This is a genomic window from Nocardioides sp. Root190 (assembly GCF_001428565.1).
GTDB lineage: Bacteria > Actinomycetota > Actinomycetes > Propionibacteriales > Nocardioidaceae > Nocardioides.
On sequence record NZ_LMIA01000013.1, the window covers coordinates 392739 to 448044 of the forward strand.

A 55306-nucleotide genomic window follows, 5' to 3' on the forward strand; every position below is an offset into this window, starting at 1 on the left:
GACATCGGCCGCACCGCCCGCCTCCACCGCCCCCACCAACGACGAGCCATCCGGCTACGCGACCGCCGATGTCGCGGCGAAGGCTGCACCATCCCCGCCGCCTGGTGCGAGATCCACCACAAGGTCCCCTGGAGCCAAAGCGGGCCAACAAGCGTCGAGGACGGCGTCTGCTTCTGCTCCCATCACCACCACCTCATCCACGACACCACCTACGACCACACCTGGCTCCCCAACGGCGACGTCCGCTTCCACCGACGACAGTGAAGACGACGATGAAGACCCCAGCGGGGACATCAGTGAGCCCTGAGAGCCGGCCTCCCGCACAATGTCCCCATGGACGACACCCGCTATGGCAAGGCCCCCCGCTGGCGGATACTGGCGCTCGGCCTGCCGTGGGCGCTGATGCTGACCATCGGCGGCGGCTACCTCACGCTCGTGTCGTGGGGCGTGATCGGTGACGAAGAGTCGAAGTCCCTCAGCATGATCGGACCGCTGTGCGCCGGCCTCGGCATCGCCCTCGGCTTCGTCTGCCTGCGACCGCGCCCGTAGGGCGCGTCTCCCTAGGCGCCTGCGGCCCTCAACCGGTGCGCTTCGCCCAACCACGGCTTGACCCACGTCATGGCCTCGGGGCGCAGCGGCTCCCCGCAGGCACTGCACGACTCGGCGCGGGTCGTCTCCTCGCCGCACGTCTCGTGCACGAGCGTCATGTGGCCGCCGCCGTCGGGGGTGTCGGTGTGCTTCTCCGCCCAGATCGCGAGGTGGTTCAGCATCGGGAGCAGGTCGGCGGACGCCTCGGTGGCGACGTAGCGCTGACGGGTCCGGCCGTCGCGGACGTAGTCGACGGTCTCCAGCAGACCTGACTCCACCATCGCGCGCAGCCGGCGGGCGAGCACGGCCTCGGAGATGCCCAGGTTGTCGCGCAGCCCGTCGAAGCGGCCGTTGCCGTGCAGGACGTCGCGGACGATGAGCAGGACCCACGGGTCGCCGAGGACGTCGAGCGAGCGCCGGACCGGGCAGAGCTCGGTCGACCAGTCGGATCTCAGCGGCATGGGTGCTAGCGTACGGGAGCAACTTCGTTCAAGAAAGTCATCCGTTGACCCTCGACGCCCGTCCCACCACCCGCCGGCGCTTCCATCCCGCCTGGGCGGTCGCTGCCGTCGCCTTCGTGGCGTTGATCGGCGCGGCCGGCTTCCGGGCGGCGCCCGGCGCGTTGATGGTGCCGCTGCACGACGAGTTCGGCTGGTCGACGAGCGTGATGTCACTCGCCGTCAGCATCAACCTGCTGCTGTTCGGGCTGACCGCACCGTTCGCAGCGGCACTCATGGACAAGTTCGGCATCCGCCAGGTCGTGGTCGTCGCACTCAGCCTGGTCGCCCTGGGCGCCGGCGGCAGCGTGCTGATGACGGCGTCGTGGCAGCTGCTGGTCTTCTGGGGCGTGCTGATCGGCCTGGGCACCGGGTCGATGGCGCTCGTCCTCGCCGCCACCATCGCCAACCGCTGGTTCCACGCCCGCCGCGGGCTGGTCATGGGGATCCTGACCGCAGGATCCGCGACCGGACAGCTGATCTTCCTGCCTGTCGTCGCCCACCTCGCCGACAGCGCGGGCTGGCGGCAGGCGTCCCTGGTCGTCGCGGTGGCAGCCCTCGCCGTCGTACCCCTCGTCTGGTTCGTCGTGCGCGACCACCCCCACGAGCGCGGGGTGCTGCCGTACGGCGCTCCCGCGGACCACGTGCCTCCTGCCCCGGTGACCGGCGGTGCGGCCCGTCGGGCGATCGAGGGGCTCACCTACGCCTCGAAGCACTGGTCGTTCTGGGCGCTCGCGATCGCCTTCGCCATCTGCGGCGCCACGACCAACGGGCTGATCGGCATCCACTTCATCCCCTCGGCGCACGACCACGGGATGTCGAGCACGACCGCCGCGGGCCTGCTCGCCGCGGTCGGGGTCTTCGACATCATCGGCACGATCGCCTCGGGGTGGCTGACCGACAAGTTCGACCCGCGGATGCTGCTCGTCCTCTACTACCTCTTCCGCGGGCTGGGCCTGCTGCTCCTGCCGCAGCTCCTCGCGGACTCAGTTCACCCCAGCATGATCCTGTTCATCGTGATCTACGGCCTGGACTGGGTCGCCACCGTGCCACCGACGGTCGCACTGTGCCGCGAGGCCTTCGGTGACCGGGGCACGATCGTGTTCGGCTGGGTCTTCGCCTCCCACCAGATCGGCGCGGCCGTGGCCGCGCTCGGCGCCGGCGTCATCCGCGACACCTTCGGCACCTACACCTATGCCTGGTGGGCCGGTGGCGCGCTCTGCGCGATCGCCGCTGTGCTCTCGGTCATGGTCGGAACCGGACCGGAGAGCAGCGCCCGGGCCGAGGCGGCACTGCCCGCTCTCGAGAAGTAGGCTCGCCCCACGGCCGGTTCCCGGCCGCCGGACGAGGGAGCCGTACCCGGAGCGCGACAAGACGGCCATGAAGGAAGTGGCTGTCATGGCCTGGTTCGTGCTCGTCCTCTCCGGTGTCCTCGAAGCAGCGTGGGCGACCGCGCTCTCCCGCTCCGAAGGCTTCACCCGGCTCACGCCATCGGTGATCTTCGGCGTCACCGTCGTGGCCAGCATGCTCGGTCTCGGCTATGCGATGCGGACCCTGCCGGTCGGCACCGCCTATGCGGTGTGGGTCGGCATCGGCGCGTCACTCACCGTTGCCGTGGCGATGGTGTCCGGCGACGAGCCGGTCAGCGCGGCGCGGATCCTGCTGATCCTCGGCCTCGTCGGCTGCGTGATCGGCCTCAAGCTCGTCCACTGAGCCGAGCAGCCAGCTCGCCAGGACCCGGCAGTCCCCCTCGGCGTACCAGTGCAGCTCGAGGCGCTCCGCCCGGCACCGCACCGGCAGCAGTCCGGCGAGCTCCGCCGCGACGGACGCCACCGACACCTCGGGTGAGAGGTGGTCCAGCGTCAGATGAGGTACGACGTCCGCGAACTCCCCCGCATACGGCGGGCACTCCGGGAACGCCTCCCAGAGCGCTGCGGTGAGTGCGGCGAACGGACCGGGCGGGTCGGGCACGACGTGGACGATCCCGTCCGGGAAGGCCGCGACCTCGGCCAGGGTGACGTCGAAGGACGCCGTCGCAGCTGCGATCGCAGCGATCCGGGCGAGGTCGACCGCGCCCGGCTCGGCGAGGAACGGGGCCAGCGCCGTGACGTGGGCGTGCGTGAAGGCGGGGTCCCGCGACACCCACGCGGGGTCGTAGTGCTGCCACCGGGCGCGCACCCAGGTGTCGAGGGCCGGGACGGGGACCGCCAGGACCGTGTGAGCCACGTCGTGACGGTAGCGTTCGGGCCCATGAGCACCATCGCTGCACCCGATCCTGCCGTCCGTTCCGCCGCTGCCGAGCGACTCGCGGGGCTGGCGACGCCTGCCGGCGCCCTGGGCCGGCTCGGCGAGCTCGGCGTGTGGCTCTCCGCCGTGCAGGGCGTGTGCCCGCCGGCTCGGCTCGACAACGTCCGGCTGGTGATCTTCGCGGGCGACCACGGGGTCGCCCAGCACGGCGTCTCCGCCTATCCCCCGGCGATCACGCCCGCGATGGTGCGCACCTTCGTGCTCGGCAAGGCCGGAGTCTCCGCACTCGCGGCAGCCCACGACGTCCACGTCCGGGTGCTCGACATCGGCGTGGACGACGACCTCGAGGGCGTGCCCGCGGAGGTGCTCGCGCACAAGGTGCGCCGCAGCAGCGGCGCGATCCATGCCGAGGACGCCCTCACCGCGGAGGAGACGGCGAAGGCGATCGAGACCGGCCGGGCCGTCGCCCGCGAGGAGATCGCCGCCGGTGCGCAGCTGCTCCTGTCGGGCGACATGGGCATCGGCAACACGACTCCCGCGGCCGCGATGGTGGCGGCCGCGCTCGGCCTGCCCGCCGCCGAGGTGACCGGCCGCGGCACCGGCGTCGACGACGCCTCGCTGCTGCTCAAGCAGGCCGTCGTGCAGCAGGCACTCGACCGTGCGGGCGACCGCCTCGACGACCCGATCCAGACCTTGCAGGCCATCAGCAGCGCCGATCTCGCCGCGACCGTGGGCTATCTCCTCGAGGCGGCCGCGCACGGCGTACCCGTCCTCCTGGACGGCCTGATGTCCGTCGCCTGCGCACTCACCGCCGAGCGGATCGAGCCGGGCGTCTCCGCGTGGTTCGCCGCCGGCCACCGCTCCACCGAGCCCGCCCAGTCCCTCGCCCTGGACAAGCTCGGCCTGGAGCCGGTCCTCGACCTCGGGCTGCGCCTCGGCGAGGGCTCCGGTGCGGTTGCGGCCGTCCCGGTCCTGCGCTCGGCGTCCGCGCTGCTGCGTGACGTCGCGCTGCTCGCCGACCTGATGCCGCCCGAGTGAGCGAGCCCGACGACGCAGCCGACGACGCAGCCGAAGGACCGGCTGGTCCACCCCGGGCCGCCGTGGTCGGACGCAGTCTCCGACTCGCGATCGGCATGCTGACGGCGCTGCGCGTGCCGCCCGTCCTCACGGTCACGCCGGGCACCGCAACCGGTGCCCTGCTCCTCGCGCCGATCGCCGTGCTCCCCCTCGGCGTGCTCGTCGGCGCCACCCTCTGGGTCGGCGGTCGCCTCGAGCTCCCCGCCCTCGCCGTCGCCTTCGTCGCGATCGCACTGCTCGCGGCCGGCAGCCGCGCGCTGCACCTGGACGGACTGTCCGACGTCGTGGACGGCCTGACCTCGTCCTACGACCGCGATCGCGCGCTGTCGGTCATGAAGTCGGGTACGGCGGGCCCGGCCGGTGTCGCCGCCCTCGTCCTGGTCCTCGGCGCCCAGGCCGCGGCCCTGACCTGCTTCGTGCCCTGGGACACCACCGAGCTCCGCCTCCCGGTCATCGCCGGACTCGCGGTCTGCGCATCCCGGGCGGCGCTCTGGATCACCTGCTGCACCCTCGCTCCTCCGGCGCGCGAGGACGGTCTCGGCGTGAGCTTCACGCGGCGGATCCCCGTCCCCGTGGCGGCCCTCGGCTGGATCGGCCTCGCCGCGCTCGCCATGCTCATCGACCCGGTCCGTGGGCCGGTGACGGTCGCCGTCGCCGCCGTGGTCGTGCTCGCACTGACGCTGCGCACCGTGCGCCGCTTCGGTGGTGTCACCGGCGACGTGTTCGGCGCCGGGATCGAGCTCACCCTCGCCGTGCTGCTGATCGGGCTGGCCGGGGCCTGAGCCCCCACCGGTCGGGTCTCAGATCTTCAGCACCCGGCCGGCGACGACGAGGTGCACCTCGTCGCAGACCGCGCCGACCCGCTGGTTGATCGTCCCGAGCAGGTCGCGGAACAGTCGCGCCGACCGGTGCTCGGGGACGACGCCGAGGCCGACCTCGTTGGTCACCAGGACCACCGGGACACCCGCTCCTGCGAGCGCTGCGGTCACGAGGTCGAACCGACCGAGCACGTGCTCCTCGACCTGATCCACCGGCGCCTCCCACAGCGATGCCTGGTCGATGACGGCGCTCAGCCAGGTGCCCAGGCAGTCCACCAGCACGGGCTGCCCGGCCGCGTCGAGCACTCCGGCGATGTCCTGGGTCTCCTCGGTGGTCCACGACGCCGGGCGCCGCACCCGGTGCGCGGCGATGCGCGCGGCCCAGTCGGCGTCGTCGTACACAGGTCCGGCGGCGAGGTAGACGACCTCGTCGTGCTCGGCGAGCAGCTCCTCGGCATGGCGCGACTTGCCGGACCGGACCCCGCCCGTCACCAGGATCCTCACCTCACGCCCCCGAGGTCCCCGCGGGCGACGCCACCGTGAAGGAGACCTTGCGAGCCTGGAGGTCGGCGCTGGCCAGCGTGGCCGTGACCTCGCCACCGAGCGGCAGCGGCCCTGCCGAGGTCACCGGCGCCTCGACGCCGACCTCCTCGATCAGGAGCACCCCGTTGGTCGCCTCGTCGTCACGCACGGAGGTCACCACGCCCTCGAACTGCTCCCCCACCCGGTCGGCGAGCAGGGCCGCCTCGATCAGGTCGAGGACCGCACGCTGGTAGGAACCGGCGCGGCGACCGGAGTCCTGCAGGGTCTTCGGCAGCCCGGGCAGCGCAGCGCGCACCCAGTCCGGCACGGGCTCACCGGCGCAGATCGCGAGGCACACCTCGCCGGCGTACCGGTCGCCCAGGCGGCGCAGCGGCGCCGTCACGTGGGCGTACTCCGCCGCGATCGCCGAGTGCATCGTCTGCTCGGGCAGCTCGCCGTCGAAGGCGGCGTACCCGCTCCCCCGGAGCAGTCGGGTGCACGCGACCACCATCGCCTGGTGCTGCGAGCGGGACGGGTCGAGCGAGCGGATGAATCCGGCGTAGTCGAGGTCGGCGGGCCAGTCGATCCGCAGGCCCTTGGCGACCCGGCGCAGTCGCTCCACGTCACGCGGGTCGGCGGGCGGCAACGTCCGCAGCAGGCCGACCTTCGCCCCGACCATCAGCGACGCGGCGCCGATGCCGGTGAGGAGCGAGATCTGGGCGTTCCACTGCTCGACCGGAAGCTGCTCGCGGAAGACCAGGTGGAGGCTGCCGTCGCTCTCCTCGATCTCCTGCTCCGGCAGGGGGAGCGAGATGCCGCCACGGGCCGTCTCCTGCGCCTCGCGGAGCAGGCCGACCTCCTTGAGCAGGGAGAGCACGTCGTCCGCGGTGCCGTCGTCGAGTGCCGCCTGCGCCTCGACGTAGGACCACCGCCGGGTCGACCTGACGAGTGCGCGCTCGACGTGCACGTCGGTGCACGAGCCCTCGGCGTCGACGGCGAGGGTCCACAGCAGCGAGGGGCAGACCTGGTCGGGCAGCAACGAGGCGGCGCCCTCCGACAACGCGGGCGGGTGCAGCGGGATCCGGCTGCTGGCGCCGTACAAGGTCTCGCCCCGGCGGTTGGCCTCGAGGTCGATCGGGTCGCCCGCCGTCACGAACGCGGCGACGTCGGCGATCGCGTAGTGGACGACGAAACCGTCGCCCGCGCGCTCGATGTGCACCGCCTGGTCGAGGTCCATCGAGCCGGCCGGGTCGATGGTGACGAACGGCAGGTCGGTGCGGTCCAGCTCGGGGAGCACGACGGCCGCTGCGGCCTTCTCGGCGGCGGCGGTCACCTCGGCGGAGAACTCTCCGGGGAGCTCCAGCTCCTGCGCGATCGCCCGGAACCCCTCCTGGAGCGTCGGGGAGCTCACCTTGACCCGGACCACGAGGTTGCTCGGCATGCGAGGGACATTACCGGGGCCCCTATCCTTGCCCGGTGCTGATCCTGCTGCCACCGAGCGAGGGCAAGTCCGAGCCGAGGCGCGGCAAGCCGCTGGACCTCGCGTCCCTGACCTCGCCGGAGCTCACGCCCGCGCGGCGGGAGGTCCTCGACGCCCTCGTCACCCTCTGCCGTGACGACGCCGACAAGGCCGCCGCGGTCCTCGGCCTCTCCCCCGGTCAGGTCGACCTCGTCGCCCGCAACGCCGGCCTGCCGACGGCACCGACCGCTCGGGCGGACCGGATCTACACCGGCGTCCTGTACGACGCCCTCGACGTCGAGACCCTGTCGGCCGCCGCGAAGCGCCGCGCCACCAGCCGGCTCGCGGTGGCCTCCAGCCTGTTCGGGATGGTGCGGCCGGGCGACCGCCTGCCGTCGTACCGGCTCTCCGGCGACGCCTCCCTGCCGGCCCTCGGCCCGGTCGCGTCGATCTGGCGCGAGGCGTTGCCGGCCGTCATGACCGACGCGATCGGCAAGGGCCTGTTCGTCGACCTGCGCTCCGGGATGTACGCCAACTTCTGGCGCCCCGGCCCCGAGCTCGCGAAGCGGACCGCCACCGTGCGCGTCCTGCACGAGCACAACGGCACCCGCAAGGTCGTCAGCCACTTCAACAAGGCGACCAAGGGCCGCATCGTGCGGGCCCTGCTCGAGGACGGCGCCGACCCGCGCACCCCGACCGCGCTCGCCGCGACACTGGAACGTCTCGGCTGGAGCGTCGAGGTCGACGCCCCGACCAGGAACGGCACCCAGCTCGACGTGGTCGTCAGCGACCTCTGAGCCGTCGACCGGCCGGGACCACCAACGGCCGGACCCTCGACGGCCGGGCTACCAGCGGCCGGTGTCGCGCAGTGTGCGTCGTCCCGGCGCGAGCGAGTTGAAGAATCGCAGCGAGCCGCGCTGCCTGCCCGTCGAGGGGTCGGGATAGAACGCGATCACCGAGACCGCAGCCGGTGCGAGCTCCATCCGGAACAGCGCGTCCAGCGGGGCCTCCATCGCGTGGGCGACGAGGGTCTTGATCGGGGTGACGTGGCTGACCACGACGACGGTGCGGCCCGCGTGGGCCTCCAGCACCCGGTCCAGTCCGGCCAGCACCCGCTCGCGGACCTGGACGAAGGACTCACCGCCGGGCGGTGGGGTCGCCATGTCGGCGAACCACGCCTCCATTGCCGCCTTGTCGCGCTCGGCGACCTCGGTGAAGGTCAGGCCGTCCCACTCGCCGAACTCCATCTCGGCGAAGCCGGGCTCCTCCTCGACGGGCAGTCCGAGCGCGCCGGCGACGATGTCCGCTGTCTCGCGGGTACGACGCACCGGCGAGGCGACGACGACGTCGATGCTGTCCTTGAGCTCGGTGAGCCACCCGGCGACCTCGGTCGCCTGGGCGCGGCCCTCCTCGGACAACGCGGGGTTGTCACCGCCGAGGCCACCCGAGAAGCGGCGCCCGGTGGTGTGCGGCGTGACGCCGTGGCGCACCAGCACGATGGTCGTCGGCTCGCCGGGACCGGCGGCCGGGGAGGACGCCTCCTCGGCAGCGGACTCGGGGGCGTCGGGCACGCCGTCGCCGGGACGACTCGTTCCCGGCACGTCGCCACCCGGGACGCTGACGCCCTCCCGGACGCCGTCCAGGGCGTCGTTGGCCAGCTGGTCGGCAGGGCCGTTCTCGGCCCGCGGGACCCAGCGGTACGTCGTACCGGCCGGAGCGATCGCGGCGGCCTCGGCGGCGAGCACCCGCATGTCGGGATGCTTGATCTTCCAGTTGCCCGACATCTGCTCGACGACGAGCTTGGAGTCCATCCGGACCTCGATGGCCGCGCCGGGCGCGTACTCGACCGCGAGCTTCAGCCCGGCGACGAGTCCGGAGTACTCCGCGACGTTGTTGGTCGCGACGCCGAGCGTGCGGGCGTCCTCGGCCAGGACGGCTCCGGTGACGGCGTCACGGACCAGGGCGCCGTACGCCGCAGGTCCGGGGTTCCCGCGCGAGCCACCGTCGGCCTCGACGACGACCCGGCCCGGCCCCGAGGCGGTCACAGTCCGCTCTCGGCCGTCCGCACCAGGATCCGCTGGCACTCCTCGTGCCGGACCACCGTCTCGGGGGCGGTGGCCCGGATCTCCCCGAGCTCGCTCGCGTCGAGGGCGAGCTGGCATCCACCGCACTGGCGCAGGCGCAGCTCGGACACCACGACACCGCCCTTGGAGGCGCGGAGCTTGTCGTAGAGGCCCAGCAGGTCGGCGGGCAGGTCAGCGATGATCGCGCCGCGGCCCGACAGGACCTGCTCGATCTCGCGGTCGACCGCCGCCGCGCGGTCGTCACGGGAACCGGTCAGGACGCCGAGGCGTCCGTCGAGCTCCTCGATCGCGGAGGTCAGCTCGCCGAGTGCGGACTGCGCCTCCTCGAGCTGCTCCATGACCTCGAGCTCCTCGTCCTCCAGGGTCGAGATGCGGCGCTCCAGGGTCGCGAGCTCGTGCTGCATCCGCTCGAGGGCCTTGGGGTCGCCGATCGCGCCGGAGTCCATCCGGTCGCGGTCGCGGGTACGACGTGCCTTGACCTGCTCGACGTCGGCGTCGGCCTTGGACTGCGCGAGGGAGAGGTCGTCCACGACGATGCGCTGGTCCCGCAACCGGCCGTCGACATCGGCACGCTTTCCGAGCAGCTCCTTGATCTCGGCGGCTTCGGCGGGGTTGGCCCGCTGGTGCCGGAGCTTGTCGACCTGGGCGTCGATCGCCTGCAGGTCGAGCAGGCGGAGCTGGGCTGCGGGGTCGGCGTTCACAGGTGCATTGTCCAAGGGTCGGTGACCACGGCACTCACCCGGGTCTCCACGGCGTCACCGAGGGCGTCGCGCAGCCGTCCCTCGACCACCGGCAGCCAGGTCGACTCAGCGGCCCAGTGGGCGACATCCACCAGTGCCGGACCGCGCTTCTCGACGAACTCCGAGGCGGGGTGGTGCCGAAGATCGCTCGTCACGTAGGCGTCGACGTCGAGCCGGGCGACGTGGTCGAGGAGGAAGTCACCGGCCCCGCCGCAGACCGCGACCCTGCGCACCGGGCGCTCCGGATCTCCTGCGACGCGTACGCCGTGCCGGGTCTCGGGCAGCGCCGCGGCCACGGCCGCAGCGAACTCGGCGAGGCTCACCTGGGGCAGGGTCCCGATCCGCCCGGTGCCCGTGCCGACCAGGCCCGGGTCGGCCAGCTCGGAGACGTCGTAGGCCGGCTCCTCGTAGGGGTGCGCCGCGAGCATGGCCTGCACGACCGCGGTCCGCACGCTGCGGTCGAGGACCACCTCGACCCGCACCTCCTCGACGGTCTCGATCACACCGACCGTGCCGAGCATCGGGTTCGCGCCGGCGAGCGGCCGGAACCGGCCCTGCCCGGGCGCACTGGTGAAGGAGGCCAGCTCGTAGTCACCGATCCGGCCGGCGCCGGCCTCGGCGATCGCGGCCCGCACCGGAGCCGCCGCGTCCGCCGGGACGAACACCGTCAACTTGTCACGCGGCGCCTCGGGGGCGGGAAGGATCGGGACCAGGTCCTCGAGCCCGAGGGCCAGCGCGAGGGACTCCGAGACGCCACCGACAGCCTGGTCGGCGTTGGTGTGCGCGGTCAGCAGGGCGCAGTCGGCCTTGGCGAGGGTGTGCAGGGTCCGCCCCTTCGGCGTCGTCGCGGCGAAGCCGGTGACCCCCTTGAGGAAGAGCGGGTGGTGGACCACCAGGAGGTCGGCCTTCCAGTCGGCGGCCTCCTCGGCGACGGCGGGCGACGGGTCGACGGCGAACAGCACCCGCTTCACCTGCTGGCCCGGGTCGCCGTACACGAGGCCGACGGCGTCCCAGCCCTCGGCGGTCGAGGGTGGATACCAACCGTGGAGCAGGTCGACGACCTCGGAGAGAGCAGGCATGCCCGTCAGGCTACTGGGGCGGGGAGTCGGCCATCCCTCGCCCACCTGTCGCCCGTCTGTCGCCCATCTGTCGCCCATCTGTCGTCCGCACCTCGGGCAGTCGGCCCGGCGTTGGTACGCTGTCGGCGCCAGTCGACCTCCATGCAAGTGGCGGTCAGGGAACCCGGTGAGAGTCCGGGACTGACGCGCAGCGGTGTGGGTGACGGGCGGAGCCCCGAGCAATCGGGAAAAGTCACTGGATGGTTCGCCATCTGGGAAGACGCTCCGCGCCGGATGATCCCGAGTCCGAAGACCTGCTGGCCCTTGCGACACAGACGTTCGCGAGGTCGTAGTGGGGTGATCGCGAGGATCCTCGACCTCGAAGGACTCCCCATGGCTCGCAGCCGACCGGACCGGTGCCCGGGCATCGTGCACCCGTGGCCGGCCGAGGACGGCGGACTGGTCCGGATCCGGGTGCCCGGCGGACAGCTGCCCCTGTCCTCGCTGGTGGCGCTGGCCGAGGTCGCCACCGAACACGGCGACGGCCGGATCCGCACGACGGGTCGCGCGAACCTCCAGGTCCGTGGCATGCCCGTCGACGGCGACCGTCTCGCCGAGCCCGCCCTGGCCGCGCTCGAGGCCACGGGCCTCCTGCCGTCCCGCGCCCACGACCGCGTCCGCAACGTCCTGGCCTCACCGCAGACCGGACTCACCGGCGGTCGCGCCGACCTGCGCCCCGTGGTCGCGGCCCTCGACGCGCACCTGCTCGCGGACGAGTCGCTCGCCGAGCTGCCCGGCCGCTTCCTGTTCACCCTCGACGACGGCCGCGGCGACCTGGCCGACCGGCACAAGGACCTCGGCCTGGTCGCCCTCGACGGCACCCGGGCCCAGCTCCGCGTCGGCGAGGGGTACGGCGACGTGGTCGCCCTCGACGACGCGGCCGCCGCACTCGTCGCGCTCGCCCACCACTTCCTGTCCGCCCGGGGCACCGGCCCCGCCGCGGCCTGGCACGTCGACGAGCTGGCCGACCCCCTCGTCGTACCCTCGCCGCCCGAGCCGGGTGCCGACGTGCGCTCCGCACCGCTCGCGTTCGGCACCGTCCCCGGCGGCGAGCACCTCGCCGTCGGCGACGGCCTCACCCTCAACGACCTGACCACGATGGCCGGCCGGAGCGCCGCGTCCGTCGTCATCACGCCGTGGCACGGCGTCCTGATCCCCGCACCGCTTCCCGAGGAGACCCCGTGACCGACACCCAGCTCGAGACGCCGACCCTGTCCGCTCCCCCGCGCCGGTTCGACTACATCGCCGACGGGCCGGCGATCTACGTCGACTCCTTCGCCACCATCCGCCGCGAGTCGGACCTCTCCTCCGTGCCTGCCGACGCGGAGAAGGTCGCCGTGCGCATGATCCACGGCAGCGGCCAGACCGACCTGACCCGCGACCTGGTGGTCCACCCCGACCTCGCCCGGGCCGGTCGCGCGGCGCTCGCCGCGGGCGCCCCGATCCTGTGCGACGCCCGGATGGTGGCGATGGGCATCACCGCCGGCCGGCTCCCGGCCGACAACCCGGTCCACTGCTTCCTCACCGACGAACGGGTCCCGGACCTCGCCCGGAGCTGGTCGACGACCCGCACGGCTGCGGCGGTCTCGCTCTGGGAGCCCTTGCTCGACGGCGCCGTCGTGGCGATCGGGAACGCTCCCACCGCGCTGTTCCACCTGCTCGAGATGATCCTGGACGGCGCCCCTCGACCGGCCGCGATCGTCGGCTGCCCGGTGGGATTCATCGGCGCGGCCGAGTCGAAGGACGCGCTGGCGTCGTTCGCCCGGGACCACGGCATCGACATCCCGTTCGTCACCGTGCGCGGTCGCCGCGGCGGGTCCGCGATGGCGTCCTCGGCGGTCAACGCACTCGCCCAGGAAGAGGAGTGAGCGCCGGAGTGGAGACCGACGACAGCACCGCGAAGGGCCAGTTCTTCGTCGTCGGGATCGGTCCCGGCGATCCCGAGCTGATCACCCGCAAGGCGGAGCGGCTGATCGGCGCCGCGAGCGTGATCTCCTTCCACGCCGGCGTCCGCAAGCAGTCCCACGCCCGCCGCATCGCCGCGCACCTCATCCCGACCGACGCGGTCGAGGAGGAGCTGCGCTACCCGGTGACCACCGGGACGACGGACCACCCCGGTGGATACGTCGGCGCGCTGGCCGACTTCTACGACGAGTGCGAGGCCCGGCTGGCCGCGCACCTCGACGCCGGCCGTGACGTCGTCCTCCTCGCCGAGGGCGACCCGCTCTTCTACGGCTCCTCGATGTACCTCCTGGACCGGTTCCGCGACCGGTTCGAGATCGAGGTCGTCCCCGGCATCCCCGCCTTCGCCGCGGCCACGGCGACGATCCCGGCGCCGCTGGTCCGGCAGAACGACGTGCTGACCGTGCTCCCCGGCACGCTCCCCGAGCCCGAGCTCGCCCGCCGCCTCGCCGACACCGACGGCGCCGTGATCATGAAGCTCGGCCGCACCTTCCCCGCCGTCCGCTCCGCACTGGAGCAGGCCGGTCGGCTCGAGGGCGCGATGTACGTCGAGCGCGCCTCGCAGCCCGAGGAGCGCTGGCTGCCGGTCGCCGACGTCGATGCCGACTCGGTCCCGTACTTCTCGCTGATCGTCGTCCCCGGCGACTCGGCAGGCCGTCCGACCGCCTCCCGCCTGCGGGCGACCGACCCGGTGGTCGAGGAGGCCGCCCGCGGCCGTCTCGAGACCTCCGGCACCGGTGCCGGGAGCCTCCCCGACACCATCCCACCGGGTCTCGAGACGGTTGCTGCGCAATCTCCTCGACCGCCGGCCGAGCTCCTCGTCATCGGCCTCGGCCCCGGCCCCGACGGCTGGCTGACACCCGAGGCCACCGCGGCACTCACCGAGGTCGAGCACGTGGTCGGCTACGCGCCGTACGTCAACCGGGTCCCGCAGCGCGTCGGGCTGCAGCGGCACGCTTCCGGCAACACCGTCGAGGTCGACCGCGCCCGGTTCGCCCTCGACCTCGCCCTGCGGGGCGAGCGGGTTGCCGTCGTCTCCGGCGGTGACGCCGGTGTGTTCGGCATGGCCTCCGCCGTGTTCGAGGCAGCCGCCGACCCGGCGCACCCCGAGCACGCGACCGTCCCCGTCCGGGTGCTGCCCGGCGTGAGCGCGGTGCAGGCCGTCGCGGCCCGGGCCGGTGCCCCGATCGGCGCGGACTTCGCGGTGATGAGCCTCTCGGACCGGCTCAAGCCGTGGGCGGTGGTGGAGAAGCGACTGCGTGCGATCGCCGAGGCCGACCTGGTGCTCGGCATCTACAACCCCGCCTCGCGCTCACGTCGCGAACAGGTCGTGGAGACCCAGAAGATCCTGCTCGAGCACCGCTCCCCCGACACCGTCGTGGTCGTCGGCCGTGACGTCGGCCGGGCCGAGGAGTCGCTGACCGTGACCACGCTCGGCGCCCTCGACACCGACACGGTCGACATGAAGTGCCTGCTCATCATCGGCGCCTCCTCGACGCGCGTGGAGCCCAACGGGGCCGTCTGGACACCGCGATGGGTGGACTGAGCGTCACCGTCGTCGGCATCGGCGCGGACGGCTGGGACGGCCTGGTCGCCTCCTCCCGCGCGATCGTCACGGGCGCCGAGGTGCTGCTCGGCGGCGAGCGCCACCTCGATCTCGTGCCTCCGGTCGAGGGCCAGGAACGGCGGGCCTGGCCGCGACCGATGTCCGGTCTCCCCGGCTTCCTGGAGCAGTACGACGGACGACGCATCGTCGCTCTCGCCTCCGGCGATCCACTGGTCTCCGGCATCGGTACGACGCTGATCCGCCTCCTCGGCCCGGACGCCGTCACCGTCATCCCCGCCGTGTCCTCGGTCGCCCTCGCCCGGGCCCGGCTGGGCTGGTCGGCCGAGGGGTCCGAGGTCCTCACGCTGGTCGGGCGCGACGTGGCAGCACTACGGCGCGAGCTCTCCGACGGCCGGCGACTCCTGGTCCTGTCCTCCGACGAGAGCACCCCCGCAGCCGTGGCCGCGCTCCTCACGGAGTCGGGCTTCGGCGCCACCGTCCTCGACCTGCTCGGCGACCTCGGCGGGGACACCGAGAGCCGGACCACCTTCCTCGCGACCGGCCCCGTGCCCGACGCCCTCCCCCGGCTCCACGTCCTGGGCCTCACCGTTCGCGGCGGACCCGGATCGTGGGCGAGCGGCCTGGCCGACGACGCCTTCGAGAACGACGGCCAGCTCACCAAGCGCGACGTCCGCGCCAGCGCCCTCTCCCGGCTCGCCCCCGCCCCGGGACACCTGCTGTGGGACCTGGGCGCCGGCGCCGGATCGGTGGGCATCGAGTGGCTGCGCGCCCATCCCCTCGCCGAGGCGATCGCCGTGGAGGCGGACGCCGAGCGGGCTGCCCGGATCGGGCGCAACGCCAGCGCCCTCGGCGTACCCCGCCTGCGGGTGGTCGAGGGCAGCTCCCCGGACGTGCTCGACGACCTGCCGACACCGCACGCGATCTTCGTCGGCGGCGGCGCCACCGCCCCCGGCCTGCTCGACCTGTGCCGCGAACGGCTGGCTCCTCACGGGCGCCTCGTCGTGCACGGCGTCACCCTCGAGACCGAGGCCCTGCTGATCGCGGCGTTCCACGAGCACGGCGGCGAGCTCACCCGCCTGTCCGTCGAGCACGTCACCCCCATCGGCGGCCGGTTCACCGGCTGGACCCCCGCTCGCGCAGTGACCCAGTGGACCTGGACGTCCAGCGGTTCCTCGAGTGACCGCGAGGAACGCGCGGCGAATCGGGACGGGAGCCTCTCATGACGATCCACTTCGTGGGGGCCGGCCCCGGCGCCGCCGACCTGATCACGCTGCGGGCCGCGTCCCTGCTCGCCACCGCCGACGTCGTGCTCTATCCCGGCACCTACATCGACGCCGCCGTGCTCTCGCACTGCCGCCCGGGCACCACCCTGGTCGACACCCAGGAGATCGACCTCGACCGGATCACTGCCGTCATGGTCGAGGCCGATGCGGCCGGTCAGGACGTCGTCCGCCTCACCTCCGGCGACCCGTCGCTCTACTCCGCGCTGCACGAGCAGACCCGTCGTCTCGCCGCGGCCGGGGTGGCGTGGGACGTCACGCCAGGGGTCCCGGCGTACGCCGCCGCGGCCGCCATCGTCGGCCGCGAGCTGACGGTGCCCCTGGTGACCCAGTCGGTCGTGCTCACCCGCACCCAGGCGCGATCGACCGCGATGCCCGAGCGGGAGTCGCTGGTGGCCTTCGCCGCCACCGGAGCGACCCTCGTGCTGCACCTGGCCATCACCCGGGTCCGGGACCTGATGGCCGAGGTCGCGCCCCACTACGGCACCGACTGCCCGGTCGCCGTGGTCTCGCGGGCCTCCCAGCCCGAGGAGCTGGTCCTGCGTGGCACGGTCTCGACGATCGCCGACCTCGTCGAGGACGCCGGCCTGCGCCAGGCAGCCGTGATCCTCGTGGGTCCGGCCCTCGCGTCCACCTCGGACGCCGAGTCCTACCTCTACTCCCCCGAACGAGTGCAACGGAAGGCACGTCTGCGATGAGCCACCCCACCCTCAACCGGAACTTCCCCTTCAGCGCCGTCGTCGGCGCCAACGGTCCCGACGGACCGGATCCGATGGCGCTCGCGCTGCTCCTCACCACGATCGCGCCCGAGGTCGGCGGCGTGCTCGTGCGCGGCGAGAAGGGCACCGCGAAGTCGACGATCGTGCGCGCACTGGCCGCCGTGCTGCCGCCGATCGACGTCATCGCGGGCGACCGCTTCTCCTCCGACCCGCGCGACCCGTCGGCCCACTCCCCCGACGGGCCGTTCGAGGCGGACACCGAGGTCGAGACCCGTCCGGTGCGCCTGGTCGAGCTCCCCGTCGGCGCCACCGAGGACCGCGTGCTCGGCTCGCTGCACCTCGAGCGCGCGCTCTCCGAGGGCAAGGCCGAGTACGAGCCCGGCCTGCTGGCCCGCGCCCACCGCGGAATCCTGTACGTCGACGAGGTCAACCTGCTCCACGACCACCTGGTCGACCTGCTGCTCGACGCCGCCGCGATGGGCCGCTCCACCGTCGAGCGCGACGGCGTCTCCGTCGAGCACGCCGCCCGCTTCGTGCTGGTCGGGACGATGAACCCCGAGGAGGGCGAGCTGCGTCCGCAGCTCCTCGACCGGTTCGGCCTGACCGTCGAGGTCGCTGCCCCGCGGGTGCCGGCGCTGCGCGCCGAGGTGGTCCGCCGCCGGATGGCCCACGACGCCGACCCCGAGGCCTTCGCCGAGCAGTACGCCGACGCCGAGGAGGCGCTGCGGGCACGGATCTCCGAGGCCCAGGCCCTCGTCAGCCGGGTCCGGCTCACCGATGCCGCGCTGCTGAAGATCGCCGAGGTGTGCGCGGCCTTCGATGTGGACGGCCTGCGCGCCGACATCGTCACCGCCCGCACCGCCGTCGCGCACGCCGCCTGGTGCGGCCGTTCGCAGGTGATCCTCGAGGACATCCGCGTTGCGGCCACCCTCGCGCTGCCGCACCGCCGCCGACGCAAGCCGTTCGACGCCCCCGGCCTCGACGAGGACCTGCTCGACCAGGTGCTCGGCAACGAGGACCTGCCCCCCGACGACGATCCCGAACCGGACGGCCCGGGCGACGACGGCCCCGGCGACGACGGCTCGACGGACGACGGCCCCGACGACGACGGCTCGACGGACGACGGCTCGACGGACGACTCTGACGGTGGCCCCGACAGCGGCCCCGACGGCGGTCCGGAGACGTCATACGACGTGGATGCTCCGGCGACCAGTTCGCATGACGTCCCGCCCGAGCCTCCCGAGACGTCATGCGATCCGGCTCCCGGACCGACCACCTCGCATGACGTCACCGCCGCCACCGGATCGACCTACCGCACCCGCCTGCTGACCGTTCGCGGCGTCGGCACCGGGACCGCCGGGCGACGGAGTCGCGCGCGCACCACCAACGGCCGCCGGATCGGAGCGACGATCCCGATCGGCAACCACAGCGGCGCGATCCACCTCACCGAGACGATCCGCGCGGCTGCGGCCCACCAGTTCGCTCGCGGTCGCCGGACCGGACCGCTCGTGCTGCGCCCCCAGGACCTGCGGATCGCGGTGCGCGAGGGGCGCGAGTCCAACCTGGTCCTGTTCTGCGTGGATGCCTCGGGCTCGATGGCGGCCCGCCGGCGGATGGAGCAGGTGAAGACGGCCGTGCTGAGCCTGCTGCTCGACGCCTACCAGCGTCGCGACAAGGTCGGTCTGGTCACCTTCCGCGGGTCCGGCGCGGAGGTCGCGCTGCCCCCGACCCACTCGGTCGACGCAGCCGCGCAGCGCCTCGAGGACCTGCCTGCCGGTGGACGCACCCCGCTCGCCGAGGGACTGCTCGAGGCGGCGCGACTGCTCACGGTCGAGCGCACCCGCGACCCGAACCGCCGCCCACTCCTCGTCATCGTCACCGACGGCCGGGCGACCTCGGGGCCTGACGCCGTCGCCCGTAGCCGCCAGGCGGCCGGCCTCCTCGCCGATTCCGGGATCTCCTGTGTCGTCGTCGACTGCGAGAGCGGACCGATGCGGATGGGGCTGGCCGCAACGCTGGCCGCAACGCTCGGCGCGGAGCACGTGCCGATCGGCGAGGTCAGTGCCGACGCCCTGGTCGACGCAGCGCGCAGCACCCGGGACCGCGCGGCATGAGCCCCTCCGCGACGGCCACGTCCGCAGCGTCCTCCACCGCGACGTTGTACGACGTCATCGAGCGGCGCCGCGACGTCCGCGCCGAGTTCACCGGCGAGCCCGTGCCCGAGGAGACGCTGCTGCGGGTCCTCGGCGCCGCCCACCGCGCGCCGAGCGTCGGGATGAGCCAGCCCTGGGACTTCGTCGTCGTCCGCGACCCGGTGGTGCGTCGAGCCTTCCGCGACCACGTCGCCGACGAGCGCGACACCTTCGCCGCGTCGCTCCCGCCCGAGCGACGTTCCACCTTCGACAAGATCAAGGTCGAGGGGATCTGCGAGTCCTCGATGGGCATCGTCGTCACCCACAGCCAGGACCGTGGCGGTCAGCACGTGCTCGGTCGCCACGCGATCGCCGACGCCGGTCTCTTCTCGAGCGTCCTCGCGATCCAGAACCTCTGGCTGGCCGCGACGGCCGAGGGCCTCGGCCTGGGCTGGGTGTCCTTCTACCGCGAGCCCTTCCTGCGCGACCTGCTCGGCATCCCCGCCGCCGTCCGACCGATCGCCTGGCTGTGCGTGGGCACGGTCAGCCATCTCGAGACCGTTCCCGACCTGGAGCGCCACGGCTGGCGCTCGCGCCGGTCCCTGGCCGACGCCATCCACGACAACGCCTGGAGGGACCATGCCTGAGGGCAAGCCGCTCGTCGTACCCGAGGACGGGCTGACCACCCGCCAGCGCCGCAACCGGCCGCTCGTGATGGTCCACACCGGCGACGGCAAGGGGAAGTCGACTGCCGCCTTCGGGCTCGCGATCCGCTCGTGGAACCAGGGCTGGAACGTCGGCGTCTTCCAGTTCGTGAAGTCCGCGAAGTGGCGCATCGGCGAACAGACCGTCCTGGAACGCCTCGGCGAGCTGCACGAGCAGACCGGCGAGGGCGGCCCGGTGGCCTGGCACAAGATGGGCGCCGGCTGGTCCTGGTCGCGCAAGGAGGGCTCCACCGAGGACCACGCAGCGGACGCCATCGAGGGCTGGGCGGAGATCAAGCGTGCGCTGGCCGAGGAGCGCCACGACCTGTACGTGCTCGACGAGTTCACCTACCCGATCAACTGGGGCTGGCTCGACATCGACGACGTCGTGGAGACCCTGCGCAGCCGCCCCGGGCGGCAGTACGTCGTGATGACGGGCCGCCGCGCCGACGCGAAGCTGGTCGAGGTGGCCGACCTGGTCACCGAGATGACCAAGGTCAAGCACCCGATGGACGTGGGCCAGAAGGGCCAGCGAGGCATCGAGTGGTGACGCGATGACCGCGCCCGTCCAGGTTCCCCGTGTCGTCGTCGCTGCTCCGGCGACCGGCCAGGGCAAGACGACGGTCGCCACCGGCCTGATGGCCGCGCTGGCCGCAGCCGGCCATGCCGTCAGCGGCCACAAGGTGGGCCCGGACTACATCGACCCCGGGTACCACTCCCTCGCGTGCGGGCGTCCGGGCCGCAACCTCGACCCGCACCTGGTCGGCGAGGACCTCGTCAACCCCCTCCTGCTGCACGGCGCTCGTGGTGCCGATGTCGCCGTCGTCGAGGGCGTGATGGGCTTGTACGACGGCCGGATCGGCGGCAACGGGTTCTCCTCGACCGCGCACGTGGCGGCGCTGACCCGCAGCCCGGTCGTGCTGGTGGTCGACATCTCCCGTTCGTCGCGCTCGATCGGTGCGGTCGTGCACGGGATGGCGACCTGGGACCCGGACGTCGAGGTCGCGGGCGTGATCCTCAACCAGGCCGGATCGGTCCGTCACGCCGACGAGGTCCGTTCCTCGATCTCCCTGCCCGTCCTGGGCGTGATCCCCCGGGACAGCTCGATCGCCACCCCCTCGCGCCACCTCGGCCTGGTCACCGCCGCCGAGCGCGGCGAGTCCGCCGCCGTCGTCGCCCGTCTCGCGGAGGTGATGACCGAGCACGTCGACCTCGACGCCGTGCTCGCGATCGCCCGCTCGGCCCCGGCGATCGACGCGATCCCCTGGTCCCCTGTCGTCGGTCGAGCAGCCCGCGCGGAACGAGCGGGCGGGACGAGACCCCGCGTCGCCGTCGCCGCCGGACGCGCCTTCACCTTCCGCTACGCCGAGACCGCCGAGCTGCTCGAGGCCGCCGGTTGCGAGGTCGTCGCCTTCGACCCCGCCCACGACACAGCGCTGCCGGCGGGTACCGCCGGTCTCTACCTCGGTGGCGGCTTCCCCGAGGTCCATGCGGCCGACCTGAGCGGCAACGCGGCGCTGCGCGTGCAGATCCGCACGGCGGTGCTCGACGGCCTGCCGACGGTCGCCGAGTGCGCCGGCCTCCTCTACCTCTGTCGTACCCTCGATGGCGTGCCGATGACGGGCGTCCTCGAAGCGGACGCGGCGATGACCGAACGCCTCACCCTGCGCTACCCCGTGGCGGAGGCGCTGGGCGACACCCTCCTCACCCGCAGGGGCGAGCGCGTCACCGGCCACGAGTTCCATCGCACGACCGTGACGCCCTCGACCGGCACGCAGGCCGCATGGACCCTCGACGGTGAGCAGGTCGGCTTCGCGTCCGAGACCCTGCACGCGTCGTACCTCCACACCCACTGGGCCGGACACCCCCAGCTGGCGTCGCGATTCGCGGATGCGGTCCACCGCCATGGATGACCCGCTGCGCCACCACGGGGACGTCGAGGCGCGCGACGCGACCCTCGACTTCGCCGTCAACGTGTACGACGGCGCGCGACCCCCGTGGCTGGACGCAGCCCTGCTCGCCTCGCTCGACGAGGTCGGCCGCTACCCGACCTCGGACGCCGCGCGGGCAGCCGTCGCCGCTCACCACCACCGCCCGAGTGACGGCGTGCTGATCACCGCCGGTGCCGCAGAGGCCTTCACGCTGATCGCCCGCCTGCGGCCCTGGCGCCGGCCCGTCGTCGTGCACCCGCAGTTCACCGAGCCCCACGCTGCGCTGGAGCAGGCCGGGCACCGGGTGACGTCGGTCGTGCTGACCGAGCCGTTCGTCCTGGACCCCGAGCAGGTCCCCGAGGACGCCGACCTCGTCGTGATCGGCAACCCCACGAACCCGACGGGCGTCCTGCACCCGGCCGCGACGATCCGCGCCCTGCTGCAGCCCGGCCGGGTCGTGGTCGTCGACGAGGCGTTCATGGACTGCGATCCCGACGAGACGGAGTCGTTGGCGGGCGTCAAGGCGGCCGGACTCGTCGTCCTCCGCTCCCTCACCAAGCACTGGGGCATCCCCGGGATCCGCGCCGGCTACCTGGTCGGCGACGCGATGATCGTCACCGGCCTCGCGCTCAACCAGACGCCGTGGAGCGTCGGCACGACGGCCGCCGCAGCGGTCGTCGCGTGCACCTCCCCCGAGGCCGCGAGCGAGGGGAGGCGCCGCGCCGAGCAGGTCCGGGACTGGCGCGAGCACCTCGAGAAGGGACTGGCCGACCTCGGGGTCCACCACCTCGCCTCGACGGCCTCCTTCGTCCTGGCCCAGGTCGGCCCCGGGATCCACGAGCGGCTCCGCGACCGGGGCATCGCGGTGCGCCGGGCCGACACCTTCCCCGGCCTGGACCAGAGCTGGGTCCGGATCGCGGTCCGCTCCCCGGAGATGACCGACCGCCTTCTCGCGGTCCTGCTTCCCTAGGTCCTCCCCCAGTCCTTCCTCACCCCGCCACCTGTCGCCGATTGGGCACAAACCGCAGCCAGAAGGCCCGAATCGTTGCGGTTTGGGACCAAACCGCAGCATCTCGGACCGGGCTGCGGACTCACCTCCCGCCCGACCTCGCGATGCCCTAGAGTCAGGCCTGCAGGCACGAGGAAGCCGGTGAGACTCCGGCACAGTCGCGCTACTGTGACATCGCCTCCGCGAGGGGTGCGGTGAAGTCAGGAACGAGTGTCTGCACACCTCACCCCATTCGACCAGGGACGCAGAATCCCTGAGGAGGCACCATGTCGCAGATCACTGCCACCCCCCACGGCGGAGCCATCGTCGTTCCCGTCGTCCCGCTGCTCAAGCTCGGCACCTGGGTGGTCTTCTTCGGACTCCTCGCCATGCTGGCGATCTTCTTCGTGAGCGCCGACCAGGGCGCGATCTCCTTCCCCGCCGGCAACGCGGTCCACGAGTGGGTCCACGACGCGCGGCACCTGCTCGGCTTCCCCTGCCACTGAGCGGGGAACCAGCTCATGAGCACCGTTTCCCAGGACAAGTCCGTCCTCACACCGGCCGCCTTCCTGATCCGCGGTCTCGCCGTGGGCCTGGTCGCGGGCCTGCTCGCCTTCGTCGTGGCCTTCGCCCTGGGCGAGCCCACCATCGATGACGCGATCGCCCTCGAGGACGCCGCCGCCGCGCAGATGACTCCGCAGGAGGTCGCCGCCGAGGAGGCTGCTGCCGCCGAGGAGGACCACTCCGGCATGGTCGCGGTCTCCCGCGACAACCAGAAGAGCTGGGGCCTGCTCACCGGCACGGTCGTCGTCGGCGCCGCACTCGGCGGACTGACCGCGCTGGCCGCGGCCGCCGTGATCGGACGCCTCGGCAACCTGTCGGCCCGCGGATCGACGGCGCTGGTGGCGCTGCTCGGCTTCGTGTCGATCGTGCTGGTGCCCTTCGCCAAGTACCCCTCGACCCCGCCTGCGGTGGGTGACGGCGAGACGATCGGTGGTCGCACGGCGTCGTACTTCGCGCTGGTGCTGATCTCGGTCCTCGCCGTCATCGCGGCCGTCGTGATCGCGAACAAGCTCCGCGCCCGGGTCGACGGCTGGACCGCCACGGGCATCGTCGCGGCCGGCTACATCGCCGTGGTCGCCGTCGCTGCGGCGCTGCTGCCGAGCGTCAACGAGCTCGGGGACTTCCCGGCCGACCTGCTCTGGTACTTCCGGCGTTCGTCCCTGCTCACCCTGATGACGCTGTGGGCCGCGATCGGGGTCGGCCTGGTCGCCCTGCTCGGCCGCCTGCACGACACGGCCACGGCCGACGCCAACCGGCGTGAGCTCGCTGCCAACCTCTGATCGGGCCGTCGGCCTCCTGCTCGGGTACGCCGCGGATCGGCTGCTCGCCGATCCGCGGCGTTGTCACCCGGTCGCCGGCTTCGGACAGGTCGCCGCCGCCCTGGAGCAGCGGATCTGGCGCGACCACCGGGCCAACGGCACGGCGTACGTCGTGGTCCTGGTCGGCGCCACGGTCGCGCTCGGCGTCGTCGCCGAGCGCACCCTGCCCCGCACCCTGGCCACCGCCGTGGCCACGTGGGCGGTGCTGGGCGGCACCTCGCTGGACCGTGAGGCAGCCACGGTGAGCCGACTTCTCGCCGACGGCCGACTGCCGGAGGCGCGGGTGCAGCTGACCCACCTGGTGGGCCGGGACACCTCGCAGCTGGACGAGGGCGAGGTCGTGCGGGCCACCCTCGAGTCGCTGGCCGAGAACACCTCGGACGCCGTCGTCGCGCCGCTGGTCTGGGGGGCGATCGCCGGCGTCCCCGGCCTGATCGGCTACCGCGCCGCGAACACCCTCGACGCCATGGTCGGTCACCGCAGCGCACGTCACGAACGGTTCGGTTGGGCGGCCGCCCGGTTCGACGACATGGCCAACCTGCCGGGTTCCCGACTGACCGCCCTCCTCGCCGTCGCCCTCGGCCCCGACCACCGCAACGCGTGGCGGGCCTGGCGACGTGATGCCGCGGGCCATCCCAGCCCGAACGCAGGTCCGGTCGAGTCCTCCTTCGCGGGTGCGCTCGGCATCCGGCTGGGCGGCACCAACGACTACGCGGGCCGGATCGAGCACCGTGCGGTGATGGGCTCGGGACCCCTCCCCGGTCGTGCCGACCTCGACCGTGCCCGGACCCTGGCCCGTCGGGTCGGCGTCGCCGCCGCGTTGAGCGCCGCCGCGATCGCGTGCGTGCGATCATCACCTCGATGATCACCAGGCTGCTGCACACCCCGCTCCTCGCCTCGCCCCGCGCCGCCGTGTCGCGCGTCGCGCGCGCCGTCACCGGCGCCCCCGGGCCCCTCGACGGGCGCACGGTGCTCGTCACCGGAGCCACCTCGGGCATCGGCGAGGCCACTGCTCACGCGGCGGCCCGTCGCGGTGCGACGGTCCTGCTCGCCGCGCGCCGGGAGACCGAGCTGGCCCGGGTCCGGCAGGCGATCACCGACGAGGGCGGCCGCGCCGCGTCGTACGTCGTGGACCTGACGGTCGGCGCCTCCGTCGACGCCCTGGTCGAGCAGCTCCTCGCCGAGCACGGCGCGGTCGACTACGTCGTCAACAACGCCGGGCACTCCATCCGGCGCTCCCTGGACCTCACCCACGACCGCTTCCACGACTTCGAGCGGATGATGGCGGTGAACTACTTTGGACCCGTCCGGCTGACGATGGGGCTGCTCCCGGCGATGCGGGAGCAGCGCTTCGGCCACGTCGTGAACATCGTGACGTGGGGCAACCAGATCCGGGCGCCCAAGTTCGCGCCGTACATCGCCTCCAAGACCGCCCTCGACGTCTTCGGGCGGATCCTGGGGCGTGAGGCGTTCTTCGACAACGTCACCTGCACCAACATGCGGGTCGCGATCGTGCGCACCCCGATGATCGGTCCCACGGCGGCGTACGAGGGCCGGGGCGAGAGTGCCGAGCACTGTGCCGAGCGCGTGGTCCGTGCCCTGGAGGACCGGCCGGTGACGGTCGACGGTGCGTTCGGGACCTTCTACGCCGCCTTCAACGTGCTGGCACCGCGGCTCTCGGACCTGGCGATGGCCATCGCGCACCGCCACGAACCGGACTCGGCGGCAGCGCTCAGGACGAGCGGGAGGAGCCAGCCGGGTCCGACGGCCCGATGACGGCCTCGGCGTTGCGCCCGACCCAGCGCAACAACGGCACCATGACCTCGGCGAGCTCCTCTCCGAGCGGTGTCAGGCTGTAGTCCACGCGGGGCGGCATGACCGGCTTCTGGTCGCGGTCCACCAGTCCGTCGGCCTCGAGGGTCCTCAGGGTCTGGGCGAGCATCTTCTCGCTCACGCCCTGGGCGCGGCGCCTCAGCTCGCTCCAGCGCTGGGGTCCGTCGGTGAGCGACACCAGGACGAGCACGCCCCACTTGCTCATGACGTGGTCGAGCAGCACCCGGCTGGAGCAGGCGGCAGGGAACACCCCGCCCGGGAACTGCTCGAAGATCCCGGCCTCACCGCTCGCCACCTGCAGGCTTTCCGTCATGGCAGTACCTTACTTCAAAGTGCGTACTAACCATTGGGAAGCAACTACCTCATCGACAGGTTGAGACCGGCAGCAAGCCATCCTCCCCGTCGAAAGGTTCCACCATGTCCCTCGTCGTCACCGGTGCCACCGGCCACCTCGGCCGCCTCGTCATCTCCTCCCTGCTAGCGCAGGGCGTCCCCGCCGACCAGGTCGTCGCCGTCGGTCGCGACGAGGGCCGCCTCGCCGAGCTGGCCGCGCTCGGCGTGCAGACCCGACGCGCCGACTACGGCGACCCCGCCTCCATCACGGCGGCGCTCGCCGGCGCCCGCCGCGTCCTGCTCATCTCGGGCAGCGAGGTCGGCCAGCGCCTCGCCCAGCACCAGACGGTCATCGACGCCGCCAAGGACGCCGGTGTCGAGCTGCTCGCCTACACCAGCATCGCCAACGCCGACACCAGCGGTCTCGCGCTCGCCGTGGAGCACAAGGCCACCGAGGAGGCCGTCGTCGCGTCCGGCCTTCCCCACTCGCTCCTGCGCAACAGCTGGTACGTCGAGAACTACGGCGACCAGCTCCCCACCTACCTCGAGCACGGCACCGTCCTCGGTGCGGCCGGCGACGGCCAGGTCAGCGCCGCCACCCGCGCCGACTTCGCCGAGGCCGCGGCCGCCGTCCTGCTCGCCGAGGCGCCGAAGCCGGTCTACGAGCTCGGGGGCACCGCCTTCAGCCTGAAGGAGCTCGCCGCCACGGTGAGCGAGGTGAGCGGCACCGACGTCACCTACACCGACGTACCGGCCGAGGAGCTCACCAAGGTCCTCGTCGGCGCCGGGGTGCCCGAGCAGTTCGCCGCGATCCTCGCCGACGGCGACGAGGGCCTGGGCCGTGGCGAGCTGTACGTCGACACCGCGGACCTCGCCGACCTGCTGGGCCGTCCGGCCACGTCGCTGGCCGACGGGCTGCGCGCGGCGCTGTGACCCGTGTGCTCCTCGTCGGTCGCGGGCACCTTGCAGCCATGACGATCGACGAGGAGCACACCCGCCCCGAGGGCGTCGACGACCGCACGGTCGCCGCGCTCGGCAAGATCTCGGAGGCGCTCGAAGCGGTGGAGGTGGCCCGCGGGGCGCTCTACACCTTCCACCGGCTCAGCGGCACCGCCGACCTGACCCTGGGCGAGGGCGTCGACGAGCTCCGCGAGGCGGGGCACGGCGAGCTCGCCGACCGGCTGCAGACCGAGCTCGTCGGGCTCAACGTCCTCCGGGGACGCTGGACCTTCCAGGTCGTCGAGGAGTACGACGACGGGTACTACGCGACCTTCCGGCAGCTGGAGCGTGAGGCTCGTGAGCGCCTGGTCGGCGGGCGCCGGCACCTCTACGAGGCGGAGATGAAGGAGGACCGGCGCACCCACGGCCGGGACGGCCACGAGGCCGCTCCGCGGGAGGGTTCCTAGAGCCCGCGCAGCCAGTCGAGGACCGCGTCCACCTCGGCCACGGTCCCGACGCCGGCCGGAGCCGCTGCCCGTCGTACCACCACCACGGGGATGCCCAGCTCGGCCGTGGCCTCCATCTTGGGCCAGGTGAGCTCGCCGCCGGAGTCCTTGGTCACCAGGACGTCGCGATCGGCCATCAGCGCCCGCTCGCCCTCGAGCGTGTAGGGGCCGCGGGAGGTCAGCAGCTCCCAGGCCGGCGGGATGGCGACGTCCGGCGGGTCCACCACCCGCGCGAGGACCTCGTGGTCGTGCAGCGCCGGCACGAAACGTGCCAGCTCCTGGCGGCCGATCGTGAGGAACGGTCGACTACCGAGCTCACCTGCGACGGTCGCGGCCTGCTCGTGGGTGTCCACCCAGATCCAGGACGGCGTCGCCCGATCGGCCCAGCCAGGGCGCTCGAAGCGGAGCAGCGGGACGCCGGACGCGACGCAGGCCTGCGCGGCGTTGCGGCTCATGCCCTGGGCGAACGGGTGGGTCGCGTCCACCACCACGTCGAAGTCGGCGAGCACGGCCCGCAGTCCCTCGACACCGCCGAAGCCGCCGATCCGCACCTCGCCCACGGGCAACCGCGGCCGGGCCACCCGGCCGGCGAGGGAGGACACCACCGGGATGTCCGCGTCGACCAGACGGGCCGCGAGCTCACGCGCCTCGCCCGTTCCGCCGAGCAGCAGGACCCTCACCGGGTCAGCTCCAGCAGGGCGTCGAGGTCGAGGTGCTCCTCGACCAGGTCGCCGAGCAGGTCCAGACGTGCCGCCCGGGCCGCCGGGAAGGACGCACCGGAGACCACGTCGAGGGCGCCGGCGAGGTAGGCCGCACGGGTCCCGTCGTCCTCCAGGCTGCCGTGCACCATCGTCCCGGTCACCTTGCCCGCCACGGTCGAGCCGGTGACCCGGCCGTGATGGATCTCGTAGCCGGCGGGCTCGACCAGCGTGAGCTTCTTCTCGGACCCGAACCGGGTCGTGAGGTCGAGCAGTCCGAGTCCGTCGGCCGCAGCCCCGGGAGTTCCCTCGACGCCGTCGGGGTCCTCGATCCGTCGACCGAGCATCTGGCACCCACCGCAGATCCCCAGCACCGGCCGACCTGCCGCCGCATGACGGGTGATCGCCGCGTCGAGACCGCGCTCGCGCAGCCAGGCCAGGTCGGCGAGGGTCGCTCGAGAACCGGGCAGCACGATCAGGTCGGCGTCCGCGAGACGGCTCGCGTCGGAGACGAACTCGACGTCGAGACCCGGCTCCAGCCCCAGCGCGTCGACGTCGGTGAAGTTGCTGATCCGGGGCAACCGGACGACCGCGACCTTGCGGGTGCCCGCCGCCAGTGCGGTCCGGCGCCCGTCGAGGTCGAGCGCGTCCTCGGAGTCAAGCCAGAGATCCGGGTGCCAGGGAAGCACGCCGTACGTCGGCCGTCCGGTCCGCTGCTGCAGGTCGTCGAGCCCCGGGCGGAGCAGGTCCACGTCACCGCGGAACTTGTTGACGACGTACCCCTTGACCAGGGCCCGGTCGTCCTCGTCGAGCAGCATCAGCGTGCCGTAGGCCGCGGCGAACCAGCCGCCACGGTCGATGTCGCCGACCACGATCGTGGGGACCTCGCCGTGCCGGGCCAGCCCCATGTTCACGTAGTCGCTGGACCGCAGGTTGATCTCCGCGGGACTGCCGGCTCCCTCGGCGACGACCAGGTCGAAGCGCGAGCGCAGGTCGTCGAAGGCCGCGAACGCGGTCGCGGCCAGACGGGCCCGGCCGTCGTGCCAGTTGCGGGCCGAGACCTCGCCGTCGGGCTGGCCCATCCGCACCACGTGGCTGCGCCGGTCGCTGCCGGGCTTGAGCAGCACCGGGTTCATCGCGACCTCCGGTGTGACGCCGGCGGCCAGCGCCTGCACCCACTGCGCCCGCCCGATCTCGCCGGGCACGCCGTCGGGTCCGCGCACGACCATCGAGTTGTTCGACATGTTCTGCGCCTTGTACGGCGCCACCCGGATCCCGCGCCGCGCGAACGCCCGGCACAGTCCCGTCGTCACGATGCTCTTGCCCGCGTCGGAGGTCATGCCCGCGACGAGGAGGGCGCCGGTCATCCGCGCTTGCCCCGGAACAGGTGTCGCTGCAGGGACGCCGGCACCGGACCGCCCTCGCGCACCCACTCGACCACGGCGTCGGTCGCAGCGCCGGACAGCACTCCCCCGAGCCAGAAGTCCTTGGGTCGCCGGCCGTTGGGATTCCACGTGAAGTCCCGGACGAGTACGACGTTGGAGCGGTCGCACTCGTCGAGGCAGTCCACCACCCGCACCCGGACCCGCGGCCCGCGGCGACCGGCCGGGTCGTCCAGCGCCTCGATCTCGTCGCGCTGGGTCGAGTGGTCGACGTCGGGGTGCTTCTTCGTCGTCCCGCAGCAGCAGTCGCGACAGAGCAGGATGTCGCGCTCAGGCAGAGCCATCAGCAGGCCCCCGCAGCAGGACCGCGCAACAGGAACAGGTCCATCACCCAGCCGGCTTCGGCCTTCGCCGCTGCCCGGGCCTCCACGATCTCGCCGACCACGGACCCGACCGGTCCGGTGACCAGTCGCTCCCCCACGCCGCCGAGGTTCGCGCCCCACCAGATCGTCCAGTCCTCGAAGCCGTCGAGGTCCACCCCGCCGGTGAGCATCACGACCAGGTTGCGCTGTCCACCGGCGACGTCGTCGCGCAGGCGGCGGGCCGTGGTGACGTGCACCGGCTGCCCGACGTCGTGCAGCACGATGCCGTGCCGGGCGGCGAGCACCTGCGGGGCACTGATGCCGGGCAGGACGTCGATGTCGTCGGACAGCTCGCGCACGATCCGGATGGTTCCGTCGTACAACGACGGGTCGCCCCACACGAGGAATGCGCAGGTTCCGCCGCGGGCCTCGAGCACCTCGCGGTAGGCGGCGAGCCGGGCGGCGTACCAGTCCACGACCGCGCCTTCGTAGCCCGCCCGGTCCAGACCCGGCGAGCGATCCCGCTCGGGGTCGCGGACCACGACGAGCTCGACGCCGTGGGCGTCCGCCACTGCCTGACGTACGGCGAGGAGCGGGTCCTCCTCGCTCTTCTGGACGGCCAGCGCGTAGTCGCACCCGGCCAGTGCCGCGGCGACCTCCGGGGTGACGTGCTGGGGGCCCATGCCGAAGCCCAGGACCCTGACCCTCGCAGCAGACCGGCCGGACGGCACGGATCGCACGGACGGCACGGAGGCCTCAGGCACCGGCGGAGTCCTCGAGGTCACCCTCGACCTCGAGGTAGGCCGCCTGCAGCGCCGCGAGCACCTCGGGATCGGGCGACTCCCACAGGCCGCGGTCCTTGGCCTCGTGCAGCCGCTCGACGATGCTGCGCAGCGCCCAGGGGTTGGACGTGCGCAGGAACGCCTGGTTGGTCTCGTCGAGCACGTAGGACTTCGCCAGCGACTCGTACATCCAGTCGTGGACGACACCGGCGGTCGCGTCGAAGCCAAAGAGGTAGTCGACCGTCGCCGCCAGCTCGAAGGCGCCCTTGTAGCCGTGGCGCTGCATGGCACCGATCCAGCGCGGGTTGACCACACGGGCACGGAACACCCGGTTGGTCTCCTCCTGCAGCGTGCGCGTGCGCACCGCGTCCGGCGAGGTCGAGTCGCCGACGTACGCCTTCGGGTCGGAGCCGGTCAGCGCACGGATCGTGGCGACCATCCCGCCGTGGTACTGGAAGTAGTCGTCACTGTCGGCGATGTCGTGCTCGCGGGTGTCGATGTTCTTGGCCGCGATCTTGATCCGTCGGTAGTTGGCGCGCATGTCGTCTGCGGCGGGTACGCCGTCGAGGTCGCGGCCGTAGGCGAAGCCGCCCCAGGCGGTGTAGACCTCGGCGAGGTCGGCGTCGTCGCGCCAGGTGCCGGACTCGACGGCCTGGAGGATGCCGGCGCCGTACGACCCCGGCTTGGAGCCGAAGATCCGCGTCGTCGCCCGACGCTCGTCGCCGTGCTCGGCGACATCGGCCTGCGAGTGCGCGCGCACGAAGTTCTTCTCGAGCGGCTCGTCGAGCTCGGCGACCATCCGTACGGCGTCGTCGAGCATCGCCACCACGTGCGGGAACGCGTCCCGGAAGAAGCCGGAGATCCGCACCGTCACGTCGATGCGCGGACGACCGAGCTCCTCGAGCTCGATCACGGTCAGCGTGTGCACCCGCTTCGAGGCCTCGTCCCACTCGGGACGCACGCCGATCAGGGCCAGCACCTCGGCGATGTCGTCGCCGGAGGTGCGCATCGCGGAGGTGCCCCAGACCGACAGGCCCACCGACTCCGGATAGGTGCCCTCGTCGTCGAGGTAGCGCTGGATGAGCGAGTCGGCCATCGCCTGACCGGTCTGCCACGCCAGGCGCGAGGGGACCGCGCGCGGGTCGACGGTGTAGAAGTTGCGCCCGGTCGGGAGCACGTTGACCAGACCACGCAGCGGGGATCCCGAGGGACCCGCCGGGACGAAGCCGCCAGCCAGGGCATGCAGGGTGTGGTCGAGCTCGTCAGTGGTGCGTGCCAGACGCGGCACCACCTCGGTGGCAGCAAAGTCCAGCACCTGGCGGACCACCGGGTCGGCGTGCAGGTCCTCGACGCGCGCCGGGTCCCAGCCCGACTTCTCCATCGCCTCGATCAGCTCGCGGGCCTCGGCCTCGACCCGGTCGACCTCCGGGGTCGGGGCGTCGGGCACGAGACCGAGCGCGGACCGCAGGCCCGGGAGTGCGTGGGACTGACCGCCCCAGACCTGGGAGGCCCGCAGGATCGCGAGCACGAGGTTGACCCGCGCCTCGCCGTCGGGCGCCTGCCCGAGGATGTGCAGTCCGTCGCGGATCTGGACGTCCTTGATCTCGCACAGCCAGCCGTCGACGTGCAGCAGGAAGTCGTCGAAGTCGTCGTCCTCGGGACGCTCCTCCAGACCGAGGTCGCGGTGCAGCTCCGCGGCCCGCATCAGCGCCCAGATCTCGCCGCGGATGGCGGCCAGCTTGGCCGGGTCCATCGCCGAGATCTTGTCGTAGTCCTCCAGCAGGCCCTCGAGGCGCGCGATGTCGCCGTACGCCTCCGCGCGTGCCATCGGCGGGATCAGGTGGTCGATGATCGTCGCGTGGGCGCGGCGCTTGGCCTGCGCGCCCTCGCCGGGGTCGTTGACGAGGAACGGGTAGATCAGCGGCATGCTGCCGATCGCGGCGTCCGTGCCGCAGGACGCCGACAGTGCGGCGTTCTTGCCGGGCAGCCACTCCATCGAGCCGTGCTTGCCCAGGTGGACCACCGCGTGGGCGCCGAAGCCGTGCTGCACCCAGCGGTACGCCGCCAGGTAGTGGTGCGACGGCGCGAGGTCGGGGTCGTGGTAGATCGCGACGGGGTTCTCCCCGAAGCCGCGGGGCGGCTGGATCATCAGCACGATGTTGCCGGCGCGCAGCGTCGCCAGCACGATCTCGTTGTCGTCGTTGACGAAGAGGGTGCCGGGCGACTCGCCCCAGGCCTCGACCATGTCGCCGCGCAGGTCGGCCGGGATGTCCGCGGTCCACGCGTCGTAGTCGGCCTTGCTGATCCGGACGTGCGCGTCGCTGAGCTGGACCGAGGTCAGCCATTCCTCGTCCTGGCCACCGGCCGCGATCAGGGAGTGGATCAGCGTGTCGCCGGCCACGGTGTCGTCCTCGAGGTCGAGGACCCCGAAGCCGTCGCCGACGTCGTAGCCCGCGTCGCGCAGGCGGCGCAGCATCCGCACGGCCGACACCGGGGTGTCGAGGCCGACGGCGTTGCCGATGCGGGAGTGCTTGGTCGGGTAGGCGCTGAGCATCAGCGCGATCTTCTTGTCCGCGTTGGGGACCGAGCGCAGCCGGGCGTAGTTGACCGCGAGGCCGGCCACCCGGGCGCTGCGCTCCGCGTCGGCGACGTACGACGGCAGGCCGGCCGGGTCGAGCTCCTTGAACGAGAACGGCACGGTGCTGATCCGCCCGTCGAACTCGGGGATCGCCACCTGGTTGGCGTAGTCGATGGGTGTGACGCCCTCGTCGGACGCCTCCCAGTCCGCACGGCTGCTGGTGAGGCACAGGCCCTGCAGGACGGGGATGTCGAGGGCGGCGATGCGCTCCACGTCCCACGTCTCGTCCTCGCCACCGGCGCTGACCGCGGCGGGTGTGCTGCCTCCGGCAGCGAGCACCGTGACGACGAGGGCGTCGAGATCGCCCAGCGCCACGAAGAGGTCGTCCGGCGCCGCGCGCAGCGACCCGGCGTAGATCGGCACACCGACGGCGTCACCAGTGGCGTCGATGGCGTCGCAGAGGGCGTGGACGAACGAGGTGTTCCCGCTCGCCTGGTGCGCCCGGTAGAACAGCACGCCGACGCGCGATGCCCCGGGGTCCGCCTGGGCCGGCCGCTCGAGGATCCCCCACGCGGGGATCACCTCCGGCGGCTCGAAGCCCTCGCCGGTCAACAGCACCGTGTCGGAGAGGAAGCGGTGGAGCTGCTCGAGGTTGCGGGGACCGCCCTCGGCCAGGTAGCGGTGCGCCTCGGCAGCGAGGCCGACCGGGACGGTCGACATCTCCATCAGCTCGGCGCTCGGCGTCTGCTCGCCGCCGAGCACGACCATGGGCTTCCCGGTCGCGCGGATCCGCTCGAAGCCGGTGCACAGGTCCTGGGGGCCGCCGAGGATGCGTGCGACCACGAGGTCGGCTGCCTCGATCGCGGCCGCCATGTCGGTGTGCCCGGGACGGCCGGGGTTGGCCCAGGTGTAGTCGGCGCCGCTCGACCGTGCGGAGAGCAGGTCGGTGTCGGACGTGGAGAGCAGTGCGATGCGCATGGCGCGATTCCTCCTGGGGGTTCTCGCCCCTCATCGGCGGTGCGTCCGTGAGCAGTGTCTGGCTCTCCGGCCCGATCTGCGTGGCCCGGATCACAGTGGCGGAACCGCCCCGGTCTCACACCGGGTTCCTGCACGACGGACCTGTGGGGAGTCAGCCTACGGTGGTGCCATGCAGGCTCAGGCGAGTGGTCTCCAGGTCTCGGTGCACGGACACCCCAATGCCGACACCCTCTTGCTCTGGCACCCAGCGATCCAGACCGATCCCGACGGCGTCGCCGCTCTCGCGAGCCGCATCGCCGGTCGGAGCAACGTGCGCGTCGTCCTGCCCGTCTGGGCCGCCGCGACGGCCGCGCAGGACCTCCTGCGCTCGGTCCGCTACGCCCGGGAGTCATCGGTGCACCGGCCCGACGGCCTCTCCGTGGTGGGGTACGCCGACGCCGGCATCGCCGCGCTGAGCCTGGCCCAGAACCAGCGACGCCTGGGCATCGGCCTGGTCCGTGCGACCTGTGTCGACGGCCGCCCCGGCTTGGGCGACCCGATCAGTGGCCAGCTCCTCGGCGACCCCGCGTCGGCCCCGGTGGAGACCGCGATCGACGTGATCGAGGGCAGTGACGAGGCCGCAGCGAGCTGGGCCCGCGCCACGGTCGAGGCGTGGCGCGGCGCCGGCTGGGACGCGAACCTCGTCCCGAACGATCAGTTCACCTGGCGGGTCAGTCCGTCCCAGTAGGGCGCCCGCAGCTTGAACTTCTGCAGCTTGCCGGTGGCGGTGCGGGCGAGCTCGTCGCGGAACTCGACCGACGTCGGGGACTTGTAGCCCGCCAGTCGGTCCTTGCACCAGCGGATCAGCTCCGCCTCCATCTCAGGGCCGGCGGTCGCCTCACCGGTCAGCACGACGAGTGCCTTGATCGTCTCGCCCCACTTCTCGCTGGGCACGCCGATCACGGCCACCTCGGCCACGGCGGGGTGCGAGAACAGGGTGTCCTCGACCTCGATCGAGGTGACGTTCTCGCCCCCGGTGATGATCACGTCCTTCTTGCGGTCCGCGATCGTGAGATAGCCGTCCTCGCCGACGAAGCCGCCGTCGCCGGTGTGGAACCAGCCCTCGGCCAAGGCGGTGGCGCTCTCCTCGGGCTGCTCCCAGTAGCCCTCGAGCACGACGTTGGAGCGGGCCAGCACCTCGCCGGCGCCCTCCTCCGACTCGTCGATGCGCAGCCTGACGCCGATCGCCGGCGCGCCCGCGCGGGTCAGCCTGGCCGCCCGTTCCTCGGCCGGCAGGTCGTCCCACTCGGCGCGGGTGCGGTTGAAGGTGAGGAGCGGTGAGGTCTCGGTGAGGCCGTAGATCTGGATGAACTCCCAGCCCAGCTCCTCCTGGACCCGGATCACCGTCTTCGTGGGCGGCGGAGCACCGGCCATGATGATCCGCACCTTGTCCCGACCGGGGATCTCGCCCTCCCAGCTCTGGGCCGCCTCGAGCACCGCAGCGGCGACGGCCGGCGCGGCACACATCACGGTGACACCGTGGTCGCGCACCCGCCGCAGGATCTCGGCCCCGTCGACCTTGCGGAGCACGACGTGCTGCGCGCCCATCCCGGTCATCGCGAACGGCATCCCCCACCCGTTGGCGTGGAACATCGGCAGCGTGTGCAGGTAGACGTCGCGGTCGCTGATCTGCGCGTGCAGCCCGAAGGTCACGGCGTTCGTCCAGATGTTGCGGTGCGTGATCTGCACGCCCTTGGGGCGCGCGGTCGTGCCCGAGGTGTAGTTGATCGTGGCGGTCGCCGCCTCGTCGTACTCCCAGGGGCGGGGCTCGACACCCTCGGGGGCGTAGAGCACGGAGTCGTCGCCGATCACGAACTTCTGCTCGCAGCTCACCCCGGCGAGGGACTCCTCCAGCTCCGGGTCGACGTACAGGACGCGGGCGCCGGAGTGCTCGACGATGTACTGCACCTCGTCCGGGCTGAGTCGGAAGTTCACGGGCACCAGCACCCGTCCCCAGCCGCTGACGCCGAAGAACGACGTGAGCAGGCGGCTGCTGTTGTGGCTGACGACCGCGACCCGGTCCCCGACGCCGATCCCGAGCTCGTCCAGCTTCGCCGCCTGACGACGGGCCAGCGCACCCATCTCGGCGTAGGTGAGCTCGCCCTGGGTCGGGGCGGGCTGGGTGGGCTCGTCCACGACACCCACCCGCTCGCCGTACACGGTGACGGCGCGGTCGAGGAAGTCGTTGACGCTGAACGGCACGAACACGGCAGTCCTCCTGGAAGCCTCGGGTGATGTGCACCACCCTAGAGCCGGACCGGCTGCCGCAAACCCCTCGAAAGGAGGGCGGCCGCTCGATGAGAGTCCTCTCATCGACCTCTCACCCCCCACCCATCGTCGGGCAGGATGATCCGGGTCATGGGTCCGCTCTGGAAGACGTTGCTGCCGTTCGGCCTGCTGCTGGCCGCTGTCGGCTTCATCGTCGGCGCCGTCGTCGCGAGCGGTACGGGGGAGCCGCCCGCGCGGCGCCCCGTCGACATGAGCGTCGTGCCGGGGTCGGGGACTCCCTCGACGCAGGTCTCGCCGACGCCCTCCCCCACCGCCCCGGCCAACCGCCCCAGCCGGACGCCGAGCGCGGAGGTGCCCGTGGTCACGCCCCGGCCGGGCGGAGCCGGACGCGACGACGATGACGACGACCGGGACGACCGGGACGATGACGACGACCGGGACGAGCGCGACGACGATGACGACTGAGCGGTCCCGCCCCGGGCTCTCGGTCCGGATCCGGATCACCGCCGCCGTCGCCCTGCTCGTCTCGATCGCGCTGGCCGGAGCCGGCGTGATCGTCCACTGGGTCGAGAGCGGCGCCATCGTCGAGGACACCCAGCGCGAGGTCGAGCAGGAGCTCGACGAGTTCGTCGCCCTCCAGCGCTCCGGCGACTTCACCTCCATCCCCGATCTCCTCGAGGGCTTCCTCGAGCGCAACGTCCCCGACGACGACGAGCTCCTGGTCGGCTGGGTGGAGGACGGGCCGGCCTTCCAGTTCCCCCGCGACCCGCTCGTCGAGGACGCAGAGTTCCAGGAGGCGGCCGCGACGCTCGTCGCCTCCGGAGGTACGACGTACCTCGACACCGCCGGCGGCGAGGTCCGGATCACGGCCCAGCCGGTCCGCCGCGACACGGAGTCCGGTGCGCTGCTGGTCGTCACCTACCTCGCCGAGGACCGCGACGAGCTGCTGCGCACCATGCGGACCTACGCCCTGGTCGCGCTCCTGTCCGCCGTGCTGGTGACCGGGACGGCAGCGTGGCTCTCCGGGCGCCTGCTGCGCCCGCTGCGCACGCTGCGGGTCGCCGCCGACGGCATCGGGGCCACCGACCTCGGACGCCGTCTGCCGGCGACCGGGAACGACGACATCACCGCCCTCACCCACACCATCAACGGCATGCTCGACCGCCTGGAGCAGGCCTTCGCCGGCCAGCGGGAGTTCCTCGACGACGCCGGCCACGAGCTGCGGACACCGCTCACCGTCCTGCGCGGCCACCTCGAGCTGCTCGACGTCGCCAGCCCCTCCGAGGTCGCCGAGACCCGCGCTCTGCTGCTCGACGAGGTCGACCGGATGGCCCGGCTGGTCGGCGACCTGATCCTGCTCGCCAAGAGCGACCGACCCGACTTCCTCACCCTCGACGACGTCGACCCGTCCGACCTCCTCACCACGGCCATCGGCAAGGCCCGCGGACTGGGCGAGCGTCAGTGGGCGCTCGAGCTGCCTGCCCCCGATGCCGTCGACGGGCTGCCACCGAGCGTGGTGATGGACGGACAGCGGATGACCCAGGCCCTGCTCGCCCTCGCCGACAACGCCGTCAAGCACACCGGCACCGGCGACCGGATCGCGTTCGGTGCGGCCCTCCACGGCCCGCTGCTGCGCTGCTGGGTCCACGACGACGGCGCCGGGGTCGCCCCCGCGGACCAGGAGCGGATCTTCGGCCGCTTCGGTCGCGCCGCAGTCCCGCCCGGCGACGAGGGCTTCGGACTGGGTCTGTCCATCGTCGGCGCCATCGCGCACGCCCATGGAGGCACGGCGTACGTCGACCCGCACACCCGCGCCGGCGCCCGCTTCGTGCTCGACGTACCCGCCGTCCTGACCGCCGCCGAACCCACCCACGACGGAAGGCTGTAGCGATGGCCCGGATCCTGATCGTCGAGGACGAGCAGCGCATCGCCTCGTTCCTCGCCAAGGGCCTGCGCGCCGAAGGCCACCAGACCACGGTCGCGGCCGACGGCCGGACCGGCCTGGACCATGCGCTCAGCGGCGAGTTCGACCTGCTGGTGCTCGACATCGGACTGCCCGTCCTGGACGGGTTCGCGCTCCTGGACCAGCTGCGCTCCCAGGGCTCCCGGATGCCCGTCATCGTGCTCACCGCCCGGGACTCGGTGGCCGACACCGTCAGCGCGCTGGAGGGCGGCGCGGACGACTACATGCCCAAGCCGTTCCGGTTCGCCGAGCTGAACGCCCGCGTCAAGCTCCGCCTGCGCCAGCTCTCCGGCTCCGGGGACGCAGGTCCCGTGGGCAGCCTCGAGGCCGGCGGCGTGCACCTGGACCTGCGCACCCGCCGCGCCACCGTCTCCGGCCGGGAGGTCGAGCTCTCCGCCCGGGAGTTCGCCCTGGCCGAGATCTTCCTGCGCAACGCCGGACAGGTCCTCTCCCGCGAACAGCTCCTCGACCACGTCTGGGGCCTCGACTTCGACCCCGGCTCCAATGTCGTCGACGTCTACGTCGGCTACCTGCGCCGCAAGATCGGCGCCGGCGCCATCTCCACCGTGCGCGGGATGGGCTACCGGCTCGACCGCTGACCCCGCCCTCCCGCCGAGTTGTCGGCGAGTCGGGAGGAGGGGGAGGTCAGCCCTTCCAGTTGAGGGTCGGGGCCGGCAGTGCCGCCAGCTCCGGCTCGAGCGCCTCGGCCACCTCGCGCGGGAGCGGGCGGTCGGCCGGGTCGGGCTCGAGCATCGCGTGCACCAGCTTCGACACGGCGGAGGGGACGTCCTCGGGCAGCTCGGCCGGGGCGTCACGCAGCTGCGGGAACCGGGCGACGGGCTCGCGCGCGTCGGGGTCCCCCGCCGCGAACGGTCGGCGCCCCCCGATGGCGTGGAACAGCGTCGCACCCAGGCCCCAGACGTCGCTGGCGTAGCCGGGGACGCCGAACGGGCCCGGCGAGGCCTGCTCGGGTGCCATGTAGGCGTCGGTACCGATCAGGCCGTCGATCTCGGCCGCCCGCTCGGCCTGACGGGCGACGGACAGGTCGATCAGCCGGGCCGGGGAGCCCATGATCACATTGCTGGGCTTGATGTCGAGGTGGCACACGTCGGCGTGCCTGAAGAAGTGCAGAGCCGAGGCGATGTCGACCGCGAGCGGGAGGTACTGCTGCGGAGAGAGCCGCCCGTGCCTCCGGATCAACCGGGACAGGCTGGGACCCTCCACGTGCTCGAGCACCAGGTGCGGGCGGGGGCCGGCGTCGTCGTACCTCAGCCCGCGTACGACGACCGGGTGGTGCGCCACGTCCAGTGCCGTCGCCTCGCGCACCATGCCACGGACCGTGTGCTCGTCGTCGGCCTCGTCGGGGCGCACGACCTTCACCACGACCGGGCCGAGGGTGATCTCGTCGAACGCCAGCCACGCCTCGTAGGCGGACCCACCCCCGAGCGACCGGATCGCGGTCAGCTCGGGGGCGATCGCGTCACCCTCGGCGAAGCCCCAGGTGGACAGCTCCCTGTCCTGCTCGTTCACCCGGTCACCGGCGGGTGTTGTTGCGGCTGCGGTCGTTGGTGCGGTTGGCCGACCAGTCCCGCGCCTTCTTGCCGGGGCCGTCGGTCGTCCAGTCGCGGACCTTGCGACCCGAGCGGCTGTCGTCGCGGCCGCTGCGGGCGCCCGTGCGCGAACGGTCGGCGCGCGTGTTGCGCGAGACACGCGAGCGGGTGTTGGTCGCACGCGTGTTGGTGTCACGCGTGTTGGTCGCCGCGGCGCGGGCCTTGACGGACCCCGTCACGACCACCTTGTTGTCGGCCAGGTCGTCGTCCAGGTCGTCGTCCAGGTCGTCGTCCTCGGTGACCAGGACGATGTCGGGGGTGTCCTCCTCGCGCTTCACGGCCAGGTCCTGCGTGCCGGCGTCGGACGGCCAGGCAAGCAGGCTGACCGTCAGACCGGACGCCACCAGGCCGACCAGACCGGTTGCCGCGACGACCACGGGCTTCTTCTTCATGACTTCTCCTCCATCGGTGCGGACGTCGACTCCTGTCGACACCGAGGACTCTCCCGAGCGCGCGTGAGGCCACCATGAACCGAGGATGAGAGCCCCCTCATCCACTACCGTGCCGACCATGTACGTCGAGCTGGTCAGCGATCGTCTCCACCACCGCCTCCGTCGCGTCCTGATCGCCTGGCTGGCGAGTATCGCGACGTGCGGCTACCTGTTCCCCTGGGCCGTGGCCACCACCCGTGGGAAGGCCGACGCCGACGCGATCGGCTTCCTCAACCTCGCGCTGGGCTGGACCGTCGTGGGCTGGCTCCTCGCCCTGGCCCTGGCCTGTCGCCGCCACGGCATCGCCGGGCTGCGGGTCACCGGACCGGACTGAGCGAGCACGCAGGCCACCGGCACAGGAGGCCGGAGCAGGAACAGGTGGGCGCAGAGGGGATCGAACCCCCGACCACTTCGTTGTAAGCGAAGGGCTCTACCGCTGAGCTATACGCCCCAGAAGCCGGGTCAGCCTAGCGGAGCGGTCACCGACGGCTCCAAACCGCCGCGGTGGCGGGGCCACGTCGACCCGAGAGCTGGGCGTGCCCAAAAAAGGTCGAACCGCCAGCGTCTCGGGTCGCCAGCGGTTCAACAACTCGAACTCTACCGTCCGTCCTGCGTCCATCCAACCGTCGGCGTCGAATTCCCCGGAAAATGACACGAACGGACTAGGCAGACCGGCCGAGAGAACTATCGATCTGCGGCATCCCGCAGTGCGGTGAGCAGGTCGTCGAGGTCGCGGGCGGCGTGCTTGGGGTGGTGGACCGCCCAGGTGACGCGCCCCTCCTTGTCGATGACGTACGACGATCGTTCGGGGCACCCGGCACGCTCGTCGAGGACGCCGTAGGCCCGGGTGACCTCGCCGTGCGGCCAGAAGTCGCTGAGCAGCGCGAAGTTGAGCCCGTCGGTGTCGCTGAACGCGCGCAGCGCGTAGACGGGGTCGCAGGAGATGGCGAGCACCTCGGTGTCGAAGGTGAGGAACTCGTCGAGCCGGGACCGGATCACGCCCATCTCACCGGTGCAGACACCGCTGAAGGCGTACGGGTAGAAGACCAGCGCGACCGATTTGGTCCCGCGGTACGACGACAGCGAGGTGTCCTGGCCGAACTGGTCGCGCAGGGTGAAGTCGGGAGCCATGGCGCCGACCGCGATACCGGTCGCGACGCCGGGAGGCCCGACCACGTCGGGCCTCATTGCGAGGACTCGTGCGACGCGAGCTCGCGCTTGAGGACCTTGCCCGTCGCGTTGCGGGGCAGCTCGTCGAGGAAGATGATCTCGCGCGGCACCTTGAACCGTGCGAGGTTGGTCTTGACCAGCTCCTTGATCTCGTCCGCCGTGACGGGCTCGCCGTCGGGCACGCGCACCACGAACGCCTTGAGGCGCTTGCCGAAGTCGTCGTCGTCGACACCGATGGCGGCGACCTCCGCGACCCGCTCGTGGGTGGCGATGCAGTCCTCGACCTCCTTGGGGAAGACGTTCTCGCCACCGGAGACGATCATCTCGTCGTCGCGGCCCTCGACGTACAACCGACCTTCGGCGTCGAAGCGACCGACATCACCGGAGGACATCAGCCCGTCGATCATCTCCTTGCCGCCGCCGCCGGTGTAGCCCTCGATCTGGAGGCTGTTGCCCACGAAGATGCGACCGGACTGCCCCGTCGGGACCTCGCGGCCGTCGGCGTCGAGGATCCGCACCACGGTCTGGTGGGGCAGCCGGCCGGCGCAGCCGGGGGCCTCGCGCAGGTCGCGCGGCGCGGCGATGGAGGCCCAGGCGACCTCGGTCGAACCGTAGATCGAGTAGAGGTTCTCGCCGTAGCGGTCCATCCACTGCGTCGGCAGGTCTCCGGGCAGGGCGGAGCCGGAGGACGCAACTGCCTTGAGGTGCGGCAGCGGATAGCGGTCGAGCGTCTCCTCGGGGAGCGCCAGGATCCGCTGGAGCATGACGGGGATGACCGCGAACGAGTCGCAGTCCTCGTCGCGCAGGATGCGCAGCGCGTCCTCGGGGTCGAACTTGCGGGTCAGCACGAGCGTGGTGCCGAGCATCATCGCGAGCTGGTAGTGCGCGAAGCCCCAGGTGTGGAAAAGCGGTGCCGCGACGTGGCACTTCCAGCCACTGCGCAGAGGCATCCGGGAGAGCAGCGAGATCGCGGCCGGCAGGCCGCCCTGGGGACGCGGGGCGCCCTTCGGCGTCCCGGTGGTGCCGGACGTCAGGATGATCGTGCGGCCCTTCTGGCTGGGCGGCGCGAGGTCGGCGGTGCGCCCGGCGGCCACCTGCGCGGCGATGATGCCCTCGATGCTGTCGGGGCCGGCCTCACCGTCGGTCCAGCCGAGCACCCGGTCGGCGATGTCGGCGCTCGCGAGCAGTGCGCTGAACTCCTCGTCGTGGACGACGACGCGGGGCTTCTCGCGCTCGAGGACGTCGACCAGCTGCGGACCGGCGAAGGCGGTGTTCAGGTAGAGCACGTCGGCGCCGAGCTTGCTGATCGCGATCGAGGCCTCGATGAAGCCACGGTGGTTGCGGCACATGACGGCGACGCCGTCGCCCGCCTTGACGCCCCGGGCACGCAGCCCGATGGCCAGTGCGTTGGTCCGCGCCTGCAGCTCACCGAAGGTGAGCGAGCCGCGCTCGTCGATGAGCGCCGTGTGGTGCGGCGTGCGCAGCGCGATCGTCTTGAAGCCGCCTGCCGGCGTGGTGCTCCAGCGACGCAGCGCATTGACCATCCCACCGAGGACCACGGGCGAGTACGGCCGGACGATGCCGGACTCGGTCAAGATCTTCAGACTGGTTCCGGCGTCCTTGACGCGCGAGCCGATCATTCCCATGGCCCTAGGTTAGGACCCCGCTGCCCCGATGGGGTGACACCCTGTCTCAGGTGATCGACTTCGGGGCGACCAGTCGGGTCGCTGCCCAGTCCTTGCTGACGCTCGCAGCGGTGGTCTGCGCCAGTCCTGCGTCGGGCGCGGCCTCGGCGATGTCGGCGGCGTCGACGGCGCCGGGACGGCCGATCTTGGGCGTCAGGAGCCAGATCACGCCACCACCGACGAGGTCGGTGAGGGAGTCGACGAGTCCGTCGACGAGGTCGCCGTCGTCGGCGCGCCACCACAACAGGACAGCGTCGACCACGTTGCCGTAGTCGCCGTCGACCAGGTCGCCGTCGATGGCGTCCTCGAGGGCTACGCGCAGGCCGTCGTCAGTGTCGCTGTCCCAGCCGAGTTCCTGGACCACCATCCCTGGCGTGAGGCCCATCCGCTCGGCGGGTCCGGTCGGGGTGGTGCCGCCAGGGGCGGTCGAAGTCACGGTGGAATCCTCCAGTTTTTCGGGTACGACGAAGCCCGCCCAGTGCGGGGCTACCCCCTAGTCCAGCGGAGTGAGGCCTCGCGGCGCAACCCTCGGGCGTCCTTCGGGTGTCGCTCCGACACGGATCGGGCCTCGATCGGGCGCCGATCGGGCCCCGTTCGGGCGTCGCGAAGCACCCCGGACGGCACTCCAGAAGGCACCCCTCACCTCACTGCGCCGGGACCGGTCCTCGGGCTACTGCTGGGTAGATTCCCCCCTCTGGCCCGCGGTGCGAAGATGGGTCTCGTGACCTCCGACACCCCTGATGCCACAGCCTCTGGCCCCACCCCGGCCTCCCGCCCCGCCTCCGTCATCCACGAGGGCCTTCCCACGCAGCTGCCGGACATCGATCCGGACGAGACCCAGGACTGGATCGACTCGTTCACCGCCCTGGTCGACGAGCGTGGGCGCGAGCGAGCCAGGTACGTCATGCTGCGGCTTCTCGAGAGTGCACGCCAGAAGCAGGTCGGCGTGCCGGCCCTGCGCAGCACCGACTACATCAACACGATCCCGCCGGAGCGCGAGCCGTGGTTCCCCGGCGACGAGGACGTCGAGCGACGCATCCGCGCCTTCATCCGCTGGAACGCCGCGGTGATGGTGTCGAGCGCCAACCGCAAGGGGCTCGAGGTCGGCGGACACATCGCGACCTACCAGTCGAGCGCGAGCCTGTACGAGGTCGGCTTCAACCACTTCTTCCGCGGCAAGGACCACCCCGGCGGCGGCGACCAGCTCTTCATCCAGGGCCACGCCTCCCCCGGCATCTACGCGCGCGCCTTCCTCGAGGGCCGCCTGAGCGAGCAGCAGCTGTTCCGCTTCCGCCAGGAGGTCCAGCACGGCAAGGGCGCCGGCCTGCCGTCGTACCCGCACCCCCGGCTGATGCCGGAGTTCTGGGAGTTCCCGACGGTCTCGATGGGCCTGACCGGCATCAACTCCATCTACCAGGCCAGGTTCAACCGCTACCTCCACAACCGGGGGCTCAAGGACACCGCCGACCAGCACGTCTGGGCCTTCCTCGGCGACGGCGAGATGGCCGAGCCCGAGTCGCTGGGCGCGATCCGCATCGCTGCCCGCGAGGAGCTCGACAACCTCACCTGGGTGATCAACTGCAACCTGCAGCAGCTCGACGGACCGGTCACCGGCAACGGCAAGATCATCCAGGAGCTCGAGGCCAACTTCCGTGGAGCCGGCTGGAACGTCATCAAGGTCGTCTGGGGCCGCGAGTGGGACGCCCTGCTCGCCCGCGACGTCGACGGCGTGCTCGTGAACCAGATGAACTCCACCCCCGACGGCGCGTTCCAGACCTTCTCGGTCGAGAGCGGCGCCTACAACCGCGAGCACTTCTTCGGGCCCGACCCGCGCCTGCGGGCGATGGTCGAGCACATGAGTGACCGGCGGATCGAGAAGCTGCCGCGCGGCGGCCACGACTACCGCAAGGTGTACGCCGCCTTCGACGCCGCGACCAAGCAGGTCGGTCAGCCGACCGTGATCCTGGCGCACACCGTCAAGGGCTGGACGATCGACGCCCTCGAGGGCAAGAACGCCACGCACCAGATGAAGAAGCTCACCAAGGACGACCTCAAGAAGTTCCGCGACCGGCTCTACCTGCCGATCAGCGACCGCGACCTCGAGAGCGCCTACGAGGCGACCGGCACCGCGCCGTTCTTCCACCCGGGCGCGGACTCTCCCGAGATCGAGTACATGATGGAGCGCCGCAACCAGCTCGGCGGCTCGGTGCCCCGGCGCAAGGACCGCTCGACCATGCTCACCCTCCCGGGCGACTCGACCTACGCCGAGCTCCGCAAGGGCGCCGGCAACCACAAGGTCGCCACGACCATGGCCGCGGTCCGGTTGCTCAAGGACTGGATGAAGGACCCGGGCATCGGCAAGCGGATCGTCCCGATCGCTCCCGACGAGTACCGCACCTTCGGCATGGACGCGATGTTCCCCTCGGCGAAGGTCTACGACCCGGCGGGCCAGACCTTCGAGTCCGTCGACCGCAACATGCTGCTCCAGTACAAGATGTCGGCGCAGGGCCAGATGCTGCACGAAGGCATCTCCGAGGCCGGTGCGATGGCCTCGGCGACCGCAGCCGGCTCGGCGTACGCCACCCACGGCGAGCCGATGATCCCGTTCTACATCTTCTACTCGATGTTCGGCTTCCAGCGCACCGGTGACTCGATCTGGGCGATGGCCGACCAGCTGGCACGCGGCTTCCTGATCGGTGCCACCGCAGGTCGTACGACGCTCACCGGCGAGGGCCTGCAGCACGCGGACGGGCACTCCCCGCTGCTCGCCGCCACGAACCCTGCGGTCGTGCACTACGACCCGGCGTTCAGCTACGAGGTCGCGCACATCATGCGCTCCGGCCTGGAGCGGATGTACGGCTCCAGCGAGTCCCACCCCCGCGGCGAGGACGTCATCTACTACATGACGGTCTACAACGAGCCCGTCGCCCAGCCGGCTGAGCCGGCCGACCTCGACGTGGCCGCCCTGCTCAAGGGGATGTACCGCGTGTCGGCTCCGGCCGCCGGTGCCGAGGGCCCCCAGGTGCGCCTGCTCGCCTCAGGTGTCGGCTTCCCGTGGATCCACGAGGCCGCGCAGATCCTGGCCGACGACTGGGGCGTCCACGCGGAGACCTGGTCGGTGACCTCGTGGAACGAGCTCGCCCGCGACGGTGTCGCCACGGGCAAGTGGAACCTCCTCCACCCCGACGAGAACCACCGCACGGCATTCGTCACCGAGGCGCTCGGCGAGGGCCAGGCCCCCGTCATCGCCGTCTCGGACTACATGACGGCCGTGCCGATGCAGATCTCGCAGTGGGTGCCGGCGGACTACCGCGTGCTCGGTGCGGACGGTTTCGGCTTCGCCGACACCCGGCCCGCCGCGCGCCGGTTCTTCCAGGTCGACGCCCAGTCAGTCGTCGTCCAGGCACTCGCCGCCCTCGCCGACTCCGGCGAGATCGACCCGGGCCGGGTCAAGGAAGCCCTCGAGAAGTACCGCATCGACGACCCGACCGCCGTCGCCGGCGTGAAGCAGGAGGGCGGCGACGCCTGACGCCGCCCCACCGTTGGTCGAGGAGGTCGCCCGCGACCGTCTCGAGACCGCTGGAACCGGTGCCGGAACCCTCCCACGAGGCTCCCGGCCCCGGCCCACCGTTGGTCGAGGAGGTCGCCCGCGACCGTCTCGAGACCGCTGGAACCGGTGCCCACCGTTGGTCGAGGAGGTCGCCCGCGACCGTCTCGAGACCGCTGGAACCGGTGCCGGAACCCTCCCACGAGGCTTCCGGCCCCCGTGCCGACGTCGTCGCTACCCGTCCCTCGCGCCGGCCGCGCCGCGCACGACCTCCCACGACTGCTCGATCCACTCGCTCGGCGGCGTCCCGTTGAGCACGTGGTCCCCGACGATCGTCTGGCGGTAGATCGCCGGGTTGTGCGAGGCGATGGTCCGCGCGTTGCGCCAGTGCCGGTCCAGCCGGAAGCGCTCGGTGACGGCCGAGGACCCGCCGACCTCGAAGAGCTCGCTCACCAGTGCCAGCACGGTCTCGATGACCGAGGTCTGCGCCGTGAAGGTCGCCAGGTCCGCGGCGTCGAAGACCTCCGTCGGCGCCGAGCCCGCGACCTGGGCAAGATGGGCCACCTCCACCGCCTCGGCCGCCGCGATGGTGGTGGCGACGGCGGCGAAGGACCGGCCGTGGATGCGACCCACCACCTGCTGGACCTGCGGGTCCGTCTCCGGCGCGGGGTAGGCCGGGTTCGCGAAGTTGCGTCCCCGTTGGCGCACGAAGGCGACCGTGTCGTCGACGGCCGCGCGGCCGATCCCGGCCAGCGTCGCAAGATGGACGAGCTGGAAGAACGCCAGCAGGTAGGTCCCCGTGAAGGCCCCGTTGGGGCTGATCTCGACGTCCTCGAGCTGGATCGGCACGTCCTCGAAGATGGTCGTGCCACTGCCGGTGAGGCGTTGGCCGAAACCGTCCCAGTCGTCGATCCGCTGGACCCCGGGAGCGCTCGTCGGCACGAGCACGGTTGCACTGTTCGCCTCGTCGACGGTCGCGGTCGTGTGGATCCAGTCGGCGAACAGGCTGCCGGTCGAGTAGAACTTCCGGCCTGACAACAGCCAGCCGTTCCCGTCCCGGCGAATGGTCGTGGCGTTCTGCCAGAACGAGCTGTTCCCCTGCTCGGACTGGGCATTCCCGACGAGTACGCCGGCAGCGACCCGACGCAGCCAGCGCTCCCGAACGTCCGGATCGGTGTGCGTGAGCCGGGTCTCGACGAACCCGGCGTGCCCCCGCAGCAGCTGCGGCAGGTTCGAGTCCGCACGCGCGAGCTCGACCAGCTGACGGAAGTACTGCGGCAACGTGGCGCCCAGGCCGCCGTGCTCCACCGGCACCCGGATCTTGCCGAAGCCGGCCTCGCGCAACCACTCGACCTGCTCGAAGGGCAGCTCACGGTCGGACTCGCGCTCGGCCGCACCCTCGGCGATCTTCGCGAACACTGGAGCGAAGCGCTCGGTGAGCTCGGCGTCGGTCGTGCCCTGCCCGCTCATCGGGCGACCTCCAGTCGGGGCAGCGCGGTCAGCAGCTGCTGCGTGTACGGGTGCCGCGGTCGGTCGAAGACCTCGTCGGCACCGCCGGACTCGACGACCTCGCCGTCCTTCATCACCAGGATCCGGTCGCACATGTGGTGGATGACGCCCAGGTCGTGGGAGATGAAGAGGTAGGTGACACCGAGCTCGTCCTGCAGGTCGGTGAGGAGGTCGAGCACCTGCGCCTGCACGGACACGTCGAGCGCGGAGACCGGCTCGTCACAGACGATCAGCTCCGGCTCGGGAGCGAGCGCCCGGGCGATCGCGACCCGCTGCCGCTGTCCCCCCGAGAGCCGCAACGGAGCGGACGTCAGGTGTCCGTGGCCGAGCCCGACCTGTTCGAGCAGCTCCAGCGAGCGCCGCCGTGCCTCGGTCGCGTTCGCCGGCGGCCGAGGTCCCCGGGACAGGGCGTCGGCGAGGATCCGGTCGACGCTCCAGCGCGGGTCGAAGCTGCTCAGCGGGTCCTGGTAGACCACCCCGATCCGGCTCCGCGCAGGCCGCCGCTGCCGCAGGCCCAGGGCCGACCAGGGCTCTCCGCGCAACAGCACCTCGCCACTGGTGGGCGGCGTCAGTGCCAGTGCGATCCGGGCAGTCGTGGTCTTGCCGGATCCCGACTCTCCGACGATCCCGAGGGTCTCCCCCGAGAACACCTCGAAGGACACGTCGCGCACGACCTCGCGGTCCTTGCCGTCGGGGCCGCGGAACGCCTTGACGAGATGACGCGCCTCGATGAGGGGCCGACCCCGGTCGACCGGGCGTCGCGAGCGAACCGTCTTCTCCTCGCCGTCCGCCGGCCGCACGAGGTGCGTGCCACGAGTGTGCTCGGAGGGTACGGCGTCCAGCAGGGCCTTCGTGTACGCGTGCTGGGGGTTCCGGAGGATGTCCTCGACCGGTCCGTGCTCGACGATCTCGCCGCCCTTCATCACTGCGACGTCGTCGGCGAGCCGGGCGACGACGGCCAGGTCGTGGCTGATCAGGATGATCGAGGTGCCCCGCGACTTGGAGGCGGCGAGCAGGTCCAGGACCTGGGCGCCGACCGTGACGTCGAGGGCCGTGGTCGGCTCGTCGGCGATGACGAGCGGAGGGTCGAGTGCGATCGCGGACGCGATCAACGCGCGCTGGCGCAGTCCGCCGGACAGCTCGTACGGGCGCTGTGCTGCACGGACCTCGGGCTCGGGCACGCCGACGGACTCGAGCAGCTCGATCGCCTTCGCCGCGCGGGCACGACGATCGCCGACCCCGTGGACGGCCAGCGGCTCGGCGACCTCGTGCCCGACCTTGCGGAGCTGGTCGAGGGACACGAGTGCGTCCTGCAGGACGAAGCCGACCTCCTTGCCGCGGATCCGGCGCCACTGGCGCTCGCCGAGGCCGGACAGGTCCCGGTCCCCGAGCTCGAGGCGGTCGACGGAGACCTCCGACCCCGCGCCGGTGAGGCCCACCACCGTGCGCGCGGTGACGCTCTTGCCCGAGCCCGACTCCCCCACGATCGCCAGGCACCTCCCGGCGTACGCCGTGAACGAGATGCCCTTGACCACCTCGGTCCCTGCGAACGACACCCGGAGTCCCTCGACGTGGAGGAGCGGCACTGGCGGCGGTGCTGCTCCGGCCGCCCCGGGCTCGGCCGGAGCAGCGGTGGCTGCCGTCGCGGCAGTCACCGCCACCGCCCCATCGGTGTCGTTGCGGTCGTCGACGATGCTCATCGTCCGGCTCCTTCCAGTCGGCGCTGCAGGGTCCGGCCCAGGGTCGTGACGGAGACCGCGAAGACCACGATCACCAGCCCCGGCAGGATCTCCAGCCACCACGAGGTGGTGATGTAGAGGCGCCCCGCGTCGAGCAGGGCACCCCACTCGGGATTGGGTGGCGCGATGCCGAGGCCGAGGAACGCCAGGCTGGAGGCCCAGACGATCGACTGACCGACACCGAGGGTGACCACTGCGACCAGCGGGCGCATCGCGTTCGGGAACAGGTGGCGCCGGATGACGGTCCACCGTCCGTGGCCGAGTGCGGCGGCAGCCTCGATGTAGCCCGCCTGGCGCACGTTGAGCACCTGACCGCGGACCATCCGGGCATAGCCCGGAGCCGAGCCGATCCCGACCGCGATGACCTGGGTGGTCGCCGACGGACCGAAGATCGCGATCAGCAGGAGCGCGAGCAGGAGGGCCGGGAAGGCGAAGGCCACCTCGAGCACCCTGGTGATCAGGGTGTCGACGATGCCGCCGGCCAGCGCGGCCGCGAAGCCGAGCACGATCGCGATCGACATCGCCAGTGCGGTGGCTCCCAGGCCGATGCCCAGCGAGAGCCGTGCCCCGTGGATCACCCGGGTGAGCAGGTCGCGGCCCACTTCGTCGGTCCCGAACGGGTGGCTCCACGAGGGCGCGGCGAGCGCGCTCGGGAAGTCGATCGCCGTGGGGCTGCGGTCGGTCAGCACCCCTGGCGCGACCGCAGCCACCACGACGAGACCCACGAAGCCGAGCGCGAGAACCGTGCTCGGTCGGGCTCTGAGGGCCGTCAGACGCGCGAGTCCGACGACGGGCAGGCGCAGCGAGGGCGCGAGGGCACTCATGCGGTGGCCAGACGCGAGTGCGAGCGCAGCCGGGGGTCGACCACGGCGTACGAGATGTCGACGAGCACGTTGGCCACGACGTACACGCCGGCGACGACGAGCACGATGCCCGACACGGTCGGCACGTCGCGGGTGTTGACCGCAGTGACGAGCACCTGGCCGATGCCGGGCCGCCCGTAGATGTTCTCGGCGATCACTGCACCCGAGACGAGCGCACCGAGCGCCCATCCCGACAGCGTGATGCCCGGCAGCACCGCGTGCCGCAGGCCGTGGCGCAGTCGCACGGCGGTGTCCCCCATGCCACGGGTGCGGGCGGTGGTCACGAACGGCTGGTCGAGCACCTTGTCGAACTCGTCGCGGGTGACCTGCCCCAGGAAGCCCGCCAGCGGGATGGCGAGGGTGAGGACCGGCAGGACCGTCCCCCACGCCCCGCTCCCCCCGATGACCGGGAAGATCGGCACCTTGACCGCGAGGACGACGAGCAGCACCACGCCCACCCAGTACGTCGGCAGGCTGGCGGCGAAGGTCTCCCACCCCGACCCGAGCCCGGTGACGAACCGGCCTCGCTTGACGGTCAGGAGGGTCACCCCGATGGCCAGCGCCCACGCGACGACCAGCGCCGACGCGGTGAGCACCAGGCTCGGGACGATCTGGGCACCGATCACCGAGTTGACCGACTGGTACTGCGTGTACGACGTGCCCAGATCTCCCCGGAACAGGCCCCCGACGTAGTGCAGGTACTGCACCACCAGAGGGTTGTCGAACCCGAACTTCTCGTTGACGGGCCCCAGCTCGGAGGCGGTCCACTCCTGCTCGCGTCCGTTCTGGAGGTTGAGGATCGTGGTCGCACGATCACCCGGCACCATCAGCTGGGCGAAGAAGGTCACCGACGCAGCGGCGATGAGGACGGCCACCACGCTGAGCAGCCGGAAGGCGAGCTTCATGACGGCATCACTCCACGAAGTACGCGTCGGAGAAGATCGGCTCGCCCTGGCTCTTCTCCACCCACACGTCCTTGAGGTTGTCGGCGACAGCCATGGTCGTGTTCTGGGTGTAGAGCCCGATGCCGGCGGCGTCGTCCTGGATGATCTGCTGGGCCTGCTCGTAGAGCGCCGTCGCCTTCGCCGGGTCCTGCTCGCTGTTCGCCGCCTGGATCACCTTCGAGAGCTCTTCGTTGTCGTAGAGCGAGCGGTTGTTGAAGTTGGGCAGCGCCTCGGTCGACGGGCGCCACACGATCCAGAGGATCGCGGGGCTCGGGCTCGTCCAGTACGACGGCATCGCGTCGTAGGTCGACGGGTCGGAGAACTTGCCGCCCCACAGCTCGGCCATCGTGGCGGGGATCAGCTTCACGTCGAAGCCGATCTCCTTCCACTGCTCCTGCAGGGCCTGCAGAATGGTCGCGCCCTCGGAGGTGAAGATGAAGCCGGCACCGTAGACCAGCTTGGCGCTGAGCGTCTTGCCGTCCTTGGTCCGGACGCCGTCGTCGTTCCTCTCGGTCCAGCCGGCCTCGTCGAGGAGCTCGTTCGCCCGGTCCTGGTCGAACGGGTAGGCGTCGGCGGCCTTGTCGTTGTAGTCCGGCGTGGACTGGCTGACCGACGGGTTGCCCTCGTAGGGGATCACGCCGTGGAAGCCGGTCTCGACGGCTCCCTTGCGGTCGGCGCCGTGGGCGAAGGCCTGGCGGACCAGCTTGTCGGTGAACACGCCCTGCTGGGTGTTGATGAAGAAGGACACCGGCTTGCCGGGCGTGATGTAGCGGATCGTGGTGTCGAACCTCTGTTCCGCCTCCTTCCAGTTCACCGTCGGCACCTCGTAGATGACGTCGGTCTGACCGGTGGTCAGCGAGGCGTAGCGGGAGACGCCGTCGGCCACGAACTTCCAGTGCAGCTCGTCGACGTACGCCGGCCCCTCGTGCTTGGCCGTCGAGGGCCACGAGGTGTAGTCGGGGTTCTTCTTGAAGATGACCTCCTCGCCCTTCTTCCACTCCTCGACCGTGAAGGCCCCCGAGCCGATCGGCTGCTCGCAGTTCTCCTCCTTGGTGCGCGTCTTCAGCGCCGTCGGCGACTGGATGCCGAAGTAGCCCTGGGTGATCAGGGTCAGGAACTGGGGATAGGGCTTGTTCAGGGAGATCTCGACGTGGGTGGCGTCGATCGCCCGTGCCTTCTTGTAGTACGGGTCGATCGAGACCTTCGCGGTGCCGTTGAGGTCGGTGTTCTCGAACTGCTCGAAGTTGTAGGCGACGGCCTCGGCGTCGAGCGGGGTCCCGTCGGTGAACTCCACCCCGTCCTTCAGCGTGAACGTGTAGGTGAGCCCGTCCCCGGAGATCTCCCACTCGGTGGCGAGCCACGGCTTCACGGAGCCGTCCTCGTCCTGGGTGACCAGGCCGTCGAGCACCTGGCGCGAGATGTAGGCCTGCTGGATCCAGCCGCCGAAGATGCACGGCGGCTCCTGGACGTGGGCGTAGGTGATCACGCCACCGTCGACCTTGTCACCGGCCCCGTCGACCTCGGTCGAGCCGCAGGCGGCCAGGGCCTGCGCGGCGAGCGCGAGGCCCGCCGCGGTGGCGGCGAACCGGAAGCGTCGGCGCAGGTGGGGACGACGCTGGAGGGGACTGCTCATGGTGGATCGGTTCCTTCGATGTCTCGGGGTGGGAGGAGTGCTGGTCATGCGGTGAGCTGGGCGGGGTCCGAGATCCCCGTCCGGTTCGGGAGGTTCGCGCCGCCGCGGTAGCGAGCGGCGTGGTGACGCTCGGGAAGGCGGTCGCCCTCGCCGAAGATGCGGTCGCGCAGGGACTCGCGCTCGTCGTACGACGACCGGAGCCGGCCGCGCTCGCGGAGCACGGGCACGACCAGCTCGATGAAGTCCCTGGCCGTGTCGTAGGTGTGGTACTGCAGGAGGTTGATGCCGTCGATGTCGAGGTCGTCGAGCCAGATCTCGATCTCGTCAGCGACCTGCTCCGGCGTGCCGACCGCGAAGAGCGGGTGGGCGCTGAGGTCGCCGAACCCGGCGAGGTAGTCGCCGACGGTCTGCTCGGCGTCGGCGATGCGGCGCCACCGTCCGTGGGCGCGGCTGTCGGCGAGCTCGCCGAGCTTCGCGTCGGCGGGGTGGGCGACCGGGTCCCAGGGCAGCCCGGCGTGGGCGAGGTAGCCCTCCGGGTCGGACAGCTCCTGGAAGCGGGCGAGCTTGGCGCGGGCCTCCTCCTCGGTGCGTCCGACGATGACGCCCGCCGTCGTGATGACCTTGAGGTCTCCCTCGCGACGTCCGGCCGTGACAGCGGCCTGCTTGAGCCGGGCGACGGTCTCGGCCAGTCCGGCGCGGTCGGCGCCGCCGGTGAAGACGACCTCGGCGTGCTTGCCCGCGAAGGCGGTGCCCGCCTCGGACTGGGTGGCCGTGATCAGCAGCGGCGTGCGCTGCCGGCTGGGCGAGGGCAGGTGCGGTCCCTCGACCTTGAAGTAGGTCCCGTCGTGGTCGATCGGGCGGATCCTCGCCGGGTCCGCGAACACGTTGTTCTCGCGGTCGGCGACGATCGCGTCGTCGTCCCACGAGCCCTCCCACAGCTTGTAGAGGACGTCGAGGTACTCGTCGGCGCGCGCGAAGCGCTCGTCGTGCTCGACCTCGTCCGCGAGCCCGAAGTTGCGCGCAGCGTTCGGCAGGTAGGACGTGACGATGTTCCAGCCCACGCGACCTGCGGTCAGGTGGTCCAGCGTGCTCGCCCGCCGGGCCCACGCGAACGGCGGCTCGTAGGTCGTGGAGAACGTGATGCCGAACCCGAGGTGCCTGGTCACCGCCGCCATGGCGGGTACGACGACGGCCGGGTCGTTGTTCGGGATCTGGAGTCCTTGGCGCACGGCGGTCTCCGCACTTCCCCGGAACACGTCGTAGGTCCCGACGACGTCCGCCAGGAACACCGCGTCGAAGCCGCCGTCCTCCAGCAACCGGGCCAGCTCGATCCAGTACTCGATGTCGTTGAACCGCTCGCGGTTGTTGTCCGGCAGTCGCCACAGGCCGTGCGTGATGTGGCTGACGCAGTTCATCTCGAACAGGTTGAGCACGAGTCGCTTGGGCGCGGGAGCGGAGGACTCCTCGCCCGCCACCCCCGTCATGCCCCGAGGGGCGCGAAGGCGCCCCGGTAGCTCGCCGCCGGGTGCCGCTCGGGCAGCCGGTCACCACGACCGAAGAGCTTGTTGCGCAGCGATCCCTCGGTGTACTCCGTCTGCGCGAGACCCCGCTCCTGCAGGGTCGGGATCACGTGGTCGACGAACTCCTCGTAGGTCGCCGGGATCTCGGCGTTGACCAGGTTGATGCCGTCGACGCCGGCGTCGCGCCAGGCGGCCAGCTGGTCGGCGATCTGCTCGGG

General features: G+C 72.0%; 55 protein-coding genes, 1 tRNA gene and 4 riboswitches (1 of these 60 running past the window's edge). Of the genes, 29 read left to right on the top strand and 27 right to left on the bottom strand.

Features of this window, described 5'->3' with window-relative positions; translation table 11 throughout:
- Positions 1 to 264: HNH endonuclease signature motif containing protein (locus tag ASE01_RS25355; protein WP_056758000.1), on the top strand; the 264-nt coding region annotated here is incomplete at its 5' end.
- Positions 265 to 333: 69 nt separating this feature from the next.
- Complete coding sequence (locus tag ASE01_RS22410) at positions 334 to 549, top strand: hypothetical protein (protein ID WP_056758003.1); 216 nt, start codon at positions 334 to 336, stop codon at positions 547 to 549.
- Between the two features lie 11 nt (positions 550 to 560).
- Here the strand turns inward: ASE01_RS22410 and ASE01_RS22415 are convergent, their stop codons facing one another.
- Entirely contained in the window at positions 561 to 1049 is a 489-nt protein-coding gene (locus ASE01_RS22415) for a winged helix-turn-helix transcriptional regulator (protein ID WP_056758005.1), read from the bottom strand.
- Between the two features lie 44 nt (positions 1050 to 1093).
- On the opposite strand from ASE01_RS22415, the gene ASE01_RS22420 reads away from it, so the two are divergent.
- Together ASE01_RS22420 and ASE01_RS22425 are read left to right on the top strand one after the other, a co-directional pair.
- Positions 1094 to 2398: an MFS transporter gene (locus ASE01_RS22420; protein ID WP_056758008.1), complete on the top strand. Its 1305-nt coding sequence runs from the start codon at positions 1094 to 1096 to the stop codon at positions 2396 to 2398.
- 7 nt (positions 2399 to 2405) lie between these two features.
- A riboswitch (guanidine-III (ykkC-III) riboswitch) is annotated at positions 2406 to 2468 on the top strand.
- Positions 2469 to 2483: 15 nt separating this feature from the next.
- Positions 2484 to 2798 (top strand): DMT family transporter, encoded by a 315-nt coding sequence (locus ASE01_RS22425; RefSeq protein ID WP_056758010.1) that lies wholly within the window; start codon positions 2484 to 2486, stop codon positions 2796 to 2798.
- On the opposite strand, the gene ASE01_RS22430 is transcribed toward ASE01_RS22425, so the two are convergent.
- Entirely contained in the window at positions 2685 to 3311 is a 627-nt protein-coding gene (locus ASE01_RS22430) for a 2'-5' RNA ligase family protein (RefSeq protein ID WP_082606318.1), read from the bottom strand. The genes ASE01_RS22425 and ASE01_RS22430 overlap by 114 nt on opposite strands.
- 24 nt (positions 3312 to 3335) lie before the next feature.
- Here ASE01_RS22430 and cobT point away from each other — a divergent pair, with 24 nt between their 5' ends.
- Positions 3336 to 4370, top strand: coding sequence for a nicotinate-nucleotide--dimethylbenzimidazole phosphoribosyltransferase (gene cobT, locus ASE01_RS22435; protein WP_056758257.1), 1035 nt, complete (start codon positions 3336 to 3338; stop codon positions 4368 to 4370).
- The gene (locus ASE01_RS22440) at positions 4367 to 5191 is read left to right on the top strand and encodes an adenosylcobinamide-GDP ribazoletransferase (protein ID WP_235536155.1); all 825 of its coding nucleotides are present in this window, start codon (positions 4367 to 4369) and stop codon (positions 5189 to 5191) included. The genes cobT and ASE01_RS22440 overlap by 4 nt, the downstream gene beginning before the upstream one ends.
- 18 nt (positions 5192 to 5209) lie before the next feature.
- Here ASE01_RS22440 and cobU read toward each other — a convergent pair whose 3' ends face one another.
- A complete protein-coding gene (gene cobU, locus ASE01_RS22445) occupies positions 5210 to 5725 on the bottom strand; it encodes a bifunctional adenosylcobinamide kinase/adenosylcobinamide-phosphate guanylyltransferase (RefSeq protein ID WP_414858548.1) in 516 nt (171 codons plus the stop codon).
- A 7-nt stretch (positions 5726 to 5732) separates the two neighbouring features.
- Positions 5733 to 7190 carry an RNB domain-containing ribonuclease gene (locus tag ASE01_RS22450; protein ID WP_056758015.1) on the bottom strand — a complete coding sequence of 486 codons (1458 nt, stop codon included), beginning with the start codon at positions 7188 to 7190 and terminating at the stop codon, positions 5733 to 5735.
- Between the two features lie 35 nt (positions 7191 to 7225).
- Between ASE01_RS22450 and yaaA the strand changes: the two genes are divergently transcribed.
- A complete protein-coding gene (gene yaaA / locus ASE01_RS22455; RefSeq protein WP_056758020.1) occupies positions 7226 to 8005 on the top strand; it encodes a peroxide stress protein YaaA in 780 nt (259 codons plus the stop codon).
- A 48-nt stretch (positions 8006 to 8053) separates the two neighbouring features.
- On the opposite strand, the gene ASE01_RS22460 is transcribed toward yaaA, so the two are convergent.
- From ASE01_RS22460 to ASE01_RS22470, 3 genes are read right to left on the bottom strand one after another with little or no spacing between them, the layout of a single operon-like run.
- On the bottom strand, positions 8054 to 9253 hold the full coding sequence (locus ASE01_RS22460; RefSeq protein ID WP_056758022.1) for a bifunctional RNase H/acid phosphatase: 1200 nt from the start codon (positions 9251 to 9253) through the stop codon (positions 8054 to 8056).
- Positions 9250 to 9993 carry a zinc ribbon domain-containing protein gene (locus tag ASE01_RS24675; RefSeq protein WP_235536159.1) on the bottom strand — a complete coding sequence of 248 codons (744 nt, stop codon included), beginning with the start codon at positions 9991 to 9993 and terminating at the stop codon, positions 9250 to 9252. The genes ASE01_RS22460 and ASE01_RS24675 overlap by 4 nt, the downstream gene beginning before the upstream one ends.
- Positions 9990 to 11111 (bottom strand): Nif3-like dinuclear metal center hexameric protein, encoded by a 1122-nt coding sequence (locus ASE01_RS22470; RefSeq protein WP_056758026.1) that lies wholly within the window; start codon positions 11109 to 11111, stop codon positions 9990 to 9992. The genes ASE01_RS24675 and ASE01_RS22470 overlap by 4 nt, the downstream gene beginning before the upstream one ends.
- Positions 11112 to 11223: 112 nt before the next feature.
- Positions 11224 to 11427, top strand: a riboswitch (cobalamin riboswitch).
- A gap of 56 nt (positions 11428 to 11483) precedes the next feature.
- Between ASE01_RS22470 and ASE01_RS22475 the strand changes: the two genes are divergently transcribed.
- The 14 genes from ASE01_RS22475 to ASE01_RS22535 all read left to right on the top strand — a co-directional run bounded on the left by ASE01_RS22475 (position 11484) and on the right by ASE01_RS22535 (position 25591).
- Positions 11484 to 12335 carry a nitrite reductase gene (locus ASE01_RS22475; protein WP_056758267.1) on the top strand — a complete coding sequence of 284 codons (852 nt, stop codon included), beginning with the start codon at positions 11484 to 11486 and terminating at the stop codon, positions 12333 to 12335.
- Positions 12332 to 13018: a precorrin-8X methylmutase gene (locus ASE01_RS22480; protein ID WP_235536160.1), complete on the top strand. Its 687-nt coding sequence runs from the start codon at positions 12332 to 12334 to the stop codon at positions 13016 to 13018. The genes ASE01_RS22475 and ASE01_RS22480 overlap by 4 nt, the downstream gene beginning before the upstream one ends.
- Entirely contained in the window at positions 13015 to 14658 is a 1644-nt protein-coding gene (gene cobJ / locus ASE01_RS22485; RefSeq protein ID WP_235536162.1) for a precorrin-3B C(17)-methyltransferase, read from the top strand. The genes ASE01_RS22480 and cobJ overlap by 4 nt, the downstream gene beginning before the upstream one ends.
- Positions 14646 to 15902: a precorrin-6y C5,15-methyltransferase (decarboxylating) subunit CbiE gene (cbiE, locus tag ASE01_RS22490; RefSeq protein ID WP_056758031.1), complete on the top strand. Its 1257-nt coding sequence runs from the start codon at positions 14646 to 14648 to the stop codon at positions 15900 to 15902. Before cobJ ends, cbiE begins: the two co-directional genes overlap by 13 nt.
- Complete coding sequence (gene cobM, locus ASE01_RS22495; protein WP_056758034.1) at positions 15899 to 16657, top strand: precorrin-4 C(11)-methyltransferase; 759 nt, start codon at positions 15899 to 15901, stop codon at positions 16655 to 16657. Before cbiE ends, cobM begins: the two co-directional genes overlap by 4 nt.
- Positions 16654 to 18792, top strand: coding sequence for a VWA domain-containing protein (locus ASE01_RS22500; RefSeq protein WP_056758038.1), 2139 nt, complete (start codon positions 16654 to 16656; stop codon positions 18790 to 18792). Before cobM ends, ASE01_RS22500 begins: the two co-directional genes overlap by 4 nt.
- Complete coding sequence (bluB, locus tag ASE01_RS22505; RefSeq protein ID WP_056758041.1) at positions 18789 to 19457, top strand: 5,6-dimethylbenzimidazole synthase; 669 nt, start codon at positions 18789 to 18791, stop codon at positions 19455 to 19457. Before ASE01_RS22500 ends, bluB begins: the two co-directional genes overlap by 4 nt.
- Positions 19450 to 20064: a cob(I)yrinic acid a,c-diamide adenosyltransferase gene (gene cobO, locus ASE01_RS22510; protein ID WP_056758044.1), complete on the top strand. Its 615-nt coding sequence runs from the start codon at positions 19450 to 19452 to the stop codon at positions 20062 to 20064. Before bluB ends, cobO begins: the two co-directional genes overlap by 8 nt.
- Before the next feature lie 4 nt (positions 20065 to 20068).
- Positions 20069 to 21427 (top strand): cobyrinate a,c-diamide synthase, encoded by a 1359-nt coding sequence (locus ASE01_RS25360; protein WP_235536163.1) that lies wholly within the window; start codon positions 20069 to 20071, stop codon positions 21425 to 21427.
- Positions 21405 to 22415, top strand: a complete 1011-nt coding sequence (cobC, locus tag ASE01_RS25365; RefSeq protein ID WP_235536165.1) for an Rv2231c family pyridoxal phosphate-dependent protein CobC — start codon at positions 21405 to 21407, stop codon at positions 22413 to 22415. Before ASE01_RS25360 ends, cobC begins: the two co-directional genes overlap by 23 nt.
- A gap of 172 nt (positions 22416 to 22587) precedes the next feature.
- Positions 22588 to 22662: riboswitch (cobalamin riboswitch) on the top strand.
- Positions 22663 to 22720: 58 nt separating this feature from the next.
- Positions 22721 to 22939, top strand: a complete 219-nt coding sequence (locus ASE01_RS22520) for a CbtB domain-containing protein (RefSeq protein WP_056758046.1) — start codon at positions 22721 to 22723, stop codon at positions 22937 to 22939.
- Between the two features lie 15 nt (positions 22940 to 22954).
- Positions 22955 to 23776: a CbtA family protein gene (locus ASE01_RS22525; protein ID WP_056758049.1), complete on the top strand. Its 822-nt coding sequence runs from the start codon at positions 22955 to 22957 to the stop codon at positions 23774 to 23776.
- A complete protein-coding gene (locus ASE01_RS22530) occupies positions 23754 to 24680 on the top strand; it encodes a cobalamin biosynthesis protein (protein ID WP_235536166.1) in 927 nt (308 codons plus the stop codon). The genes ASE01_RS22525 and ASE01_RS22530 overlap by 23 nt, the downstream gene beginning before the upstream one ends.
- Entirely contained in the window at positions 24677 to 25591 is a 915-nt protein-coding gene (locus ASE01_RS22535) for an SDR family NAD(P)-dependent oxidoreductase (RefSeq protein ID WP_056758277.1), read from the top strand. The genes ASE01_RS22530 and ASE01_RS22535 overlap by 4 nt, the downstream gene beginning before the upstream one ends.
- On the opposite strand, the gene ASE01_RS22540 is transcribed toward ASE01_RS22535, so the two are convergent.
- Positions 25548 to 25961 (bottom strand): winged helix-turn-helix transcriptional regulator, encoded by a 414-nt coding sequence (locus ASE01_RS22540; protein ID WP_056758053.1) that lies wholly within the window; start codon positions 25959 to 25961, stop codon positions 25548 to 25550. The two genes, ASE01_RS22535 and ASE01_RS22540, sit on opposite strands and share 44 nt — an antisense overlap.
- 104 nt (positions 25962 to 26065) lie before the next feature.
- Here ASE01_RS22540 and ASE01_RS22545 point away from each other — a divergent pair, with 104 nt between their 5' ends.
- Together ASE01_RS22545 and ASE01_RS22550 are read left to right on the top strand one after the other, a co-directional pair.
- The gene (locus ASE01_RS22545; protein WP_056758056.1) at positions 26066 to 26914 is read left to right on the top strand and encodes an NAD(P)H-binding protein; all 849 of its coding nucleotides are present in this window, start codon (positions 26066 to 26068) and stop codon (positions 26912 to 26914) included.
- Positions 26915 to 26952: 38 nt separating this feature from the next.
- Positions 26953 to 27387: a hypothetical protein gene (locus ASE01_RS22550; protein WP_056758281.1), complete on the top strand. Its 435-nt coding sequence runs from the start codon at positions 26953 to 26955 to the stop codon at positions 27385 to 27387.
- Here ASE01_RS22550 and ASE01_RS22555 read toward each other — a convergent pair.
- The 5 genes from ASE01_RS22555 to cobN are packed head-to-tail and all read right to left on the bottom strand — an operon-like array spanning position 27384 to position 34206.
- Positions 27384 to 28106, bottom strand: coding sequence for a cobalt-precorrin-6A reductase (locus tag ASE01_RS22555; protein ID WP_056758059.1), 723 nt, complete (start codon positions 28104 to 28106; stop codon positions 27384 to 27386). The two genes, ASE01_RS22550 and ASE01_RS22555, sit on opposite strands and share 4 nt — an antisense overlap.
- Positions 28103 to 29491: a cobyric acid synthase gene (locus ASE01_RS22560; RefSeq protein WP_056758061.1), complete on the bottom strand. Its 1389-nt coding sequence runs from the start codon at positions 29489 to 29491 to the stop codon at positions 28103 to 28105. Before ASE01_RS22560 ends, ASE01_RS22555 begins: the two co-directional genes overlap by 4 nt.
- Complete coding sequence (locus ASE01_RS22565) at positions 29488 to 29850, bottom strand: hypothetical protein (protein ID WP_056758065.1); 363 nt, start codon at positions 29848 to 29850, stop codon at positions 29488 to 29490. The genes ASE01_RS22560 and ASE01_RS22565 overlap by 4 nt, the downstream gene beginning before the upstream one ends.
- Complete coding sequence (locus tag ASE01_RS22570; RefSeq protein ID WP_235536167.1) at positions 29850 to 30632, bottom strand: SAM-dependent methyltransferase; 783 nt, start codon at positions 30630 to 30632, stop codon at positions 29850 to 29852. The genes ASE01_RS22565 and ASE01_RS22570 overlap by 1 nt, the downstream gene beginning before the upstream one ends.
- The gene (gene cobN / locus ASE01_RS22575; protein ID WP_056758068.1) at positions 30625 to 34206 is read right to left on the bottom strand and encodes a cobaltochelatase subunit CobN; all 3582 of its coding nucleotides are present in this window, start codon (positions 34204 to 34206) and stop codon (positions 30625 to 30627) included. Before cobN ends, ASE01_RS22570 begins: the two co-directional genes overlap by 8 nt.
- 31 nt (positions 34207 to 34237) lie before the next feature.
- Positions 34238 to 34382, bottom strand: a riboswitch (cobalamin riboswitch).
- Here cobN and ASE01_RS22580 point away from each other — a divergent pair.
- Positions 34376 to 34933: a hypothetical protein gene (locus ASE01_RS22580; RefSeq protein WP_056758070.1), complete on the top strand. Its 558-nt coding sequence runs from the start codon at positions 34376 to 34378 to the stop codon at positions 34931 to 34933. It overlaps the preceding riboswitch by 7 nt.
- Here the strand turns inward: ASE01_RS22580 and ASE01_RS22585 are convergent.
- Positions 34900 to 36453: an AMP-binding protein gene (locus tag ASE01_RS22585; RefSeq protein ID WP_056758073.1), complete on the bottom strand. Its 1554-nt coding sequence runs from the start codon at positions 36451 to 36453 to the stop codon at positions 34900 to 34902. The two genes, ASE01_RS22580 and ASE01_RS22585, sit on opposite strands and share 34 nt — an antisense overlap.
- A 150-nt stretch (positions 36454 to 36603) precedes the next feature.
- Here ASE01_RS22585 and ASE01_RS22590 point away from each other — a divergent pair, with 150 nt between their 5' ends.
- From ASE01_RS22590 to ASE01_RS22600, 3 genes are read left to right on the top strand one after another with little or no spacing between them, the layout of a single operon-like run.
- Positions 36604 to 36939 (top strand): hypothetical protein, encoded by a 336-nt coding sequence (locus ASE01_RS22590; RefSeq protein ID WP_056758076.1) that lies wholly within the window; start codon positions 36604 to 36606, stop codon positions 36937 to 36939.
- Entirely contained in the window at positions 36929 to 38362 is a 1434-nt protein-coding gene (locus ASE01_RS22595) for a sensor histidine kinase (protein WP_235536168.1), read from the top strand. The genes ASE01_RS22590 and ASE01_RS22595 overlap by 11 nt, the downstream gene beginning before the upstream one ends.
- A 2-nt stretch (positions 38363 to 38364) precedes the next feature.
- Positions 38365 to 39036, top strand: a complete 672-nt coding sequence (locus ASE01_RS22600; RefSeq protein WP_056758083.1) for a response regulator transcription factor — start codon at positions 38365 to 38367, stop codon at positions 39034 to 39036.
- A 46-nt stretch (positions 39037 to 39082) separates the two neighbouring features.
- Here ASE01_RS22600 and ASE01_RS22605 read toward each other — a convergent pair whose 3' ends face one another.
- Both ASE01_RS22605 and ASE01_RS22610 read right to left on the bottom strand, forming a co-directional pair.
- Positions 39083 to 39967 carry a serine/threonine-protein kinase gene (locus ASE01_RS22605; protein ID WP_235536169.1) on the bottom strand — a complete coding sequence of 295 codons (885 nt, stop codon included), beginning with the start codon at positions 39965 to 39967 and terminating at the stop codon, positions 39083 to 39085.
- 4 nt (positions 39968 to 39971) lie between these two features.
- Positions 39972 to 40439, bottom strand: coding sequence for a hypothetical protein (locus tag ASE01_RS22610; RefSeq protein ID WP_056758086.1), 468 nt, complete (start codon positions 40437 to 40439; stop codon positions 39972 to 39974).
- Positions 40440 to 40557: 118 nt separating this feature from the next.
- On the opposite strand from ASE01_RS22610, the gene ASE01_RS22615 reads away from it, so the two are divergent.
- A complete protein-coding gene (locus tag ASE01_RS22615; RefSeq protein WP_056758089.1) occupies positions 40558 to 40812 on the top strand; it encodes a superinfection immunity protein in 255 nt (84 codons plus the stop codon).
- A 45-nt stretch (positions 40813 to 40857) separates the two neighbouring features.
- Here the strand turns inward: ASE01_RS22615 and ASE01_RS22620 are convergent.
- The 4 genes from ASE01_RS22620 to ASE01_RS22635 all read right to left on the bottom strand — a co-directional run bounded on the left by ASE01_RS22620 (position 40858) and on the right by ASE01_RS22635 (position 43718).
- A tRNA-Val gene (locus ASE01_RS22620) sits at positions 40858 to 40929 on the bottom strand.
- Between the two features lie 233 nt (positions 40930 to 41162).
- Positions 41163 to 41654, bottom strand: coding sequence for a peroxiredoxin (locus ASE01_RS22625; RefSeq protein ID WP_321164158.1), 492 nt, complete (start codon positions 41652 to 41654; stop codon positions 41163 to 41165).
- A gap of 8 nt (positions 41655 to 41662) precedes the next feature.
- On the bottom strand, positions 41663 to 43294 hold the full coding sequence (locus tag ASE01_RS22630) for an AMP-binding protein (protein WP_157537727.1): 1632 nt from the start codon (positions 43292 to 43294) through the stop codon (positions 41663 to 41665).
- Positions 43295 to 43340: 46 nt separating this feature from the next.
- Positions 43341 to 43718 (bottom strand): DUF3052 domain-containing protein, encoded by a 378-nt coding sequence (locus ASE01_RS22635; protein ID WP_056758292.1) that lies wholly within the window; start codon positions 43716 to 43718, stop codon positions 43341 to 43343.
- Positions 43719 to 44054: 336 nt separating this feature from the next.
- Here ASE01_RS22635 and aceE point away from each other — a divergent pair, with 336 nt between their 5' ends.
- Positions 44055 to 46862, top strand: a complete 2808-nt coding sequence (gene aceE, locus ASE01_RS22640; protein ID WP_414858544.1) for a pyruvate dehydrogenase (acetyl-transferring), homodimeric type — start codon at positions 44055 to 44057, stop codon at positions 46860 to 46862.
- Positions 46863 to 47114: 252 nt separating this feature from the next.
- Here the strand turns inward: aceE and ASE01_RS22645 are convergent, their stop codons facing one another.
- The 7 genes in view from ASE01_RS22645 to ASE01_RS22675 are tightly spaced (at most 44 nt apart) and all read right to left on the bottom strand, a layout consistent with a single transcriptional unit that may run on beyond the window.
- Positions 47115 to 48350 (bottom strand): acyl-CoA dehydrogenase family protein, encoded by a 1236-nt coding sequence (locus ASE01_RS22645; RefSeq protein WP_056758098.1) that lies wholly within the window; start codon positions 48348 to 48350, stop codon positions 47115 to 47117.
- Complete coding sequence (locus ASE01_RS22650; RefSeq protein WP_082606324.1) at positions 48347 to 50089, bottom strand: dipeptide ABC transporter ATP-binding protein; 1743 nt, start codon at positions 50087 to 50089, stop codon at positions 48347 to 48349. The genes ASE01_RS22645 and ASE01_RS22650 overlap by 4 nt, the downstream gene beginning before the upstream one ends.
- Entirely contained in the window at positions 50086 to 50952 is an 867-nt protein-coding gene (locus tag ASE01_RS22655; RefSeq protein ID WP_056758101.1) for an ABC transporter permease, read from the bottom strand. Before ASE01_RS22655 ends, ASE01_RS22650 begins: the two co-directional genes overlap by 4 nt.
- Positions 50949 to 51896, bottom strand: a complete 948-nt coding sequence (locus ASE01_RS22660; RefSeq protein ID WP_056758104.1) for an ABC transporter permease — start codon at positions 51894 to 51896, stop codon at positions 50949 to 50951. Before ASE01_RS22660 ends, ASE01_RS22655 begins: the two co-directional genes overlap by 4 nt.
- A 7-nt stretch (positions 51897 to 51903) precedes the next feature.
- Entirely contained in the window at positions 51904 to 53568 is a 1665-nt protein-coding gene (locus ASE01_RS22665; protein WP_056758106.1) for an ABC transporter substrate-binding protein, read from the bottom strand.
- Between the two features lie 44 nt (positions 53569 to 53612).
- On the bottom strand, positions 53613 to 55052 hold the full coding sequence (locus tag ASE01_RS22670) for an NtaA/DmoA family FMN-dependent monooxygenase (protein ID WP_056758110.1): 1440 nt from the start codon (positions 55050 to 55052) through the stop codon (positions 53613 to 53615).
- On the bottom strand, positions 55049 to 55306 hold the 3' portion of the coding sequence (locus ASE01_RS22675) for an LLM class flavin-dependent oxidoreductase (RefSeq protein WP_056758113.1). Its footprint extends 1125 nt past the window's final position; 258 of the gene's 1383 nt are visible here — the last part of the coding sequence; the start codon falls outside the window, past its right edge — the gene reads right to left on this strand; it ends in the stop codon at positions 55049 to 55051. Before ASE01_RS22675 ends, ASE01_RS22670 begins: the two co-directional genes overlap by 4 nt.

Bases quoted from the DNA above. Each gene is read 5' to 3' on its own strand.
- ASE01_RS22410 (WP_056758003.1), top strand. From the start codon at position 334: ATGGACGACACCCGCTATGGCAAGGCCCCCCGCTGGCGGATACTGGCG.
- ASE01_RS22415 (WP_056758005.1), bottom strand. From the start codon at position 1,049: ATGCCGCTGAGATCCGACTGGTCGACCGAGCTCTGCCCGGTCCGGCGC.
- ASE01_RS22425 (WP_056758010.1), top strand. From the start codon at position 2,484: ATGGCCTGGTTCGTGCTCGTCCTCTCCGGTGTCCTCGAAGCAGCGTGG.
- cobT (WP_056758257.1), top strand. From the start codon at position 3,336: ATGAGCACCATCGCTGCACCCGATCCTGCCGTCCGTTCCGCCGCTGCC.
- ASE01_RS22450 (WP_056758015.1), bottom strand. From the start codon at position 7,190: ATGCCGAGCAACCTCGTGGTCCGGGTCAAGGTGAGCTCCCCGACGCTC.
- ASE01_RS22470 (WP_056758026.1), bottom strand. From the start codon at position 11,111: ATGCCTGCTCTCTCCGAGGTCGTCGACCTGCTCCACGGTTGGTATCCA.
- ASE01_RS22475 (WP_056758267.1), top strand. From the start codon at position 11,484: ATGGCTCGCAGCCGACCGGACCGGTGCCCGGGCATCGTGCACCCGTGG.
- cbiE (WP_056758031.1), top strand. From the start codon at position 14,646: ATGGGTGGACTGAGCGTCACCGTCGTCGGCATCGGCGCGGACGGCTGG.
- cobM (WP_056758034.1), top strand. From the start codon at position 15,899: ATGACGATCCACTTCGTGGGGGCCGGCCCCGGCGCCGCCGACCTGATC.
- ASE01_RS22500 (WP_056758038.1), top strand. From the start codon at position 16,654: ATGAGCCACCCCACCCTCAACCGGAACTTCCCCTTCAGCGCCGTCGTC.
- bluB (WP_056758041.1), top strand. From the start codon at position 18,789: ATGAGCCCCTCCGCGACGGCCACGTCCGCAGCGTCCTCCACCGCGACG.
- cobO (WP_056758044.1), top strand. From the start codon at position 19,450: ATGCCTGAGGGCAAGCCGCTCGTCGTACCCGAGGACGGGCTGACCACC.
- ASE01_RS25360 (WP_235536163.1), top strand. From the start codon at position 20,069: ATGACCGCGCCCGTCCAGGTTCCCCGTGTCGTCGTCGCTGCTCCGGCG.
- cobC (WP_235536165.1), top strand. From the start codon at position 21,405: ATGCGGTCCACCGCCATGGATGACCCGCTGCGCCACCACGGGGACGTC.
- ASE01_RS22520 (WP_056758046.1), top strand. From the start codon at position 22,721: ATGTCGCAGATCACTGCCACCCCCCACGGCGGAGCCATCGTCGTTCCC.
- ASE01_RS22525 (WP_056758049.1), top strand. From the start codon at position 22,955: ATGAGCACCGTTTCCCAGGACAAGTCCGTCCTCACACCGGCCGCCTTC.
- ASE01_RS22535 (WP_056758277.1), top strand. From the start codon at position 24,677: ATGATCACCAGGCTGCTGCACACCCCGCTCCTCGCCTCGCCCCGCGCC.
- ASE01_RS22540 (WP_056758053.1), bottom strand. From the start codon at position 25,961: ATGACGGAAAGCCTGCAGGTGGCGAGCGGTGAGGCCGGGATCTTCGAG.
- ASE01_RS22545 (WP_056758056.1), top strand. From the start codon at position 26,066: ATGTCCCTCGTCGTCACCGGTGCCACCGGCCACCTCGGCCGCCTCGTC.
- ASE01_RS22550 (WP_056758281.1), top strand. From the start codon at position 26,953: ATGACGATCGACGAGGAGCACACCCGCCCCGAGGGCGTCGACGACCGC.
- ASE01_RS22560 (WP_056758061.1), bottom strand. From the start codon at position 29,491: ATGACCGGCGCCCTCCTCGTCGCGGGCATGACCTCCGACGCGGGCAAG.
- ASE01_RS22565 (WP_056758065.1), bottom strand. From the start codon at position 29,850: ATGGCTCTGCCTGAGCGCGACATCCTGCTCTGTCGCGACTGCTGCTGC.
- cobN (WP_056758068.1), bottom strand. From the start codon at position 34,206: ATGCGCATCGCACTGCTCTCCACGTCCGACACCGACCTGCTCTCCGCA.
- ASE01_RS22580 (WP_056758070.1), top strand. From the start codon at position 34,376: ATGCAGGCTCAGGCGAGTGGTCTCCAGGTCTCGGTGCACGGACACCCC.
- ASE01_RS22590 (WP_056758076.1), top strand. From the start codon at position 36,604: ATGGGTCCGCTCTGGAAGACGTTGCTGCCGTTCGGCCTGCTGCTGGCC.
- ASE01_RS22595 (WP_235536168.1), top strand. From the start codon at position 36,929: ATGACGACTGAGCGGTCCCGCCCCGGGCTCTCGGTCCGGATCCGGATC.
- ASE01_RS22600 (WP_056758083.1), top strand. From the start codon at position 38,365: ATGGCCCGGATCCTGATCGTCGAGGACGAGCAGCGCATCGCCTCGTTC.
- ASE01_RS22610 (WP_056758086.1), bottom strand. From the start codon at position 40,439: ATGAAGAAGAAGCCCGTGGTCGTCGCGGCAACCGGTCTGGTCGGCCTG.
- ASE01_RS22615 (WP_056758089.1), top strand. From the start codon at position 40,558: ATGTACGTCGAGCTGGTCAGCGATCGTCTCCACCACCGCCTCCGTCGC.
- ASE01_RS22630 (WP_157537727.1), bottom strand. From the start codon at position 43,294: ATGGGAATGATCGGCTCGCGCGTCAAGGACGCCGGAACCAGTCTGAAG.
- ASE01_RS22635 (WP_056758292.1), bottom strand. From the start codon at position 43,718: ATGGGCCTCACGCCAGGGATGGTGGTCCAGGAACTCGGCTGGGACAGC.
- ASE01_RS22645 (WP_056758098.1), bottom strand. From the start codon at position 48,350: ATGAGCGGGCAGGGCACGACCGACGCCGAGCTCACCGAGCGCTTCGCT.
- ASE01_RS22650 (WP_082606324.1), bottom strand. From the start codon at position 50,089: ATGAGCATCGTCGACGACCGCAACGACACCGATGGGGCGGTGGCGGTG.
- ASE01_RS22655 (WP_056758101.1), bottom strand. From the start codon at position 50,952: ATGAGTGCCCTCGCGCCCTCGCTGCGCCTGCCCGTCGTCGGACTCGCG.
- ASE01_RS22660 (WP_056758104.1), bottom strand. From the start codon at position 51,896: ATGAAGCTCGCCTTCCGGCTGCTCAGCGTGGTGGCCGTCCTCATCGCC.
- ASE01_RS22665 (WP_056758106.1), bottom strand. From the start codon at position 53,568: ATGAGCAGTCCCCTCCAGCGTCGTCCCCACCTGCGCCGACGCTTCCGG.
- ASE01_RS22670 (WP_056758110.1), bottom strand. From the start codon at position 55,052: ATGACGGGGGTGGCGGGCGAGGAGTCCTCCGCTCCCGCGCCCAAGCGA.